This is a genomic window from Paraburkholderia sp. BR14374 (assembly GCF_040948685.1).
In the GTDB taxonomy this organism is placed as follows: domain Bacteria; phylum Pseudomonadota; class Gammaproteobacteria; order Burkholderiales; family Burkholderiaceae; genus Paraburkholderia; species Paraburkholderia youngii.
Genome location: NZ_JBFPKF010000007.1, coordinates 227,745 through 283,464, shown reverse-complemented (window position 1 = coordinate 283,464; position 55,720 = coordinate 227,745). Strand labels below are relative to the sequence as shown.

The 55,720-nt window shown below is 62.7% G+C and carries 55 protein-coding genes (2 of these 55 only partly in view); 38 read left to right on the top strand and 17 right to left on the bottom strand.

Translation table 11 applies throughout. The features are described from left to right. The 3 genes in view from AB3X86_RS19155 to AB3X86_RS19145 are tightly spaced (each overlapping or abutting the next) and all read left to right on the top strand, a layout consistent with a single transcriptional unit that may run on beyond the window. On the top strand, window positions 1-5 hold the end of the coding sequence (locus tag AB3X86_RS19155) for a sugar ABC transporter ATP-binding protein (RefSeq protein ID WP_368597210.1). 1,546 nt of this gene lie to the left of the window's left edge; only the last 5 of its 1,551 coding nucleotides appear in the window; the start codon falls outside the window, past its left edge; the stop codon is at window positions 3-5. After that, window positions 2-982 (top strand): ABC transporter permease, encoded by a 981-nt coding sequence (locus AB3X86_RS19150; RefSeq protein WP_368597209.1) that lies wholly within the window; start codon window positions 2-4, stop codon window positions 980-982. The genes AB3X86_RS19155 and AB3X86_RS19150 overlap by 4 nt, the downstream gene beginning before the upstream one ends. Further along, window positions 979-1,965: an ABC transporter permease gene (locus AB3X86_RS19145; protein ID WP_368597208.1), complete on the top strand. Its 987-nt coding sequence runs from the start codon at window positions 979-981 to the stop codon at window positions 1,963-1,965. The genes AB3X86_RS19150 and AB3X86_RS19145 overlap by 4 nt, the downstream gene beginning before the upstream one ends. Window positions 1,966-1,984: 19 nt before the next feature. Here the strand turns inward: AB3X86_RS19145 and AB3X86_RS19140 are convergent, their stop codons facing one another. Then, window positions 1,985-2,209 carry a hypothetical protein gene (locus AB3X86_RS19140; RefSeq protein WP_176111200.1) on the bottom strand — a complete coding sequence of 75 codons (225 nt, stop codon included), beginning with the start codon at window positions 2,207-2,209 and terminating at the stop codon, window positions 1,985-1,987. Window positions 2,210-2,516: 307 nt separating this feature from the next. Between AB3X86_RS19140 and AB3X86_RS19135 the strand changes: the two genes are divergently transcribed. Further along, entirely contained in the window at window positions 2,517-3,851 is a 1,335-nt protein-coding gene (locus AB3X86_RS19135) for an NRAMP family divalent metal transporter (RefSeq protein WP_368597207.1), read from the top strand. 7 nt (window positions 3,852-3,858) lie between these two features. Here AB3X86_RS19135 and argE read toward each other — a convergent pair whose 3' ends face one another. From argE to AB3X86_RS19115, 4 genes are read right to left on the bottom strand one after another with little or no spacing between them, the layout of a single operon-like run. Then, window positions 3,859-5,022 carry an acetylornithine deacetylase gene (gene argE, locus AB3X86_RS19130; RefSeq protein WP_368597206.1) on the bottom strand — a complete coding sequence of 388 codons (1,164 nt, stop codon included), beginning with the start codon at window positions 5,020-5,022 and terminating at the stop codon, window positions 3,859-3,861. Beyond that, on the bottom strand, window positions 5,015-5,692 hold the full coding sequence (locus AB3X86_RS19125; RefSeq protein ID WP_368597205.1) for a DUF1028 domain-containing protein: 678 nt from the start codon (window positions 5,690-5,692) through the stop codon (window positions 5,015-5,017). The genes argE and AB3X86_RS19125 overlap by 8 nt, the downstream gene beginning before the upstream one ends. 9 nt (window positions 5,693-5,701) lie before the next feature. Continuing rightward, on the bottom strand, window positions 5,702-6,133 hold the full coding sequence (locus AB3X86_RS19120) for a RidA family protein (protein WP_368597204.1): 432 nt from the start codon (window positions 6,131-6,133) through the stop codon (window positions 5,702-5,704). Beyond that, window positions 6,133-7,491, bottom strand: a complete 1,359-nt coding sequence (locus AB3X86_RS19115; protein WP_368597203.1) for a flavin-containing monooxygenase — start codon at window positions 7,489-7,491, stop codon at window positions 6,133-6,135. Before AB3X86_RS19115 ends, AB3X86_RS19120 begins: the two co-directional genes overlap by 1 nt. Before the next feature lie 169 nt (window positions 7,492-7,660). Here AB3X86_RS19115 and AB3X86_RS19110 point away from each other — a divergent pair, with 169 nt between their 5' ends. From AB3X86_RS19110 to AB3X86_RS19080, 7 genes are all read left to right on the top strand, one after another. Continuing rightward, window positions 7,661-8,584 carry a LysR family transcriptional regulator gene (locus AB3X86_RS19110; RefSeq protein ID WP_176366571.1) on the top strand — a complete coding sequence of 308 codons (924 nt, stop codon included), beginning with the start codon at window positions 7,661-7,663 and terminating at the stop codon, window positions 8,582-8,584. Window positions 8,585-8,709: 125 nt separating this feature from the next. Then, on the top strand, window positions 8,710-9,861 hold the full coding sequence (locus AB3X86_RS19105; protein WP_368597202.1) for an SRPBCC family protein: 1,152 nt from the start codon (window positions 8,710-8,712) through the stop codon (window positions 9,859-9,861). A 43-nt stretch (window positions 9,862-9,904) separates the two neighbouring features. Further along, on the top strand, window positions 9,905-11,110 hold the full coding sequence (locus tag AB3X86_RS19100) for an ABC transporter ATP-binding protein (RefSeq protein WP_368597201.1): 1,206 nt from the start codon (window positions 9,905-9,907) through the stop codon (window positions 11,108-11,110). Window positions 11,111-11,112: 2 nt separating this feature from the next. Continuing rightward, window positions 11,113-12,168, top strand: a complete 1,056-nt coding sequence (locus AB3X86_RS19095; protein WP_368597200.1) for an ABC transporter substrate-binding protein — start codon at window positions 11,113-11,115, stop codon at window positions 12,166-12,168. 39 nt (window positions 12,169-12,207) lie between these two features. Beyond that, on the top strand, window positions 12,208-13,464 hold the full coding sequence (locus AB3X86_RS19090; RefSeq protein ID WP_368597199.1) for an ABC transporter permease: 1,257 nt from the start codon (window positions 12,208-12,210) through the stop codon (window positions 13,462-13,464). A gap of 65 nt (window positions 13,465-13,529) precedes the next feature. Beyond that, a complete protein-coding gene (locus AB3X86_RS19085) occupies window positions 13,530-14,357 on the top strand; it encodes an ABC transporter permease (protein WP_368597198.1) in 828 nt (275 codons plus the stop codon). A gap of 230 nt (window positions 14,358-14,587) precedes the next feature. Next, the gene (locus AB3X86_RS19080) at window positions 14,588-15,028 is read left to right on the top strand and encodes an SET domain-containing protein (protein ID WP_368597197.1); all 441 of its coding nucleotides are present in this window, start codon (window positions 14,588-14,590) and stop codon (window positions 15,026-15,028) included. Between the two features lie 156 nt (window positions 15,029-15,184). Here AB3X86_RS19080 and AB3X86_RS19075 read toward each other — a convergent pair whose 3' ends face one another. Continuing rightward, window positions 15,185-15,877, bottom strand: a complete 693-nt coding sequence (locus AB3X86_RS19075) for a hypothetical protein (RefSeq protein WP_368597196.1) — start codon at window positions 15,875-15,877, stop codon at window positions 15,185-15,187. 205 nt (window positions 15,878-16,082) lie between these two features. Between AB3X86_RS19075 and AB3X86_RS19070 the strand changes: the two genes are divergently transcribed. Continuing rightward, window positions 16,083-16,406, top strand: coding sequence for an antibiotic biosynthesis monooxygenase (locus AB3X86_RS19070; protein ID WP_368597195.1), 324 nt, complete (start codon window positions 16,083-16,085; stop codon window positions 16,404-16,406). Here AB3X86_RS19070 and AB3X86_RS19065 read toward each other — a convergent pair. Then, window positions 16,403-16,804, bottom strand: coding sequence for a hypothetical protein (locus AB3X86_RS19065; RefSeq protein ID WP_368597194.1), 402 nt, complete (start codon window positions 16,802-16,804; stop codon window positions 16,403-16,405). The genes AB3X86_RS19070 and AB3X86_RS19065 overlap by 4 nt on opposite strands. Here AB3X86_RS19065 and AB3X86_RS19060 point away from each other — a divergent pair. The 5 genes from AB3X86_RS19060 (at window position 16,803) to AB3X86_RS19040 (ending at window position 21,319) form a co-directional block, all read left to right on the top strand. Then, window positions 16,803-17,933: an ABC transporter substrate-binding protein gene (locus AB3X86_RS19060; protein ID WP_368597193.1), complete on the top strand. Its 1,131-nt coding sequence runs from the start codon at window positions 16,803-16,805 to the stop codon at window positions 17,931-17,933. The genes AB3X86_RS19065 and AB3X86_RS19060 overlap by 2 nt on opposite strands. Before the next feature lie 98 nt (window positions 17,934-18,031). Beyond that, on the top strand, window positions 18,032-18,901 hold the full coding sequence (locus tag AB3X86_RS19055) for a branched-chain amino acid ABC transporter permease (protein ID WP_176378230.1): 870 nt from the start codon (window positions 18,032-18,034) through the stop codon (window positions 18,899-18,901). After that, window positions 18,898-19,866: a branched-chain amino acid ABC transporter permease gene (locus AB3X86_RS19050; protein WP_368597192.1), complete on the top strand. Its 969-nt coding sequence runs from the start codon at window positions 18,898-18,900 to the stop codon at window positions 19,864-19,866. Before AB3X86_RS19055 ends, AB3X86_RS19050 begins: the two co-directional genes overlap by 4 nt. Further along, window positions 19,863-20,612, top strand: coding sequence for an ABC transporter ATP-binding protein (locus tag AB3X86_RS19045; RefSeq protein WP_368597191.1), 750 nt, complete (start codon window positions 19,863-19,865; stop codon window positions 20,610-20,612). The genes AB3X86_RS19050 and AB3X86_RS19045 overlap by 4 nt, the downstream gene beginning before the upstream one ends. Next, on the top strand, window positions 20,609-21,319 hold the full coding sequence (locus AB3X86_RS19040) for an ABC transporter ATP-binding protein (protein WP_368597190.1): 711 nt from the start codon (window positions 20,609-20,611) through the stop codon (window positions 21,317-21,319). The genes AB3X86_RS19045 and AB3X86_RS19040 overlap by 4 nt, the downstream gene beginning before the upstream one ends. A 56-nt stretch (window positions 21,320-21,375) precedes the next feature. Here the strand turns inward: AB3X86_RS19040 and rarD are convergent, their stop codons facing one another. Beyond that, window positions 21,376-22,269, bottom strand: coding sequence for an EamA family transporter RarD (gene rarD / locus AB3X86_RS19035; protein WP_368597189.1), 894 nt, complete (start codon window positions 22,267-22,269; stop codon window positions 21,376-21,378). 266 nt (window positions 22,270-22,535) lie between these two features. Here rarD and AB3X86_RS19030 point away from each other — a divergent pair, with 266 nt between their 5' ends. The 5 genes from AB3X86_RS19030 to AB3X86_RS19010 all read left to right on the top strand — a co-directional run bounded on the left by AB3X86_RS19030 (window position 22,536) and on the right by AB3X86_RS19010 (window position 25,892). Next, entirely contained in the window at window positions 22,536-22,754 is a 219-nt protein-coding gene (locus AB3X86_RS19030) for a hypothetical protein (RefSeq protein WP_368597188.1), read from the top strand. Between the two features lie 105 nt (window positions 22,755-22,859). Beyond that, window positions 22,860-23,168: a hypothetical protein gene (locus AB3X86_RS19025; RefSeq protein WP_176111222.1), complete on the top strand. Its 309-nt coding sequence runs from the start codon at window positions 22,860-22,862 to the stop codon at window positions 23,166-23,168. 62 nt (window positions 23,169-23,230) lie between these two features. Further along, the gene (locus AB3X86_RS19020; protein ID WP_368597187.1) at window positions 23,231-24,676 is read left to right on the top strand and encodes a DEAD/DEAH box helicase; all 1,446 of its coding nucleotides are present in this window, start codon (window positions 23,231-23,233) and stop codon (window positions 24,674-24,676) included. A 73-nt stretch (window positions 24,677-24,749) separates the two neighbouring features. Continuing rightward, window positions 24,750-25,547, top strand: a complete 798-nt coding sequence (locus AB3X86_RS19015; RefSeq protein ID WP_368597297.1) for an alpha/beta hydrolase — start codon at window positions 24,750-24,752, stop codon at window positions 25,545-25,547. A 3-nt stretch (window positions 25,548-25,550) separates the two neighbouring features. After that, window positions 25,551-25,892 (top strand): hypothetical protein, encoded by a 342-nt coding sequence (locus tag AB3X86_RS19010; RefSeq protein WP_368597186.1) that lies wholly within the window; start codon window positions 25,551-25,553, stop codon window positions 25,890-25,892. 74 nt (window positions 25,893-25,966) lie between these two features. Here the strand turns inward: AB3X86_RS19010 and AB3X86_RS19005 are convergent, their stop codons facing one another. Both AB3X86_RS19005 and AB3X86_RS19000 read right to left on the bottom strand, forming a co-directional pair. Then, on the bottom strand, window positions 25,967-26,713 hold the full coding sequence (locus tag AB3X86_RS19005) for an SDR family NAD(P)-dependent oxidoreductase (protein ID WP_368597185.1): 747 nt from the start codon (window positions 26,711-26,713) through the stop codon (window positions 25,967-25,969). Between the two features lie 87 nt (window positions 26,714-26,800). After that, on the bottom strand, window positions 26,801-27,577 hold the full coding sequence (locus AB3X86_RS19000; RefSeq protein ID WP_368597184.1) for an aspartate/glutamate racemase family protein: 777 nt from the start codon (window positions 27,575-27,577) through the stop codon (window positions 26,801-26,803). A gap of 276 nt (window positions 27,578-27,853) precedes the next feature. Between AB3X86_RS19000 and AB3X86_RS18995 the strand changes: the two genes are divergently transcribed. The 6 genes from AB3X86_RS18995 (at window position 27,854) to AB3X86_RS18970 (ending at window position 34,749) form a co-directional block, all read left to right on the top strand. Next, window positions 27,854-29,101: a branched-chain amino acid ABC transporter substrate-binding protein gene (locus tag AB3X86_RS18995; protein ID WP_368597183.1), complete on the top strand. Its 1,248-nt coding sequence runs from the start codon at window positions 27,854-27,856 to the stop codon at window positions 29,099-29,101. A 25-nt stretch (window positions 29,102-29,126) separates the two neighbouring features. Then, a complete protein-coding gene (locus AB3X86_RS18990) occupies window positions 29,127-30,026 on the top strand; it encodes a branched-chain amino acid ABC transporter permease (RefSeq protein WP_368597182.1) in 900 nt (299 codons plus the stop codon). Window positions 30,027-30,029: 3 nt separating this feature from the next. Next, a complete protein-coding gene (locus tag AB3X86_RS18985; RefSeq protein WP_368597181.1) occupies window positions 30,030-31,838 on the top strand; it encodes an ATP-binding cassette domain-containing protein in 1,809 nt (602 codons plus the stop codon). Further along, complete coding sequence (locus AB3X86_RS18980; protein ID WP_368597180.1) at window positions 31,826-32,557, top strand: ABC transporter ATP-binding protein; 732 nt, start codon at window positions 31,826-31,828, stop codon at window positions 32,555-32,557. Before AB3X86_RS18985 ends, AB3X86_RS18980 begins: the two co-directional genes overlap by 13 nt. Before the next feature lie 68 nt (window positions 32,558-32,625). After that, window positions 32,626-33,471, top strand: coding sequence for an urea carboxylase-associated family protein (locus AB3X86_RS18975; protein WP_368597296.1), 846 nt, complete (start codon window positions 32,626-32,628; stop codon window positions 33,469-33,471). A 33-nt stretch (window positions 33,472-33,504) separates the two neighbouring features. Next, on the top strand, window positions 33,505-34,749 hold the full coding sequence (locus tag AB3X86_RS18970) for a D-amino acid dehydrogenase (RefSeq protein ID WP_368597179.1): 1,245 nt from the start codon (window positions 33,505-33,507) through the stop codon (window positions 34,747-34,749). Between the two features lie 24 nt (window positions 34,750-34,773). Here the strand turns inward: AB3X86_RS18970 and AB3X86_RS18965 are convergent, their stop codons facing one another. Next, window positions 34,774-35,265, bottom strand: a complete 492-nt coding sequence (locus AB3X86_RS18965) for an aminoacyl-tRNA deacylase (RefSeq protein ID WP_176121979.1) — start codon at window positions 35,263-35,265, stop codon at window positions 34,774-34,776. Window positions 35,266-35,471: 206 nt separating this feature from the next. Between AB3X86_RS18965 and AB3X86_RS18960 the strand changes: the two genes are divergently transcribed. Further along, window positions 35,472-35,720 carry a hypothetical protein gene (locus AB3X86_RS18960; RefSeq protein WP_018436237.1) on the top strand — a complete coding sequence of 83 codons (249 nt, stop codon included), beginning with the start codon at window positions 35,472-35,474 and terminating at the stop codon, window positions 35,718-35,720. A gap of 66 nt (window positions 35,721-35,786) precedes the next feature. Here AB3X86_RS18960 and AB3X86_RS18955 read toward each other — a convergent pair whose 3' ends face one another. Beyond that, entirely contained in the window at window positions 35,787-37,529 is a 1,743-nt protein-coding gene (locus tag AB3X86_RS18955; RefSeq protein ID WP_368597178.1) for a tetratricopeptide repeat protein, read from the bottom strand. 121 nt (window positions 37,530-37,650) lie between these two features. Here AB3X86_RS18955 and AB3X86_RS18950 point away from each other — a divergent pair, with 121 nt between their 5' ends. Continuing rightward, complete coding sequence (locus AB3X86_RS18950) at window positions 37,651-39,522, top strand: beta-galactosidase (RefSeq protein WP_368597177.1); 1,872 nt, start codon at window positions 37,651-37,653, stop codon at window positions 39,520-39,522. Between the two features lie 19 nt (window positions 39,523-39,541). On the opposite strand, the gene AB3X86_RS18945 is transcribed toward AB3X86_RS18950, so the two are convergent. Then, window positions 39,542-41,470, bottom strand: coding sequence for an enterotoxin (locus tag AB3X86_RS18945; RefSeq protein ID WP_368597176.1), 1,929 nt, complete (start codon window positions 41,468-41,470; stop codon window positions 39,542-39,544). Between the two features lie 842 nt (window positions 41,471-42,312). On the opposite strand from AB3X86_RS18945, the gene AB3X86_RS18940 reads away from it, so the two are divergent. From AB3X86_RS18940 to AB3X86_RS18915, 6 genes are all read left to right on the top strand, one after another. Then, window positions 42,313-43,086 carry an alpha/beta hydrolase gene (locus tag AB3X86_RS18940; RefSeq protein ID WP_368597175.1) on the top strand — a complete coding sequence of 258 codons (774 nt, stop codon included), beginning with the start codon at window positions 42,313-42,315 and terminating at the stop codon, window positions 43,084-43,086. A gap of 156 nt (window positions 43,087-43,242) precedes the next feature. Further along, window positions 43,243-44,148 (top strand): LysR family transcriptional regulator, encoded by a 906-nt coding sequence (locus AB3X86_RS18935; protein ID WP_368597174.1) that lies wholly within the window; start codon window positions 43,243-43,245, stop codon window positions 44,146-44,148. Between the two features lie 579 nt (window positions 44,149-44,727). Beyond that, entirely contained in the window at window positions 44,728-45,606 is an 879-nt protein-coding gene (locus AB3X86_RS18930) for an ATP-grasp fold amidoligase family protein (RefSeq protein ID WP_368597173.1), read from the top strand. Between the two features lie 354 nt (window positions 45,607-45,960). Beyond that, on the top strand, window positions 45,961-47,487 hold the full coding sequence (locus AB3X86_RS18925) for a glycosyltransferase family 39 protein (RefSeq protein ID WP_368597172.1): 1,527 nt from the start codon (window positions 45,961-45,963) through the stop codon (window positions 47,485-47,487). 169 nt (window positions 47,488-47,656) lie between these two features. Further along, a complete protein-coding gene (locus AB3X86_RS18920; RefSeq protein WP_368597171.1) occupies window positions 47,657-48,013 on the top strand; it encodes an STAS/SEC14 domain-containing protein in 357 nt (118 codons plus the stop codon). A 100-nt stretch (window positions 48,014-48,113) separates the two neighbouring features. Further along, complete coding sequence (locus AB3X86_RS18915; protein ID WP_368597170.1) at window positions 48,114-49,013, top strand: NAD-dependent epimerase/dehydratase family protein; 900 nt, start codon at window positions 48,114-48,116, stop codon at window positions 49,011-49,013. Window positions 49,014-49,126: 113 nt separating this feature from the next. Here the strand turns inward: AB3X86_RS18915 and AB3X86_RS18910 are convergent, their stop codons facing one another. The 4 genes from AB3X86_RS18910 to AB3X86_RS18895 all read right to left on the bottom strand — a co-directional run bounded on the left by AB3X86_RS18910 (window position 49,127) and on the right by AB3X86_RS18895 (window position 54,310). Further along, window positions 49,127-49,345 carry a DUF2945 domain-containing protein gene (locus AB3X86_RS18910; RefSeq protein WP_368597169.1) on the bottom strand — a complete coding sequence of 73 codons (219 nt, stop codon included), beginning with the start codon at window positions 49,343-49,345 and terminating at the stop codon, window positions 49,127-49,129. A gap of 107 nt (window positions 49,346-49,452) precedes the next feature. Next, entirely contained in the window at window positions 49,453-50,664 is a 1,212-nt protein-coding gene (locus AB3X86_RS18905) for a class I SAM-dependent methyltransferase (RefSeq protein WP_368597168.1), read from the bottom strand. Window positions 50,665-50,729: 65 nt separating this feature from the next. Further along, window positions 50,730-52,463, bottom strand: a complete 1,734-nt coding sequence (locus AB3X86_RS18900) for an NADPH-dependent assimilatory sulfite reductase hemoprotein subunit (protein WP_368597295.1) — start codon at window positions 52,461-52,463, stop codon at window positions 50,730-50,732. A gap of 8 nt (window positions 52,464-52,471) precedes the next feature. Continuing rightward, window positions 52,472-54,310, bottom strand: coding sequence for an assimilatory sulfite reductase (NADPH) flavoprotein subunit (locus AB3X86_RS18895; RefSeq protein WP_368597167.1), 1,839 nt, complete (start codon window positions 54,308-54,310; stop codon window positions 52,472-52,474). A 169-nt stretch (window positions 54,311-54,479) separates the two neighbouring features. Between AB3X86_RS18895 and AB3X86_RS18890 the strand changes: the two genes are divergently transcribed. Continuing rightward, window positions 54,480-55,415, top strand: a complete 936-nt coding sequence (locus tag AB3X86_RS18890) for a LysR family transcriptional regulator (RefSeq protein ID WP_368597166.1) — start codon at window positions 54,480-54,482, stop codon at window positions 55,413-55,415. A gap of 243 nt (window positions 55,416-55,658) precedes the next feature. Beyond that, window positions 55,659-55,720 carry the beginning of a CBS domain-containing protein gene (locus tag AB3X86_RS18885; RefSeq protein WP_368597165.1) on the top strand. Its footprint extends 433 nt past the window's final position, so 62 of the gene's 495 nt are visible here — the first part of the coding sequence; its start codon is at window positions 55,659-55,661; its stop codon lies off the right edge, out of view.

Sequence of the window (55,720 nt, the reverse complement as noted above, 5' to 3'; positions counted from 1 at the left end):
TATGAGCGGGCTGCGTTTCTGGTATGCGGAGAATCGCGGCGCGGTGTTCGCGTTCGGCCTGTTCGTGCTGATGTTCGCGATCTACCTGCTCAACTATCCGTCCGCATTGTCGGCCAACGTGTTTCAGACCGCAGCGAACAAGGCGGTGCTGCTCGCGCTCGTCTCGATGGGACAAGCGCTCGTCGTGCTGACGGCCGGCATCGACCTGTCGATCGGCATGACGCTGGTGCTGACGAATTGCATCGGCTCGTGGATCGTCACCGGCGACGCGCTGCACAGTGCGCTCGGCATCGTCGGCGTGCTCGCGGCCGGCGCGCTGTGCGGCGCGCTGAACGCCGTGATCATCATTTTCGGCCGGCTGCAGCCGATCGTGACGACGATCGCGACGAGCGCGGTCTTCTACGGACTGGCGCTGCTGCTGCGCCCCGTGCCCGGCGGCTCGATCAACGAGAACCTCGCCGACGCACTGACCGGCAAGGTCGCCGGCGTGCTGCCGGCGAGCCTGCTGATTCTGCTCGCCGCCACACTGCTCGTCTGGGTACCTTTCAAACGCTCGGCAATTGGGCGTGCGGCGTATGCGACCGGCTCGTCCGAACCCGCGGCGTTTCTGTCCGCGATGCCGATCCGCCGTGCGAAGTTCGCGAGCTATACGCTGGCCGGCCTGCTCGCCGCGATCGGCGGCCTGTTTCTGACCTTCTTCACCGACACCGGCGAAGCGAGCCTCGGCAGCGCCAACTCGTACACGCTGTTTTCGATCGCCGCGGTGGTGATAGGCGGCGTGTCGCTGCTCGGCGGCAAGGGCAGCGCGATCGGCGCGATCTTCGGCGCATTCGCGTTTCGCTCGATCGGTGACCTGCTGTTCGTATTCAACGTCGATGCGCTGTGGCAGCCGCTATTTCAGGGTGTGATTCTTCTGCTCGCTGTCGCGATCGGCGCATGCGGGCTGTTCAGGGTACGCAACCGTCTGGAGTGGTTTCAATGAGCCACGTCTCGGCAAACGGCCGCAGCACGTTCGTGTCGAAGCTCACGCGCCGAGTCGACAAACCGATCGTGATCGCGTTCGCGTGCATCGTCGCGCTGCTGCTCGTCGGCGGAATGTTTTCGCGCAGCTTCACGTCGCCGGAGTACATCCTGCTGCAACTGAAGGTCGGCGCATTCCTCGGCATCATCGCGACCGGCCTGATGATGGTGATCCTGCTCGGCCACATCGACTTGTCGCTGCCGTGGACGATCACGGTCGGCGCAATGATGGCGTGCGCGGTAGCGGGACACGGCGAACTCGGACAGGTTCTCGCGATTCCGGTCGGGATCGGTTGCGGCGTGCTGATCGGCGTCGTCAACGGCATCCTCGTCGCGCTGCTGCGCATTCCGTCGATGATCGCCACGCTCGCGACCAATGCGGTCGCGCAGGGCATCATGATCGTCTATACCGGCGGATCGTCGCCGCAGGATTCCGCGCCACAGGTGATGCGATGGCTCGCGGCGGGCTGGCTCGTACCGGGCGTGCCGAATGCCGTTGCGCTGTGGGTGGTGATCGGCGGCGCCACGGTATTCCTGCTGTCGCGTACGATCTTCGGGCGCACGCTGTACGCGATCGGCAATACCGAGCGCGCCGCGTATCTGTCCGGCATCAATACGCGGCTCGTGACCGTGGCCGCATTTGCGGTGTGCAGCGGGTTCGCGGCGTTCGGTGGCGTATTGCTGGCCGGCTATGCATCGAAGGCAGCGCAGTCGATGGGCGATGCCTATCTGCTGCCGGCGATCGCGGCAGTCGTGCTCGGCGGCACGTCGATTCTGGGGGGCCGAGGCTCATACCTCGGCACCGTGGCGGGCGCGATTCTGATCACGCTATTGCAGTCGATCCTTTCAGTCGCGCAGATGCCGGAAGCGGGACGTCAGATCATCTACGGGGTGGTGATAGCGGCGATGCTGCTGCTTTATGGACGCAGCAAGCGGGAAACGTAGGCCACGGCCACGCTCACGCTCATCCATGCGCATCCACCCACGCGCGCGCCCAATCGAGGCCTGCATGGTGGGCTTCTTCCTCGCTATCGAATAATCCGAGAATGCCCGATGCTTCGACCAGCTTTCCGCCCCGGGTGATGGTTCCGCTCGCCGCATAGCGCTCCGGTTGCAGGATGCCCTCGCCTTCCTGCTGAAGGATGGCATGCCCCCACAACGTGTACCCGTCGTAGTCGCTGGTTTCCATTAGCCCCCGACCCCTGCGGTTGCGGCGCGAGTGGGCATGCGATGCGCATTCTCTTCGAGTGTCATTAACGGCGGAATCTCCGACATGTCCGGTTTTACCGTCGGCGTGGTCTGCTGCATGTGGCGCGCGGTAGCAATAGTCATAGCAATGACGACGCAAAAAATATAGCACCGGTTAGCGCTTCAGTGGTGGCGACCAACGGGGCTTCGCGCATGGGGTGGTAGTCGGCCTAGCCAACGGTTCGATTCGACGAAGGAACGTTTCGTGCGAGCGCTATAGCATCCCCGGTTTCCCGACGATCAGCCGCATGCACTCTCCTCCCGACAAACGCACCGCGTCCCGCGCCGCACAAGGTAGTGCGCCCGCTTCATCGTCGCAGCCTGCCCGCTCATGGGCCGCCGATCTCGGACCGGGACTGGCTAGTCTCGGTTGCGATAACGACCCCAGCGGCATCGCCACCTATTCACTCGCGGGTGCGTGGTACGGCTACGACATGCTGTGGACCTGCATACTGTCGTATCCGTCGATGGTTGCGCTGCAACTGGTTTCGACGCGTGTCGCGGCCGTCACGGGACACGGCCTGACGGCGAACATGCGCGCGCACTATTCGCCGGTGTTCTTCTATTTCGCCGTGGCGCGCTTCGTGATTGCGAACACGCTGAACATCGCGGTCAATGTGATGGCGATGGCCGTAGTCATCCAACGCTTCACGCATGGGCCGCTTTGGCTGCTGACACTTGCATGCGGTTGCACGTCGATTGCGCTGCAGTGGTTCATCCCATATGCGCGCTATGCGCAGGTGCTCAAATGGTTGATGCTGCCGATGTTCGCGTATCTCGGGGTGCTGCTGATCGTCGATGTGCCGTGGCACACGGTCGTGCTGCGCTCTCTGGTGCCACACGTCGAGTGGAAAGAAGATTTCGTGACCATGCTGATGGCTGTGCTCGGTACGACGATGAGTCCGTATCTGCTTTTTTCGCAGGCCGAGCAGGAAGCCCAGGAAGAACATCGGCAGCACGAACAGCACGCCGCGCGCGGCGATCGACGTTCGTCGGAGCAGCTTCGCCGATTGCGCAACCAGACCTTGATACGCACCGCGTTATCGAGCGTGGCGGCATCGTGCATGATGATTGCGGCTGCGGCGACGTTGCATAGTGCGCAGACGCAGCCCGGCGAGCCCACGGAGCTTTCGCGAGCGCTCGAACCGCTCCTGAAGGGCTATGCCGGCCCCCTGCTCGGGCTTGCGCTGGTCGGCTCGGCGCTGCTCGCTCTACCTCCGCTTGCCGGTTCGGCCGCGCAAGCGGTCGCGAGTTCGTTCAACTGGCCCCGCGGCAAACAGCGTGATCGGCGCATTGCCGTTCTGCTCGTTGCGCTCGCGGGGCTCGGCACGCTGCTTGGTCTCGCGCTCGGCCTGTGGCGCGTCGATCCTGTCAAGGCGCTGTACTGGAGCGCCGTCGTCAACGGTATGACGATTACGCCCGTGCTGGTGCTTCTCGTGCTGCTGAGTGCGAAACGCGAAGCGGTCGGCGAACTCGTCGCGCATTGGTCGTTACGCGCGCTTTGCTGGCTCGCGACCCTGACCACCGGCGTGGTCGTGGTCGCGCACTTCGTGCTCGACGCGGTAGAGCGTATGTCGCGATGAGACCGGGCTACTTCACGCTTCGTAGATGTTCAGCGAGGCGCGCGAACATCGCGTCGCACCGGTTCAGTTGCTCGATTGTGATGAACTCATCGGGCTTGTGGCCCTGGTCCATGCTGCCGGGTCCACAGACCACGGTTGGAATGCCCGCCTGCGTGAACAGTCCGCCTTCCGTGCCAAACGCGACCGTTGCGTATTCTTCCGATCCGCTCAACGTCGCAAGCAGCCGTGCCGCGTCGCTATCGGGCGAAGTCGCGAGTCCGGGATACGTATTCAGCATCTGCACGCGAACGTCGGTATCGGGCTGCACCGCGCGCATCTTCGGCAGCAGTTCGGTTGCCGCGTAGCTTTGCAGTTGGTCCACCACCCTGTTGGGATCGAAGCCCGGCACGCCCCGCACTTCGAAATCGAACTCGCATTCGGCGGGCACGATATTCAGCGCGCGTCCGCCCTTGATGACACCGGTCTGCACCGTCGAGAACGGCGGATCGAAACGCGCGTCATGGTGTTCCGGCTGCGCGAGTTCGTCGCCGATCTGTTCCAGCCGGTGGATCAGCCGCGCCGCGTATTGGATCGCGTTGACGCCCTGTGGCGCGTACGCGGAATGACATGCCGCGCCCTTCACGTGGCAGCGCATCGCGAGCTTGCTCTTGTGGCCGAGCACAGGTTTCAATTCGGTCGGCTCGCCAATCAGACATATGCGCGGCTTATGCACGCGCTTTTCGAGTTGGGCCAGCATCGGCCGCACGCCGAGACAGCCCACTTCCTCGTCATATGAAAACGCGAGATGCACCGGCACATCGAGCTTCAGCTTCAGGAATGCGGGCACTGCCGCCAGCACGGACGCGATATAGCCTTTCATGTCGGCCGTGCCGCGTCCGTAGAGGCGCCCGTCTTTCTCGGTGAGACGAAACGGCTCCACGCTCCATGCCTGACCCTCGACGGGCACCACGTCGGTATGCCCGGACAGCACGATGCCACCACGGTCTCGCGGCCCGATGGTGGCGAACAGATTCGCCTTGGTGCGATCGTCGTTATGAAATAGCTCGCTTTCCACACCTAGATCCGCGAGGTATTGCTGCACGAAGCCGATCAGTTCCAGATTGGAGTCGCGGCTGACGGTCGCAAAACCGATCAGCCGTTCGAGCAGCGTACGGCTCGCCAACTCACTCATCGCCGGGCACTCCGTAGCTCGGCGCGGCGGTGGGATTCAACGCGCGCTCGATGTAGTCCCGCATCTGCGGCCGATACGCTTGCCATAGCGCGTCGAGTTTGCCGATCGGATCGTCATCCGCCCAATCGACACGCAGATCGACGACCGGCCAGACGTGTGTATCGACGATCTTCAAAGCCGCCGAATGCACGGGCCCGGCTTCTCCGCCGGCTTCGACGGCAGCATGCATCGCGTGCAGCAAACGATCGGCAAGCTCGCCTTGCGCGCTCTCGAACGCTTTCACCATCGCGTCGATCACCGGCTTGCCGGCGAGCAAATTACCCGCTGCCACGCACTGATTTCCCGCGACCGCGTGATGCACGCCGAGGGCTTCCTTGCCGGTGAACAGCGCGGTTCGACCCTCGCTGTCGATCACCGTCACCTGCCGGTACTCGCTCCATTCGCTCGCGCCTAGCGCCCGTTCGAGCGCCGCATCCGGCGCGACACGCTCGCTTTCGAGCAGATCGAGAATCTGCGGCCCGAGCGCGGGCAGCGTCACGTTCTGCGTCGCCACCGCACCGACGCCCGCGCGCGCCCACGGGCATCTCGCACCCACCGCAATGCTCGACGAACTGATCGCGATACCGAGTTGACCCGTCTTCTCACAACGTCCGACGATCGAGAATGTCATGGGAATCCTTTAAGCCTGCACGGGCGTCCAGTTGTCCGGAATCACGGCGATCACGTCGATTTCCATCAGCCATTGCGGCTGGCCGAGCGCGCTGACGCAAAGCCCCGTCGAAATCGGATACACGCCCTTCAGCCATTTGCCGACTTCCTGATACACCGGCTCGCGATAACGAGGATCGGTGATGTAGGTCGTCGTCTTGACGATATGCGACAGGTCGCTGCCCGCTTCCTCCAGAAGCTGCTTGACGTTCTTCATCGCCTGCTCGGCCTGCGCGCGCGGATCGCCGAGACCGATCAGGTTGCCGTCGAAATCCGTACCCACCTGGCCGCGCACATAGACCGTATTGCCCGCGCGAACGGCCTGGCAAAGATCGTTATCGAGCGACTGGTTCGGGTACGTGTCCTTCGTATTGAACATGCGGATGCGGGTATGCGTAGGCATCAGTTCACTCCCACTTCTTTGGTCTTCGGTGCGTGCGATGCGTCGCACGCGGTATCGGGTGCATGCGCGCCATGCACGCCGCGCGAGTCCTGCTGACGCTGCGACGCGTCGCGATAGGCGAGGTATTTGCGCTGCGTGACGATGTGATCGGCGATGTGCTTGGCGTCGTGCCAGACGCCCCAGATAAACGACGACGCGCGCCGCGACAACCACGGCAGGCCGAGAAAATACACGCCGGGCTCCTTCGATACGCCGCGCTGATGCTGCGGCTTGCCTTTATCGTCGAACGCGTTCACGTGCAGCCAGCTGAAATCGACCGCATAGCCGGTGGCCCAGATGATCGTGCTCACCCCCGCCTCGTGCAGATCCAGGTCCGGCAGCGGATGCGTGACGCACTCCGGGTCCGGTGGAATCAGCCGTGCGTCGGGGTCTTCCGGCAGGTCGACGCCATTGCGCTCGATGTAGTCGTCGGCGGTGTCGAGTAGCGACATCAGGTATTCGTCGCCACGCTTCAGATTGACGGCGAGGTCCGGTTCGAAGGTCACCACGCGATTCGCGAACGATTTCGTCGTGCCGACGAGCGTCATGCCGCGATGCGCGAGCCGGCGAAAATCGATGGTCTGGCCGCCGTACGCGCCGCTGACAGCGATGGTCACATGCTCGCGTCCCGGCACGGCGACTTCCTTGTCCCATTCGCCGAGCACACCCAGCCACCAGCAGAAATCGCGACCGCGGTAGGCGCGCGGCGGACGGTCATGCGCACCGACGGATAGATAAACCTTGCGGCCCGCGCGTTGCAGTTCGTCGGCGATCTGCACGCCGGACGACCCCGCGCCCACCACGAGCACCGCGCCTTCGGGCAGTTGCTCAGGATTCCGATAGTGGGCCGAATGAAGCTGCGTGAGCTCGAGGTCCTGTGGCGCGATGGGGGGAATGACGGGACGCTGGAACGGCCCGGTCGCAACGACGACGCGACGGGCTTCGATCGTGCCGTCGGACGTTGCGACCGCAAATCCTGCCCGGCCCTTCAGCCGCTCGACGCTCGTGACTTCGACGCCGGTGCGGATCGGCGCATTGAACTTGCGCGCATAGGCTTCGAAGTACTCGGCGACCTGATCCTTGCCGGCGAAGCCATCGGGATCGAGTCCTTCGAACTCCATATTAGGGAAGCGGTCGTGCCAGGCGGGACCATTCGCGACTAGTGAATCCCAGCGGCAGCTACGCCAGCGTTCCGCGATGCGGTCGCGCTCCAGCACGAGATGGGGCACGCCGAGTTTGCTCAGGTGCTCGCTCATCGCCACGCCAGCCTGACCCGCGCCTATGACTAGCGTGTCGATCGACAATTTTTCAGCCGCCATGGCCTTCTCCTTCTGAAATGCGCTCTGGATTCGGGTCTCTCGGTCGGACAGAATGTACGCCGCGCGGCGGGCAACAAAAACTATATTTTAAAAATGCTTTGCATCGTTTTTCGCTATGCAAGCGACAATTGTCGAGCGACAATCGGTTCGACCGAACACGGAGCAATTGATGGACGGCACCTCGATCCGCTACTCGTTGCGTCAGCTAAGGTATTTTGTCGTCACGGCCGAAACGCTTTCCTTCACCGCCGCGGCAAAGCGGCTGCACATCTCTCAGCCGTCCATCTCGACGTCGCTCGCGGATCTGGAGGAATCGTTCGGCGTCCAGCTGTTCATCCGCCATCACGCGAGCGGGTTGTCGCTTACGCAGCCGGGCCGCGATCTGCTCGGCCACGCTCGCAATCTGCTTCAGAACGCCGAAGAATTACAGCTGACCGCGACCGAAATCGATGGCGGCATGTCGGGCTCCATCTCGCTCGGCTGCATGGTGTCGCTGGCGCCGCCGCTGATGCCCGGCATCATCAGCCGCTTCGTGCAGGATTATTCGGCGATCACCTTCCGTACCACGGAAGCGCATCAGGACACGCTCTTGAGCGGCCTGCACGACGGCTCGCTCGATATCGCGCTGACCTACAGCCTCGATATCACCGATGGAATCGCGTTTACCCCGCTGCTTTCGCTGCCACCGTATGTCATCCTGCCCAAAACACACAGGCTTGCACGGGCACGCCAGGTGTCGCTGGCCGATCTGCTGCCCGAGCCTTATGTGATGCTGGATCTTCCGCATAGCCGCGAGTACTTTTCCGCGCTGTTCGACGCGGTCGGCAGCCGCCCTACCGCGGCTTTCCGCTCGTCACAGCCTGAAGTGGTGCGTGGCATGGTCGCCAACGGCTTGGGTTACAGCATACTCAACTTCCCGCTGAAGTCGACCCGGACCGTGGACGGCGGCGACTTCGTGATTAAACATTTCAGGGAGAGTGTCAATGCGACGACGCTTGGCATTGCGCTATCGGCCGCCGTCAAGCCGCGCGAGGTGGTGAAACGCTTTTCGGCATTCTGTGAAACGTATATCCGGCGTCTGCGCATCGGCTAACAGGAGCCCGGAAGTGTCACTGCATAGCCATATGCTATGCACTGCATGCAAAAACAATATTTTACCTAGCAATTTGGATTGTTAGATTGGTGCTCATCGGATGCAAACACTGATGGGGGGCCCCTATGTCAGCCATTCTTCAGTCGACGGACACTGAGCTCGACATCGTTCACGCGCTGCGCGAGAACTGCGAGCGTCCGTTCGAGGATGCACACGCGATGCCGCCGGCCGTCTACACGTCGGAGGCGTTTCTCGCGCTCGAACAGCGCGACGTGTTTCGCAACGAGTGGTTGTGCGTGGGCCGCGCGAGCGCGCTGGCACAGACCGGCGACTACCTGACCGCGCAGATCGACGACCAGCCCGTGTTCGTGCTGCGCGATGCGAGCGGCGCGTTGCGCGCATTCTCTAATGTTTGCCTGCACCGCATGTCGGTATTGCTCGAAGGGCGCGGCAACGTGCGCCGGATCGTGTGTCCGTATCACGCATGGAACTACACGCTCGATGGCGCGCTCGCGGGCGCGCCGTTGATGGATCAGCAACCGGGCTTCTGCAAGGACCAATACAGGCTGCCTGCCGTGCGCTGCGAAACGTGGCAAGGCTGGATCTACGTCACGCTCAACGCGCGCGCGCCTGCGGTGGAATCGCATTTGTCCGAGTTGACGAAGCTGATCGCGCCGTACGGCATGGGCGACTACGTCGAGACCTTCCACGAAGAGCACGTGTGGGACACCAACTGGAAGATCCTCGCGGAAAATTTCATGGAGAGCTACCACCTGCCGATGCTGCATCGCGCAACGGTCGGACCGCACTCGAAGCTCGAAGAAATGGAATGTCCGCCGGGTTTGCCGGCGTTCAACTATCACTGGATCACCAAGGAAGCATCGCTGCCGATCGGCAACGCGCATCCCGCCAACACGCGCCTGCAAGGGCACTGGCGTCGTACCACCGCGCTGCTGGCGATCTACCCGACCCACCTGATCACGCTGACCCCCGGCTACTTCTGGTATCTGATCCTGCAGCCGCGCGGCGTCGGCCGCGTGCATATCCGCTTCGGCGGCGGCCTCGCGCCGGAATTCGTCGACGATCCGCGCGCCGCCGACTATATGGCGACGCTCAAGACGCTGCTCGACGAAGTCAACGCCGAGGACCGGCGCGGCGTCGAGGCGGTGTTTCGCGGTGTGCACGCGCCACTCGCGAAGCCCGGCCACCTGAGCCCTCTCGAACGGCCGAATTACGACTTCGCCCGCTATCTGGCGGGACGCGTGGGCGCGACGTGATGCGCCGCCCCGCATAGACCGCCAACACTCTGCCGAGATCCCCATGTCAAGCCAACCATTTATCTCGTTCGACGGCGTCAGCAAGTCATACGACGGCGTGCATAGCGTCGTCGAGGGACTCGATCTCGACGTCGGGCACGGTGAATTCGTTTCGCTGCTCGGTCCGTCCGGTTCCGGCAAGACCACGACACTGATGATGCTGGCGGGATTCGAATCGCCGACCCGCGGCGAAATCCGCCTTGCCGGCAAGCGTCTGGACGACAAGCCGCCGCATCGGCGCGATATCGGCATGGTGTTTCAGAACTATGCGCTGTTCCCGCACATGACGATTGCCGAGAACGTCGCGTTTCCGCTGTCCGTGCGCAAGGTGAGCCGCAGCGAACAGAAAACGCGCGTGACGCGCGTGCTCGACATGGTGGAGTTATCGCATCTGGCGGGGCGGCGGCCGTCGCAGCTGTCGGGTGGCCAGCAGCAGCGTGTCGCGCTGGCTCGCGCGCTGGTTTTCGAGCCGAGCGTGGTGCTGATGGATGAGCCGCTCGGCGCGCTCGACAAGCGCTTGCGCGAAACCATGCAATACGAAATCATGCGGCTGCATCGCGAACTGTCGCTGACGATCGTCTATGTGACCCACGACCAGAACGAAGCACTGACGATGTCGAACCGCGTCGCCGTGTTTTCCGATGGACGCATCCAGCAGGCCGCCACGCCGACCGAGCTCTATGAAAACGCGGCAAACGCATTCGTTGCCAATTTCGTCGGCGAGAACAATGGACTGACCGGTCGCGTCAATTCCGACGGCGGCGAATGGGCCGCGATGCAACTGGCCGACGGCAGCACGGTGCGCGGACGCCCCGGCGCCGGGCTCGCGTCAGGCGACGCGGCGATGCTGGCGCTGCGACCCGAGCGCGCGCACATCGCCGCGACGCCGGAAGCCGTGCAGGAAGCGACACGACAGAACATGAACGTCGTGCACGCGCTGGTCGAGGAGCTCGTCTACTGCGGCGACCATCATCGCGTACATCTGAAGCTCGGCCATGGCGAAAGCATGGTCGTCAAGGTGCCGAACACCCAGCACCATGATCTGCCCGCACTCGGCCGTCAGACCGCCGTGACCTGGCGACGCGACGACTGCAAGGTGCTGCCCGCGATGGCGGCCGCGCCGAAATCCTCCGCCGTGTCCGGCGGCGCCGACTATTCCACTGTTGCCGTTCCCTCGTCCGCCTCGCCACTTATCGCAGGAGCCAACTAGAAATGAAGACCACGTTCTCGTCATTCCGGACCACCCTCGGGGCATGCGCGCTCGGGCTGTTTGCCACAGCCACGGTTCACGCGGCCGACACGATTTCCGTCGTCACCTTCGGCGGTGCGTATGAAGCGGCCGCGAAAAAAGCATGGTTCGAACCGTTCACCGCGAAAACCGGCAACCAGTTTTCCACCGAGTCCTACGATGGCGGCCTCGCCAAGTTGCAGGCAATGGAGCAGTCGAAGAACCCGACCTGGGATCTGATCGACCTCGAAACCAACGACGCGATCACCGCTTGCGACGAAGGCCTGATCGCCAAGTTCGACAAAAAGGCCCTCGGCAACACCAGCGACTTCCTGCCGGGCTCGATCAGCGATTGCGCCGTCAGCGCGATGGTGTGGTCCACCGTCTATGCGTACGACAGCAGCAAGCTGAAAACCGCGCCGACCACCATCAACGATTTCTTCGACCTGAACAAGTACCCCGGCAAGCGCGGCATGCGCAAGTCGCCGAAGGTCGCGATGGAGTGGGCGTTGATCGCCGATGGCGTGGCGCCCAAGGACGTCTACAAGACGCTCTCCACGCCCACCGGCGTCGACCGCGCGTTCAAGAAGCTCGACACGATCAAGCCGAGCATCGTCTGGTGGGAAGCGGGTGCGCAGGCGCCGCAACTGCTCGCCGACGGCGCGGTCGTGATGACCCAGGCGTACAACGGCCGTATCGACGACGCCGTGCACAAGGACAAGAAGCCGTTCAAGATCGTCTGGGATGCGCAGGTGTACGACTACGAATGGTGGGCCGTGGTCAACGGTGCGAAGCATGCCGACGCGGCGCAGAAGTTCATCGTCGCATCCTCGACGCCGCAGGCCTATGCGGACCTGTCGAAGTACATCGCTTACGCGCCGCCGCGCAAGGACGCCATTCCGCTGATCGACAAGGCGCGTCTGAACGATCTGCCGACGGCGCCGGAAAACTTCAAGCGTCCGCTGCAGATCAACGCGACGTTCTGGGCCGACAACGCGGATGCGATCAACAAGCGGTTCCAGAACTGGCTGACGCAGTAACGCCGGATCGAACGAACGTCACCCGAGAGATCGAGCACGATGAACACGCCGCTGCCATCCACCGCCCCTTTCGGCCGCGGCCCGCAGGCCACGAACCGCGAGTCGTTCCGGGCTGCGCGCCGCAAGGCCGCGATGCGCGCATTGCTGCTGGCTTTGCCGTTGCTCGTCTTTCTGCTGGTGACGTTCGTTGCACCGATCGCGAGCCTGCTCGCGCGCAGTGTGCGAAACCCTGAAGTGCGCACCGGCATGCCGCAGTTGAGCGCAACGCTGGCCGGATGGGACGGCGCGGGCTTGCCCGGCGAACCGGCCTTCGCCGCACTCGCGCACGACCTGAAGGACGCCAGCGAATCCGGCCAGCTCGGCAATATCGCGCGGCGCATGAACTTCTATCAACCGGAGTTCCGCAGCCTGCTGTTCAAGACGGCGCGTGCCACACGTTCGGAGACGCCGGCGCAATGGAAACCCGCCCTGATCGATCTGGATGAACGCTGGAACGCGCCGGAAACCTGGCGTCTGCTCAAGCGTGCGTCGATCTCGCCCACACCCGACTATTTGCTGAACGCCGTCGACGCGCAAGTCGCGCCTGATGGTTCGGTGACGTCCGTCGCGGCGGACAGCGCCATCTTCCGCGCGGCCTTTGGGCGCACGGTCACGATCAGTGCGACGGTCACGCTGCTGTGCCTGGTGCTGGGCTACCCGGTGGCTTATTTGCTCGCGACACTGCCTGAGAACCAGAGCAACCGGCTGATTCTGTTCGTGATCGTGCCGTTCTGGACCTCGCTGCTGGTGCGCACCACCGCGTGGTATGTGCTGCTGCAACCCGGTGGCGTGATCAATAGCGCGTTGCTCCGCTTCGGGATCATCAACCATCCGCTGCCGCTGATTTTCAATCGCACGGGTGTGTTGATCGGCATGACGCACATCCTGCTGCCCTACATGATCCTCGCGATCTTTTCGGTCATGAAGGGCGTGTCGCCCGTGTACATGCGCGCGGCGAAATCGCTCGGCGCGCATCCGGCCGTGGCCTTCGTGCGTGTGTATATTCCGCAGACGCTGCCGGGTGTCGGCGCGGGATGTTTTCTCGTGTTCGTGCTCGCGCTCGGCTATTACATCACCCCCGCCCTGCTAGGCGGCGCCGGCGACGAAATGATCAGCCAGCTGATCGCGTCGCAGACCAACGATCAGCTCAACTGGGGACTCGCGGGTGCGCTGTCGTGTTATCTAATCGCATTCACGGCGGTGTTCTATTTCATCTTCAACCGGCTGGTCGGTATCGACCGCTTGCGCTTCGGCTAACGCGCCGCGCAAACGCCGCTAGCTGGTTGTCGCTCATTCGGATAGTTGATCACAGGCAGACTCAGATGAAAGACGGACGAACCCGGCTACTCTCGGAACGCATCTCGGGCGCGGGACTGCGCGTGCATTGCGCGCTGATTTTCTTTTTCCTCGTCGCGCCGATCCTCGCGATCGTGCCGCTGTCGTTCAACTCCGGCTCGTTCTTCTCGTACCCGATGCAGGGCTTCTCGCTGCGCTGGTACGCGCAGGCGCTGAGTTCGCCGGACTGGCAACGCGCGTTTGCGAACAGCATCGGCATCGGCGCGGCGTCGACGCTGATCGCGACGGTGCTCGGCACGCTGGCCGCGCTCGGCCTGAGCCGCGCGCAGTTCCCTTACCGCTCGATCATCATGCCAGTCATCGTGTCGCCGATGATCGTGCCGATCGTCGTCGTCGCGGCGGGGTTTTATCTGGTCTTTTCGCCGCTCGGGCTGGTCAATTCGTATACCGGCGTCGTGCTTGCGCATGCAGCGCTCGGTACGCCCTTCGTGGTGATTACCGTGACCGCTTCGCTGCTGTCGTTCGATCAAAGCCTGCTTCGCGCGGCGTCGGGTCTGGGTGCGCAGCCGTGGGTCGCGTTTCGTCGCGTCACGCTGCCGCTGATCGCGCCCGCCGTCGCAACCGGCAGTGTGTTTGCATTCGCGACATCGTTCGACGAAGTGATCGTCATTCTGTTCATCGGCGGCCCGGAGCAGCGCACCGTGCCGCGGCAGATGTGGAGCGGCATCCGTGACCAGATCGACCCGTCGATCCTCGCCGTGGCCACCCTGCTGATGGCGTTCGCGATCGCCCTCTTCGCCTGCATGAACTGGCTGCGCAAGCGCGCGGCGGCGGCCAGCCGCTCGTTTGCCTGAGCCGACTGTTGCGCCAGTGATGGCGCCGACATGCGACTTGATGGCCTCCCTCTGACCGTCGGGCGTTGCCAGCCTCTTTGCGGCGAAGCCGGAACTCCTGGCGCGGCGGTCCTTGACAGTTAGTTGCAGTTTTATAAAGAAATATATTGAGCGCGCGAGTGCGTGGCGATATGCTTCGCATCGCCGCTAAACCACATGCAACGACCGAGGGTCGCGAAGGAAACGACAACATGCGATTGCGACGCATCACCGCACGACGCTCACCCGTGCATGGCATGGGACTGTTCGCGCTGCAGCCGATCGCCGCGGGCGAACGGGTCATCGAGTACAAGGGGGAAGTGACCAGCTGGCGGCGCGCCGCCGCGCGTCAGCGAGCCGACGCGGGCCACACGTTCGTGTTCGGTCTGTCCGATGGACGCGTGATCGACGGCAGCCGCGGCGGCAACAGCGCGCGGTATCTGAACCATGCGTGCGCCCCCAACTGCGAGGCCATCGAAACGGGCGACCGGGTGTTCATTCATGCGCTCGCCACGATCGCACCCGGGGAGGAGCTTTTCATCAACTACGGTCTGTCAGTGGACGGTGCGGTCACCGACGAGGTTCGCGCCCAGTACGCGTGTCATTGCGGTGCAGCGGGATGTCGTCGAACCATGCTGGGAAATGACGGGTAGTCGTCGTAGTGCTGCGGCCGGCCAGAATCAGTCAGGTCATTGCTGACGTTCAGACGTTGCCCTGGTCGGTCGGCACTCGTTGGCCGTTCGCACCTCAGCGGTCGTGAGCGACGCGTCTCGCAATAACTATTAAGTCGGCGGTTAAAGCAGCATGATTCACTGCCCCGGCGGATCTTTTACCTGGCTCTCTGCCGATGGGCCAGGCGTGTGGCCAGGGAGGTTACCGCGGTCGCCTGGTGCTGGAGGACGCATTCTTAACACCTGAAGTTCAAGCGCCGCATTAAATAATTCGTCGTGCAGATCCTTCGTCATCTCGCCTGAACGAAGCTGACGTTCGAGAATGAGACAATTAGTTTCGGTTTCGAGCTCGATATCCAAAAGACGGAGCGTCCCGAGCTGCGTAATGTCTGGTTGCGCCCGGCCGAGCCCATTCAGCAGAGCATTTCTTATTTGGATGAACTTCGGCAGTCTTTCGCGAAGAAGCGGTGACAATCGTTGATAAAAATCGCCGTCATCCATCAGTTGCTTCATTGCGGAAGACTCGACTATCACTGGGCCGTCTTTGGATGAGGGAACGGCAATATCGTTACCCTTCGATTTCAATTCCCCCATTTGTTTGAGTGACGAAATCTGACTCCGGATGGATTTGGCATCTTCGATTGCGGCAAGCAACGCACCGTCCAACCGTTTTTCTGTCGGATCGGACGCAAAGATCAGCGGCCAAACAAAGAACAGAACTGTCAAAAGAAGACTCAGAATTCCGACGTAAGTCCCAGCACAAGTGAGCTTGCTGGGCAAAGACCATTTATTCCATTGTTCTTTTGTCGGAATCAGGAGCCAGTTTCGCATTTGATTGCCCCTATTAGCACTTCGTTACTGGAAGAGCGCTATCCGCCCTGGCTTCGAGGGCCAGTCTCCTGGCTATACGGAAGTATATTGCACGGCAGATAGCTCGCTAACCCGGTTCTAAACACGCGGCTCGACGACGTGACACGGATCGCCGACAATGTGCACTTCAAAACCATTAATAGCAAAAGACCGAAGGAAGGTAACAATGTCGATAGCGAACACCAGAGCCACTCCCTATTACGCGGTGATCTTCACGTCCATCCGAACCCCCGGGGACAACGGATACGCAGACATGGCCGATGCAATGGTCGAGGCGGCCGCAAAACAGCCCGGATTCCTGGGCGTCGAGTCTGCGCGGGAGGAACTTGGAATTACGGTTTCCTATTGGGATAGCCTCGAATCCATCGCCGCTTGGAAACGTGATTCAATGCATCTGGTAGCACAACAGGCCGGCCGGGAAAAATGGTACGAATCCTACAAAACCCGTATTTGCCTTGTTGAACGAGACTACGACTTCTCGAGAATCTAGTTTGCTGCGCCTTGTCTGTCGACTGCGCGGCACACGCCCGCCAACTTTATCGCTCGCATCGCGTCTGCGAATTGCAGAAGATTGGCTTCCAGACGGAAGTCATATGGCAACCATACACAGGCGCGGTCGCGCATCCGATAGCGGGAAAACGGAGTCTTGTGGATTCCGTTGAACGCGTTCAAGATCGAATAGCGCGCGTTTCGCACGCGCGGACACACCATTCGGCGGTTCGAAAGATTCGACATCACGGTGAGGGAGAACCCTATGAAAACACCAGGTCGTGTCCCCGCTTTCAGTCGGCGCACCATACTCAAAGCAACTGCCGCAACTGCCGCACTGCAATTGGCGCCGCCCTTCATCATCAAGGCGCGCGGCGAAGCTCCGTTGCGAATCGGCATGGTCGATCCGCTGACGGGCGTTTATGCTGCAGTAGCACAGAATGAAGTGACGGGCGCACGGCTTGCCGTTCAGCAGATCAATGCCCAAGGCGGCATTCTGGGACGACCCTTGGAGCTCATGGTCGAAGATTCGGCAAACGACGTCGGCACCGGCGTGCAGAAGGCGCGCAAGCTGATCGAACGCGATCAGGTCACGTTCCTGATCGGCGACGTGAACTCCGGTATCGCCCAGGCCATTTCTCAGGTCAGCAATGAGAAGAAGGTGCTGCATATCGTTTCGGGCGGCCACACCGATACGATCACGGGTGTCGACTGCAAATGGAACGTTTATCGCGTTTGCAACACGACCAGCATGGAGGCGAACGCCGTCGCGAACCTGCTGTTCACCAAGTACGGCAAGAAGTGGCATTTCATCACACCGGACTACGCGTTCGGCCACACGCTGCAGAAGGCCGCGGCCGCCGATCTGCAGAAGCTCGGTGGCACGATGACCGGCAACGAGCTCACCCCGCTCGGCACGACCGACTTCTCCGCCTATCTGATCAAGGCGCGCGCGGCGAATCCCGACGTGCTGCTGGTGCTCCCGCAAGGCTCCGACATGGTCAACTGCCTGAAGCAGATCGCTCAGTTCGGCATCGGCAAGAATATCCACGTTGCCGGGCTGCAGCAGGAGCTCGAATCGCTCGAGGCGATGCCGCCGGACGCGCGTGTCGGCATCTGGATGTTCGAGTGGTACTGGAAGCAGCCGGGGGTGCCGGGAGTCGAGAAGTTCGTGGCCGACATCCGCAAGGTGAACGGCGGTAAGGTTCCCACCGCGCGTCACTGGTTCGGCTATACATCGGTGCATACGCTGGCCGCCATCGCCAACAAGGAAAAGACGCTCGACGCCAGAAAGCTCGCCGAAGCGCTCGGCGGCTTCGAATTGGCGGACGACGTCAAGTTGCAGCCGAACAAGTGCTACTACCGCAAGGGGGATCACCAGCTGATGACGTCGTCGTTCGTGGGCGAAGCGCTATCCCAGCCGGCCGGCGACCCGGAAGACCTGTTCCGCGTGGAACGCGTGATCGCGGGTGACAAGACCGCACCTCCCGAGAGTGAAACGGGCTGCAAGCTGCAGTGGCCCTCCTGATAGCGCAACCGCGCGGCGGGATCGCCGGGCGCGGTTCTCATTGCGCAAGCGGAAGCGAAGCACGGGCGCAACGGGCGCCATAACAAGAATGGTGGGCGATGACCGAACTGCTGCTCTTCAACGTCACCAACGGTCTGATCATCGGCGCGTTTTACGTGCTGATGGCGCTCGGGTTATCGCTCATTCTCAACCTGAGCAACGTCATCAACTTCGCTCACGGCGGCTTTCTCGTTGCTGGCGGCTACGTTGCCTATACGATCACGCCCTACGTCGGCTTCTGGGGCGCGCTGCTGATCGCGCCGCCGTGCATCGCGCTGATCGGCCTCGCCATCGAACGGGTGCTGATCCGGCGAGTCTATGGGCGCGACCCGCTCTATAGCCTGCTCCTGACGTTCGGCCTTGCCTTCATCTTCGAGGACGGCACCCGCTTCATCTGGGGCGCGCAAGGCAAACCGGTGACCATTCCGTCGGTGCTGTCCCAGCCTTTGAGCAACACGTTGTTCTTCATCACCGGCTATCGCCTCTTCATGGTCGTCACGGTGGCGGCGACGGTAGCGCTGCTTTTCGTCCTGCTACGCTATAGCCGACTCGGCATCCGTATCCGCGCCGGTACCCTCGACCTCGAAACCGTGGCAGCGCTCGGCATCAACGTGGGCAGGCTGCGTTCGTTCAATTTCGCCGTCGGCGCCTTTCTCGCCGGTCTGAGCGGCGTGCTCGCCGCCGGCCAGCTTGGCCTCGAGCCGACGATGGGAACCGGGCTCCTGATGCCGAGCTTCATTGCAATCATCGTCGGCGGCGTTGGCAGCCTCACGGGCACGCTGCTCGGCGGCCTGCTGATCGGCGTCGCCTCCGGCATCACGGCGGTGTTTGTGCCCGCGGCAAGCGAAGCGATCATCTACGTGCTGATGGCCGTCGTGCTGCTGCTGCGCCCCCGCGGCCTGCTCGGCGAGGAGGGCATGCTGACATGAGCGCAGCAGCGCGACAGGCGAGGCACCGCAGACTGATCACGCTTGCGGCGATCTGGGCCGTGTTGCTGCTCGCTCCGTACTGGATGCCGCCGCTCGGAGGCTACACCGCGCTTGGCACACGGGTGCTCGTGCTGGGTCTCGCGGCGATGTCGGTGAATTTTCTGCTCGGCTTCACCGGCGTGCTGTCGTTTGGTCACGCTGCGTATTTCGGGTTGGGTGCGTATGGCGCAGGCCTCGCGCTGAAATTCGTTGCATCGAGCACGCCGTTCGCTCTTCTGTGCGGAACGCTGCTCGGCGGGATCGCCGGCGCGCTGCTCGGTGCGCTCTGCGCGAGGCGGCGCGGTGTCTATTTCGCGATGGTCACCATCGCCTTCGGACAGGTCTTCTACTACATCGCGTTCCAATGGAGTTCGTTGACAGGCGGCGACGACGGTCTGCGCGGATTTTCGCGCGTGCCGCTTCACCTTGGCATCACGACCATCGACATCCTCTCGAATGCCGATGCGTTCTATTACTTCGTGCTGTTTTGCCTCGCGCTGGCGGTCGGTCTGATGGGCTTCATCCTGCGTTCCCCATTCGGGCGCACGATGATCGCAATCCGCGAAAACGAACGGCGCGCGCGCTTTCTCGGCATTCCCGCCGATCGCCATATCTGGATCGCTTTCACTCTCTCCTGCTTTTTCATGGGATTCGCCGGTGCGCTCTATGCACTTCTGAACAACTTCGCCGACCCGCGCGGGCTGCATTTCAGCCAGTCCGGCGACTTCGTCATGATGGCGGTGATGGGCGGCATGCGCAGCCTGTGGGGACCGCTTCTCGGCGCCGCGGTATTCGTCGTGCTGCAGGACTACCTGTCGAGTATCACCGTCAACTGGATGTCGTTCGTCGGCATGCTGTTCATCGCGATAGTACTGTTCTTCCCTCGGGGTCTGCTCGGCGTTCTGCGCCGCAGGAGCGAATCATGAGCGTTCTGGAAGTCACGCACGTGAGCAAGCGCTTCGGCAGCCTCGCTGCGGTACGCGACGTCTCGCTCGCGGTCGAAGCAGGCGAGCTGCGTGCCATCATCGGACCGAACGGCGCCGGCAAGACCACTTTCTTCAATCTCATCAGCGGCTTCTTCCCGCCGACCACGGGAACGATCGTGTTCGACGGACAGGACATCACGGCGGTCCCGGCGTATCGACGCGTCGCGTGCGGCATCGCCCGCACGTTCCAGATTACCGAGATCTTTCCCGCATTGACGGTGTTCGAAAACGTGCTCATCAGCGCGGAGGTTGCGGCTGGATTCCGCTTGCGGCCATGGGTCGGCCGCGCCGAAAGAACGCGGGTACGCGAGTGTGTCGAAGAAGCACTGGAACTCACCGGGCTAGCGGCAAAAAGCGGCCGGCTGACCGGCGAGCTCGCGCACGGCGACCAGCGCGTTGCTGAAATCGCCATGGCGCTGGCGCTGCGCCCTCGCCTGCTGCTGCTCGACGAACCCACCGCAGGCATGGGCGGCGAGGAGACCTACGAAATTACCCAGCTGATTCGCCGTCTGCGCAGCGGCGGCAAATTCACGATCGTGCTGATCGAGCACGACATGCGCGTGGTGTTCCATCTTGCTGACCGGATTACGGTGCTCGACCGGGGCTCGCTGCTCGCCGAGGGCGCGCCGGCGGAAATCGCGGCGAACGAGGTCGTGCAGGTGGCGTATCTGGGTGACGTGGCATGAACATCGCGCTCACCGCCGAGGAACTTCATACCTACTACGGCAAGAGCCACATCCTCCACGGCGTGAGCCTCGCGGTCGAGGAAGGTCGGATCACGGCATTGCTTGGCCGCAACGGCGCGGGCAAGACCACGACGCTGCGGACCCTGATGGGTCTGACGCCCGCACGCCGGGGGCGCGTGACGATCTTCGGCGCCGATACGACACGCTGGCCGACGTTCCGGATCGCCGCGACGGGCGTGGGCTATGTCCCCGAAGGACGAAGAATCTTCGCCAATCTCAGCGTCGAAGAAAATCTCCGTGTGCCGCTTGAGCGCAGCGGGCCCTGGACGATTGCGCGCATATACGAGCTGTTTCCACGGCTTGCCGAACGCAAGGAAAGCCGCGGACGTCAGCTTTCCGGTGGCGAACAGGAGATGCTGTCGATTGCCCGCGCGCTGCTGCTCAATCCCCGGCTGCTGATTCTCGATGAACCCTCTCAGGGCCTGGCGCCTCTGATCGTGCGCGAGGTGTTTCGCGTCGTGTCGCAGATGCGCGACGAAGGGATTTCGGTCCTGCTCGTCGAGCAGAACGCGCACATGGGGCTCGCGATTGCCGATCATGCTTACGTGCTCGACGATGGCGATATCGTCTATGCCGGCCGTTCACGCGACCTGGCCGCCGATGAAAGCCGGGTTCGCGCGTTGACCGGTGCGAGTGCCGAAGGTTGAAGAGGATCGCCCGCGTTTCGACGTAGCTCGGCCGCTATCCGCCTGCCCTCACCTCTTCAAGCCGCCCTGCGCGCCTCGCGCGCAGCGGCCAGCGTGCCACGCAACCCTTCGAACGAGTAGAGCGCGAGTGCTGCCCAGATTGCGCCGTAGCCGATCGCGCGCACGGACCCGAACGGCTCGCCGTAGATCAGCACGCCAGTGAGGAGCTGAAGCGTGGGCGTCACGTACTGGATCAGGCCGAGCATCGAGAGCGGGATGCGTCGCGCCGCAGCCGCGAAGAGCAGCAGCGGCACGGCCGTGATAGGTCCGGCGGCGGCCAGCAGCAGTTGCAGCCCGTGCGACGCATGCGTGAAATGGCTCGCGCCGGCCATGCCGATCACCATCAGATAGACGATCGCCACGGGAAAGAGCAGCACCGTTTCGAGTGCGAGGCCTTCGAGCGCGCCGAGCTTTGCGGTCTTGCGCAACAGGCCATAGCCGCCGAACGTCAGCGCGAGCGCGAGGCTGATCCACGGCGGCGCGCCGTTCTGCCAGGTGAGCCAGGCCACGCCGAGCGCCGCAAGCGCCACCGCGCACCATTGGAGCGAGCGCATCCGCTCATGCAGGAAAACGAAGCCGAACAACACGTTGATCAGCGGATTGATGAAGTAGCCGAGGCTCGCCTCGACGATATGGCCCGCGTTGACGGCCCAGATATAGATGCCCCAGTTGGCCGAAAGCAGCGCGGCACTCGCGGAGAAGCGGCCGATCAGGCGCCTGTCGCGCAGCGCGGGCCGCAGCCACGCCCAGTGGTGTCGCGCGACGAGCACCGCAAGGATGAACACGAGCGACCACGCCATCCGGTGGGCGAGCATCTCCAGCGCGGGAATCTGGTGGAGCGTCTTGAAGTAGACAGGAAAGAGCCCCCAGATGACGAAGGCGGAAAAGGCGTAGACGATGCCGGGATTCATGGTTGATTGTAGTTGGCCGGTGCGCGTGGTCGGTGCGAGGGCGCGCCGGCGGCAAAGGTTTTCGCGCAGATTTTACCCGTGCGGTGCAGCCTCCGCTAAGCGCATCGTCGTCAAAAAGAGCCTGCTCTCGCCGTTCAGCGAGCTTCGCTTTTGCTGCCTACGATGTACATGTCGTCTTCGCAGAATGATGGAGCGACCTTGGCGGCGACAACGCGGTCCAGCTCGCCCTACGCGACGACGATCAGGGCAATCGTTTGGAGACAGCCATGCACTTCGACTACCGGCAGTTCCACATCGACGCGTCACCTCTCGATGAAGGCGGCCGCTATTACGCTCGCGCAAAGATCTACCGGCGCGCGTCGGCGAGTGGCGAGGCCGTCGAGGTAAAGTATTCGGGCGACCTCGGCGATTACCCCTCCGACGTGGATGCGATGGAGGCGGCGCAGCGTTGGGCGATTCAGTGGTGCGACGAGCACTCCGCTTAGGCTTCATTCACTATCCAGGTCTACGCTGATCCGGTTCCGCTGATCCCCGGCAAAATAAGCGGCGCATAATGCATACATCCCTTTGTCAGGACGATGGAGGTGAATGTGACAACCTTTGCTATCGACGCCGTTCGCATCAACCCGGCGAACGACAGGTTCACCCACGTGCGTTGGGCTCCCGTCGATCCGTCGACGCGTGAATGGCTGTCCCCCCCTGCGATCGTGGAGGTGGTCGAAGTCGTCGCCGCGATCCGCCGGGGAGATGTCGTTTGGTCCCTTTTTACACTTGGAGGCACACGGTATCTCGGGCCAAAAATCGTATGTGTCTCTCACACCGACGGACCCGCCGGGATCGACACGGATGTCCCGGGCGATCATGTCGAAAAATGCATCGACGATTTGCCGCACCTTTGACGGCATACCTTTGAGGCCGTCGGGCAGCCGCTAGAATTGCGGTTTTAGCCCGGAATACGTCAATGTCCTTTGCCTCGCTTGGCCTGATCGATCCCTTGCTGCTTAACGTGCAGGGCCTCAATTACCAGACTCCTACGCCGGTGCAGGCCAAGGCGATTCCTGCCGTGCTCGGTGGCAAGGACGTGATGGCTGGGGCACAGACCGGCACGGGCAAAACCGCGGGCTTTGCGCTGCCGCTATTGCAACGGCTGGTGCAATGCGGCCCGGCGGTGTCCAGCAATCGCGCCCGTGTTCTGGTGCTGGTGCCCACGCGTGAACTGGCTGAACAGGTGCTGCAAAGCTTCATCGCTTACGGCAAGGGCCTCGACTTACGATTTCTGGCCGCCTACGGCGGTGTGAGCATCAACCCGCAGATGATGAAATTGCGCAAAGGCGTGGATGTGCTCGTTGCCACGCCGGGCCGTCTGCTAGATCTCAATCGCCAGAACGCAGTGCAGTTCGATGAGGTACAAACGCTGGTGCTGGATGAAGCAGATCGCATGCTGGATCTGGGCTTTGCGCGCGAACTCAACGCCGTGTTTGCCGCCTTGCCCGCTCAGCGCCAGACCCTGCTGTTCTCCGCCACGTTTACCGATGATATCCGCGCGATGGCGGCGAAAATTCTGCGCGCCCCGGTCAATATCAGCGTCAGCCCGCCCAATGCCACCGCCAGCAGGATCAAGCAGTGGGTGGTGCCGGTGGATAAAAAGAACAAGCCCGACCTCTTCATGCACCTCGTGGCTGAGAACCGTTGGCAGCACGCGCTGGTGTTCGTCAAAACCCGCAATGGCGTCGATTACCTGGCGGCGATGCTGGATGAAGCGGGCTATGCGGTCGACACCATCCACGGCGACAAACCGCAGCCCGCGCGCCTGCGTGCGCTGGAGCGCTTCAAGGCGGGCGAAGTACAAATGCTGGTCGCCACCGATGTGGCCGCTCGGGGGCTGGATATCGACGACCTGCCGCTGGTGATCAACGTTGATCTGCCGATCGTGGCGCAAGACTACGTGCACCGTATTGGCCGGACTGGCCGCGCGGGCGCCAGCGGCGTGGCGGTGTCTCTCGTGTGTGCCGATGAAGCGCCGCAACTGGCCGCGATTGAAGCGCTGATCCGGCAAACGCTGCCCCGTAAAGAAGAGCCGGGTTTCGAAGCCGAACACCGCGTGCCGCAAACCAGCGCGACGGGCCAAATCATCAAGAAGCCCAAAAAGCCCAAGACGCCCAAGGTGCCGCAAGCCGCACCGGGCGCCATGCAGCCGCTCGGCAAAAAACCGCGCCGGCAAAGTGGCGAAAACCAACGCAAGCCTGCGGCGCAGCGCGCTGCGGCCGTGGGCAAAGGCGCACGCTCGTCCAGCGGTAATTCATCGAGCGTGCAAAAGCCACGCAGCCAACCCACCAGCAAGCCCGCTGCGGGTTCACGCAAGCCGGCTGGCAAGCCCGCTGGTGGCCGGGGCAAACGCCAACCCTGATCCGTTGCCGGGGCGACTGCGCGCTAAACTGGGTGCGTGCTATCGAAAAGTTCGGTGGGTCGAGCGCAAGACGATGAAATTCACCCGAATGATGATCGGCCTCGCCGTCACGTACCTGATCGTGTTAGCCGGAGTCGCCATCTTGCAGGATCGTTTGCTCTACTTCCCCCAGAAGGCCACAATCGAGGAGCTCACCTCCGGCGGACTGCGCGCCTGGCCGACACCCGAGGCGTACCGGGGCCTCGTGGCGGAGCCGGACGGTTCCGCGCGCGCCACGGTCATCGTCTTTCATGGCAATGCCGGGCATGCCGGCCACCGCTCGTTCTATGCCGCAGCGCTCACCCGGCTCGGGCTGCGCGTGATTCTCGCCGAATATCCAGGCTACGGGCCGCGCACCGGTGCGTTAGGCGAAGCGAGTCTGGTCGACGATGCGCAACAAACCATCGCGCTCGCATATCGCCTGTATGGAGCGCCGCTCGTGCTGATCGGCGAATCGCTTGGGGCCGGCGTGGCGGCTGCGGCCGGCTCGCGCGAACGCGACAGGATCGCGGGCATGATGCTGATCACGCCATGGGATCGGCTCGAGCACGTCGCCGCTCATCACTTTCCGTGGCTGCCCGTGAGGTGGCTGCTGCGCGACCGATACGACAGCGTGACCCACCTGGCGTCGTTCGACGGCCCGATTCTCGTCATGGTTGCCGAACGCGACAGCATCGTCCCGGCGCGCTTCGGCGAGGCGCTTTATAACTCGCTGTCCGCACCGAGAAAACTGATGACGGTGAAGGCGGCTGACCATAACGACTGGATTGGCCACGTCGACCAAACCTGGTGGCGGGAGGCGACGGACTTCCTGCTCACGCCTTCGCATTGAAATATGAAGACGCCACCGGTCCCGTCCAGCTCGGCACGCATCTATGTTCTCGATGCGAAGAACCGGCCCGTCGAGGTGTTCGACCACGACGCGTGGTCGCGCTGGATGACGGAAAACGAACTGATCTTCCGCCGCACACTGCTGGACGACTACGGTGTGACGGTCACGACCCGCTTCCGTGGTGTGACCAATCCGAGAACCGCGGAGGTTTTGCTGTTCGTAACGCGCGTCGCCGGAATGCAGACGCAAGACAACAGGAGCTACGGAGCACGTACTCTCGCTGAGGCGCTGGAGCAGCATGAGCGCATCGTGCAGAAAATCCTCCGGAAAATGACGGGGCGGTGAACATCAGAGCACCGTCAGATGAAGCGTCAGTCGAATCGCATCGGCGAAACGTTCGCGCTGATGCCGCCCGAGGCTCATATGAAGCTCACGCCGCCATTGACGGGGATCGTCTGGCCGGTAACGAAGCCGTTGCCGACGATCATTAGTACGACCTGGGCGACCTCGTCGACTTCACCGAGGCGTCCAACGGGAAGCCGTTCCGCGACGTTGGCGGCCTTCAGCGGCGCGGCCATTTCCGTGTCGATCGGTCCCGGGGCCACGGCGTTCACGGTGATGCCTTCGCGGGCCAGCCGCGCCGCATAACCGCGTGTCAACCCTTCGAGGCCGGCTTTCGAGGCGTTGTAGTGCACGCCCACCAGCCCAGCGCCGCGGGCAGCGGCCGACGACAGGTTGACGATGCGACCCCAGCGCTGTGCGCGCATTCCGGGCAGCACCGCCTGCGTGCACAGAAACGCCGATTTCAGATTGACCGCAAGCGTTCGATCGAATTCGGCTTCCGTGAGCCTATCGATATCGACGATCGTTCCGGTGCCCGCGTTGTTGACGAGAACACCGACGACGCCAAGGCGGTTTTCCACCTCATCGATCATTGCCTTGACCTCGGACGCGACCGATACGTCGGCTTGCACCGCGATTGCACGGCCTCCCGCACTTTCGATTTGCCCGACGATCTGAGCAGCATCGTTCCCGCGTTGCCGATAGTTGACCGCCACCGCTGCGCCAGCCGATGCAAGCGAGAGGGCAACGGCGCGGCCGATTCCTCGCGATCCGCCGGTCACGAGGGCGACACGATCGTGCAAATCGGGCGAATGAGCGGGCATGGAAATCCTCCTGTCCTGTGGAACTATCAAAAGGGGCTGTGCTCGCGCAACGCAGCGTGCCGCTGCGTTGCGGTTCAAGTTACAACGTCACAGCGCAAACAGCCGCCCAAGATGAGGCTTGGAGTCCCCTACGCCGGCGAGCCGCAATGCGTGCCACGCCATCGCGTAGTTGCTCGAGATCACCGGCTTGCCGATCGCGGCTTCCAGCTCCGGAATCAACCCGGCAATGCGCAAGCTCGTGCACGATACGAAAATCGCGTCCACGTCACGATTGCGCGCAAGTCGCTCGACGCCAGTTCGCAACGACAGTGCATCGATCCGCGCCACTTCGTTATCGTTCGCATGCTCGAACGACGCCATGCGCGAAATGCGGTGACCACGCGACTCGATATAGTCGCGCATGTATTCGTTGATCGAACGCACATAGGGCGTGAGCAAGGCCGTACGCTGGACGCCTAGCGCACGAAGCGCCGCCAGCGCCGCGGTGATCGGCGTGGTGCACGCGGCGTCCGCACGCGCTTCGCGAATCCGCGCGAACACCTTTTCTTCCCCGATCACCATCGACGCGGACGTGCAGCCGAACGCCACCACGTCGATACGCTCGGCCGGACGGATCAGCGCGACCGCCGGTGCGATACGGTCCTCCATTTCCGCTAGCCGTTCAGGCGTGATGTCCGCCGAGTTGTACACACGGCTTTCGTAGAACGCCACGCCCTCCTGCGTCATCAAGCCCCGCCACTCATGCTCAATCGTATGATCGGTCGCGAGCACCACGAGCCCAATCGCGGCGCGCCGGCAGATGCCGTCGTCCAGCGTGAAATCGAGCCTCGTGTATGCGTCGTCATGCTGTGCAATCGCACTCATTTCGGAGTCGTCCTGTCTTGTCGCGTTCGGCTTCGCGAGTCTCTGCCGTCACTGCCTCTTAAAGGTAGAGGATCGAAGGCGCCTTTGTGTAACGGTTTATACGCAAATACCCTATACCGTCTCAACGCACCCCGGCTCCTATCATAAAAGCAGCGCTTTTTGAGTCCGCGCTCCGGTGAAAGCCAGCCGTCACGCTGTTGACCTGGTGGGTATGAATCACTGAATCACTCGCAATCACTCCATTTCCGTCCGCTTTCCGATGTCACCGGTATGCCCGTGTGGCGGATCGTCCGATCCCTCTCACAAAAAGGAGTCGCTAACATGTTTGCTCAGACGATTGGCTGGTCCGGTGCAGAGCGCGGCGCGCGGCGAACGACTGTCGCGGGCATCGCGGCCGCCGTGGCCCTGCTTGCGGGCATGGTTCCCGGTTCGGCGCTGAGCCAGGGCGCCACCATCAAGATCGGCGTGCCGGTTCCGCTGTCGGGTAGCAGTGCCAATGCCGGCACGGATATCGTCAATGGCGCGAAGCTCGCCGCCGCCAAGATCAACGCGGCCGGCGGCGTGCTCGGCAAGCAGATCGAGCTGGTGCCCGAGGACGACGCCTGTGATGCGCAGACCGCGGTGCAGGCGGCGCAGAAACTCGTCGATGCGGGCGTTGTCGCGGTAGCGGGCGGCTATTGCTCCAGCGCGGCGCTGCCGGAATCGACCACCTTTCATCGCGCCGGGATTCCCTACGTGCTGGATGCGTCGACCAATCCGCAGCTGACCGAGATGGGGTACGACAACGTGTTCCGCACGATCGGCCGTGACGACCAGCAGGGCCCGTTTGCGGCAAGCTTCATGAAAGACGTGCTGCACGCGAAGCACGTGGCGGTGATCGACGACAACACGACCTATTCCAAAGGCCTCGCCCAGAACACCGTGCAAGCCCTGAAGAAGGACGGCGTCGATGTGGTGTACGCCAATTCGATCACGCCCGGTCAGATGGACTACTCACCGACGCTCACACGGGTCTCCTCGCTCAAGCCTGACGTGATCTACTACACGGGCTATTTCTCCGAAGCCGGCTTGATCGTCAAGGAGGCGCGGCAACTGGGTCTGAAAATGACCTTCATGGGCGGCGACGCCACCAATGACCCGACCCTGATGAAGACGGCCGGTCCCGCCGCCGACGGCATGATCATCACGACCGCCCCGCTCGCGCAGTTCCTGAGCGGCGCGCACGCCTACGTCGATGACTATACGAAGGCTTACGGTCAAGGGCCGGGACCGTACTCGGTCTATGAATACGATGCGGTCGGGGTCACGGCGAAAGCCATCGCGGACGCGAAGTCGGCACAGCCTGCCGCGATCACCGCTGCTCTGCACAAGATCCAGAACTACCCGGGCGCGACCGGAACGATTGACTTCAATCCGAAGGGAGACCGCAGCAAAGCCGTGTACATCACCATCGTCGTGCACGACGACAAGTTCGAGCCCTACCAGAGGCAGGATGCGAGCGGACATTGGGTGGCGATGAAGTAGGCGCGCTTGCGCAGCCCACGCCGTCATGAGCGACTTCTTCCAGTTCGTGATCGAAGGGCTGACGACCGGCTCGTTCTACGCGCTCGTCGCCCTCGGCTACACGATGGTCTACGGAATCATCCGGCTGATCAACTTCGCTCATGGCGACCTGTTCATGGTCGGCGCGTTCATCGGTTGGACCGGCCTGATGGTGCTGGCGTCCGCGCATCTGCCGCTCGCCCTCGCACTGCTGATCGCTCTGGCGGCCGCCATGACGGTCACGGGCGCGCTCGGCCTGCTGATCGAGCGGCTCGCGTATCAGCCGTTGCTGCGTGCGCCGCGGCTGTCGATTCTGATCACCGCGCTGGGCGTCTCGCTGGCGCTGCAAAATGGGGTGCTGCTGATCTACGGTGCGGGCTTTCGCACCTATCCGCATGTGCTCACCCAGGCGGGGTTCGAGCTCCACGGCGTGCAGATCACCTTCGCGCAGATCGGCATCATCGTCGCGAGCCTCGCCCTGATGCTGGCACTGTATTTCTTCGTTCATCACACGTCCCTAGGGACCGCGATGCGCGCGCTGGCCATCGATCAGGACGCCGCGCGTCTGATGGGCATCGACGTCGAACGCCTGATCCAGCTCACCTTTCTGCTGGGGTCGGTGCTGGCCGCCGTGGCGGGCGTGATGGAAGGGCTTTACTACACGCAGATCAATTTCTTCATGGGTTTCGTGCTGGGCCTGCGCGCGTTCACTGCCGCCGTCCTCGGCGGCATCGGCAACATCCCGGGCGCGATGGCGGGCGGCATCCTGATCGGCCTGCTCGAAGCGTTCGGCGCGGGCTATGTCTCTTCGCAATGGACCGACGTGTTCGTCTTCGGCGTGCTGATCGCCGTGCTCGTGATCAAGCCGACCGGGCTGTTCGGCGAACGCGTCGTCGAGAGAATGTAGCCCATGAGCGCCCGTCAGGCTTCCGCGCGCTGGGCCAGGCCTGTCGGCGCTGCGCTGCTGGCCGCCGCCATCGCGCTGCCCGCTGTCGCCAGCAACTATGTCGTCGATGTCGGCCTGACCATCGTCACCTATTCGATCCTGGGTCTTGGGCTGAACATCGTGGTCGGTTATGCCGGATTGCTCGATCTGGGCTACGCAGCCTTCTTCGCGATCGGCGCGTACACGACGGCGTTGCTGGAAACCCTGCTGCACTTCTCGTTCTGGGAAACGCTGCCGTTCAGTCTTGCGTTCACCGCGGTATCGGGCATCGTGATCGGCTACCCCACCCTGCGCCTGCGCAGCGACTATCTGGCGATCGTCACGCTGGGGTTCGGCGAAATTACGCGTATCGTCGCCACCAATCTCGACATCACGGGTGGCCCGAACGGCATCTTCGGCATCGCGAGCCCGAGCCTGTTCGGCTTCGAGATCAGTTCGCCGCAAGCGCTCTACGAACTGGGCATGGCGTTCCTCGTGGTGGTGCTCGTGTTCGCGATCCGGCTCGGCCGGTCGCGGCTCGGCCGCGCCTGGACCAGCATCCGCGAGGACGAGGCGGCTGCCGAGGCCGTCGGCGTGCCGACGCTGCGCGTCAAGCTGCTCGCCTATGTGATGGGCGCGTTGATCGGCGGACTGGGCGGCAGCCTGTTCGCTGCCCGCTTCGGCACCATCGACCCGACCGGCTTCACGTATCTGCAGTCCGTCACGATCCTGATCGTCGTCGTGCTCGGCGGCCGCGGCAGCATTCCGGGCGTGATCCTCGGCGCCATCATCGTCGCCGGCTTGCCGGAAATACTGCGTTTTCTCAACCTCTGGCGCATCTTCGCTTTCGCGATCGGGCTCGTGGTCCTGATGCTGCTCAGGCCGCAGGGCTTGTGGCCAGCGCCGTTGCGCCGCGTCGCGCCGGCGCGCAAGGGCGCTGACGCCGATCGGGCTCCCGTGCCCAGCCACGCCGTCACCGATGAGACCTTGCTGGAGGTGCGCGACATGCAGCGCCGCTTCGGCGGCGTGCTGGCGGTCGGCGGGGTCAGCTTCACGGTGAAGAGCGGCGAGATCGTGAGCCTGATCGGTCCGAACGGCGCCGGCAAGACGACCGTGTTCAACTGCCTGACTGGCGTGATCCGCCCGACTGGCGGCCAGATCGTCTGGTGCGGAGAACGGCTTGCCGGCGGCGCGCCCCATCGCATCGTCCATCAAGGGATGGCGCGCACCTTCCAGGGCATCCGCCTGTTCGGCCACATGACGGCCTTCGAAAACGTGCTGACCGGCATGGATCATCGGCTTCGGACACCGCTCGCCGCCGAGCTTCTGGCGTTGCCGTCCGCGCGCGCCGAGGCTGCGGATCATTCCACCGAGGGCCTGCGCTGGCTCGCCTTCGTCGGTCTTGCCGGCAGGTCGGGCGAGCGCGCCGCCGATCTGCCCTACGGCGACCAACGCAGGCTTGAGATCGCCCGTGCGCTAGCCAGCAGCCCTCGCCTGCTGCTGCTCGACGAGCCCGCAGCGGGCATGAACCCCACAGAGAAACGTGCGCTGATGGAACTGATCCGGCGAATCCGGGATCATGGCGTGACGGTGCTGTTGATCGAGCACGACATGATGCTGGTGATGGGCGTGTCGGACCGGATCATCGTGATGGATCACGGCGTCATCATCGCCGAGGGCCCGCCCGCCGCGATCCAGGCGGACCCGCGTGTGATCGATGCCTATCTCGGCACAGCCGAAAAGGACGAGGCGAGCGACGATGCCGCCGGGGAGAAATCGCTGTGGGACTCCTAGAAATCCGCGATCTGCGCGTCAGCTATGGGACTGTCGAAGTGCTGCACGGCATCTCGCTGGACGTCGCACAGGGCGAGGTCGTCGCGTTGCTCGGCAGCAACGGCGCGGGAAAAACCACCACACTGCGGGCGATTTCCGGATTGATCCGGCCGCGCGCGGGCAACATTGCGATGGATGGCCAGCGCCTGATGGGATTGCGCGCATACCAGATCGTGGCGCTGGGCTTGGGTCATGTGCCGGAGGGGCGGCGCATTTTCGGGGCGCTGACGGTGGAGGAAAATCTGCATCTCGGCGGCTATCTGATCCGGCGCGACAGTACCGCATTGCAACAGCGAAGGGATCAGCTGTATGCGACTTTCCCCCGGCTCGGCGAGCGCCGCAGCCAGCTGGCAGGCACGCTCAGTGGCGGCGAACAGCAGATGCTGGCGATTGCCCGAGCCCTGATGCTGCGCCCGCGTATCGTGGTGCTGGACGAACCGTCGATGGGACTCGCGCCGAAGCTGGTGCGCGCGATCTTCGGCATGGTCGCCGACATCTGCCGCGAAGGCACGTCGATACTTCTGGTCGAGCAGAACGCCCGCCAGGCGCTGCGAATCGCGCATCGGGCGTACGTGCTGGAAAGTGGGCGCATTGCGCTCGCGGGGTCCGCCCGCGAGCTGGCTCAGGACAGCCGCGTCCGCGCTGCCTATCTGGGGGGCAGTGCCATGTCGGCAGAGTAACCCGCCAACCGAGTCACGCGAGCAAATCCTATTACAGGCTCAGGCCTGAGTTCGAGGGAGAACGCATGATGCTGAATTACCCTGCTGCCTATCAGTCCACCAAAGGCTCGGCGCTCGACGTCGACAAGACCTTCTATCAGCGCATCGCCTCACAGCACGACACCCGCACGCTGGTCGAATCGATCGTCGTGCCGATCCGTTCGGGGCGAGCGTGGACCGTGCCGGCCGGGCACGTGTTTCGGATCGTCACGATCGAAGGCCCGCAGGTTGCCGACCTGAACATATGGAACCGGCACAACCCGCGCGAGCGCATGTGGGCGTCGCGCACGCGCCAGTTGCAGCAGGCGCACGTGAGCACGTTCGACCGTCTGTGGTCGACGCTGCCATTCCTGCGTCCGATGGTGACCATCACCGATGACAGCCTCGCCGGCTACGGCGTCGACGAGCACGGCGGCCGCGTCCACGATCTGCTCGGCACGCGCTGCGATCCGTACGTGAACCGCATGCTGACCGGCGAGGACTTTCATTTCCACTGCCACTCCAACCTGACGCGCGCCATCGCCCCGTATGGCTTGACCGAGTACGACGTCCACGACGTGCTCAACGTGTTCCAGTGCACCGGCCTGAATCTCGACGACAAATACTTCATGAAGGCGTGTCCGGCAAACAAAGGCGATTACCTCGAATTCTTCGCCGAGATCGACTTGCTGTGCGCACTGTCGACCTGTCCGGGCGGCGATCTGTCGGTGCCGATGTGGGGGCCCGACGCGCGCGATCCTCTGGAAGTGTGCCGGCCGCTCGGCATCGAGGTCTGGCAACTCGCGCCGCAGATGCTGGACGGCTGGACGCCGCCGGCTGTGGCTGCCTACAAGGGACAGCACGGAATGGTGCTGAATCAGCCGCAATGGAAGTGAGACTGCCGCAGTCCCCTTGTATCTCAGGACATTATGAAAATTATCGTGCTCGGCGGCGGGGTGGTCGGTGTGACGACCGCGTACCAGTTGCAGAAAGATGGCCATGAGGTCGTGATCGTCGAGCGGCAGCCTTTGGTCGCCGCGGAAACCAGTTGGGGTAACGCGGGCATGATCGCGCCCGGGCATTCCTTTGTCTGGTCCTCGCCCAGAGCGCCAATGATTCTGCTCAAATCGCTGGTGCTGAAAGATCAGGCGTTGCGCTTCAAGTTCTCGGCGGACCCGAGGCTTTACAGCTGGTCGTGGCGTTTCCTGATGGAATGCACATCGGAGAAGGCACGCCGCAATACTCTGCTCAAGCATCGGCTTGCCGCCTATTCTCAGCGAGTACTACAGGATGTAGTCGCTGAGGAGGCCATCGAATACGATCGAAACGAGCGCGGAATTCTCTATCTCCATCGGACTCAGGAGGCGCAGGACCGCGGAATCGAACATATGAAACTGCTGGAATCCGACGGACAAGTCATCAGGGTCCTCAGCCCCGATGATGTGATCGCGCTCGACCCGTCGCTGGCTTCGGCAAAAGACCGGATAGCGGGCGCCATTCACTGCCCGACCGACGAGACCGGGGACCCGGCGAAGTTCACCCGCGCCCTTGCGGAAAAGGTCGTCGCGCGTGGCGGTACGCTTCTGACGGATGCGACGATCGACGGCTTCGAAACCGCCGGGCAGGACATAGCAGGCACGAGAACGAGCCGAGGCCTTGTCAAAGGCGACGCGTATGTGCTCGCCCTCGGCCCCTATAGTCCGGTTCTCGCCCGACAGATCGGCATTGACCTTGCGATCTATCCGATCAAGGGATACTCGCTGACGATTCCGATCGATGGGCGGCCCATGCCACCCGCCGTTGCAGCGGTGGACGAGCACAACCTGGTCGCAATCTCGCGCTTCGGCGATCGGCTCCGGGTCACGGCAACGGCGGAGTTTGCTGGCTACGACACGAGCCACAAGCCTTCTGATTTTGCCTTCATGAAGAGCGTGACGCAGGAACTCTACCCGGCCGGCGCCAACTACGATCGCGCCGAAATGTGGGCCGGCCTCAGGCCGATGACGCCAACGAACCTGCCGTTTTTTGGGCGCAAGAAGTACCGCAATCTTTATCTAAACACCGGCCACGGTCATATCGGCTGGACGATGTCCCACGGATCGGCTCGAATCACGGCCGACCTGATCGCGGGACGAACCCCGGCGATTCCGATGGTAGGGCTGCTTTGCGACTGAGGGCGGCACCACTCGGGCCCCGCCTCAGGCCCGGCCGCCCAACCCTCGCATCCGCCGTGCGAAATGCGCGCGCTCCGCATCGTCCATCAGCGCGAGGAACTGATCCGCTTCCATATGAACCAGTTCTTCGTGATCGCCCGCCTCGAAGTAGACGTCGGGCTGGCCTGCCAGACTCGACTCCAGGTAGGTTTTCATGCCATACGCCATACAAATCGGCGGTACCGCTCCGGCATCGCAGTCCTTGAACAATTCGCGCAGTTCGACTTCCGTGGCGAGAGCAAGCCGGCGCCCGGTCTTGCTCCAGAACTCGGAGAGCTGCACGGCGTAAGTCGATGGCAGCACGGCGGCCACATAGCCGTGTTCGTCTTCGAGCAGCACGGTCTTGGCAAGGCGGTCACCCGGAATGTGCGCCGCGGCAGCCGTTTCGACACTCGAGTGGCTGTACGGATGACGCACGACTTCGTAGCGGGAACCCTTGCTGCGCAGGCACTCCTGCAAGGTTGGCGACATCGCCATGGCACACCTCCTGTCGAATATCGGAAAAGGAATGAACACTTGCGATCTTTTCAGAATAGTTCACGCACCGGCAATCCGCACGCCAGGTGGCGCAAACGCCTAGAATGAAAGCACGGTTTGTACCTTATAAGGGGCCGGCTACGTCTCGATCGATCACGGGTTTTTCGGCGAGACTCAGCCGAGACTCAGCCCAAAGGAGGCGCCCAATGTCAGTGATCGCACCCGACGAAAGGGCTGATTTTCTCGCCGTCCTGCGTCGGCACCATCTCGCCGAGTCCGACTTTGTCCTTCAGGAGACCGGAGCGACCGATATCGTCGACGAGGTCTACCCGCTGAGGGGCAGTGTCACCGTCGTTCGCACGTCATCACTGCGGGAACGGGAGTACCAGACCGGACACGGCACCGCGTGGACAGTCGAATTTGAGAAAGACGTGATTCGGGGCGTATTTGGATGAGCGCCGACAACCGACGATTTCCCCACTGGTGCGTCTCGGTTGCGGCCCGGCGGCTTGCCTCGGGAGCTATTGCGCCCGCGCTGAATCGATGAGCTCGTCGGCCTCGCGTTCCAATGCGTCGCCTTCCGCCGAACGTTGCGTGTGGCTGAGCAGCGTGCCTAGATTGCGCAACGTGCGTGCTTGATCCTGCCGCCAGGTCAACGGATCGTCGTGGGCGAGTTTGCGGTACAGATCCAGCGCTCGGCGCCATGCGTCTTCCGCTTCGCGCGGCCTGCCGGTGCGGCTGTAGAGTACGCCCAGATTGTTCAGTATCCGTGCCTCGTCAGGCTGGTACGCGACCGGCGTATCGCGCGACAGCGCGTGGACGATCTGCAGCGCGTCCTGGTAGGTCTGCAGCGCCTTGGCCGGCTGCCGTTCGAGGCGGTACAGCACGCCCAGATTGCCCAGCGTATGCGCCACGTCTGGCTCGTAGATCGCGGGATTTTCGCGGGCGAGCTGTTGACGGATCCTCAGAGCTTGCCGGTAAGCGTGCTCCGCTTCCGGCAGCCGCCCGCTTGCGCTATAGAAGTTCCCGAGGTTATTCAGCGTGCGCGCAAGCGCCGGACGCCAGGCGGCGGGATTGTCATGTTCGAGTGCGCGCTGGATGCCGAGCGCTTCGAGATAGGCCAGTTCCGCGTCATGGGTGCGCTGGGTCGCACTGTAGAGGATGCCGAGGTCGTTGAGCGTCATCGCGACCGCGGGCCGGTACTTTGCCGGGTCCTGTCGGGCCAGCGCTCGGTCGAGAGCCAGCGCTTCGCGCCACGCGTCTGCCGCATCCTGCAAACGCTGCGTGTCGCGGTACAACGTTGCGAGGCTATCGAAGGTGTTAGCCACTGCGGGACCGTAGACCGAAGGGTCCGCGCGCGCGAGCGCCCAGTAGATTTCGAGCGCGTGCAGCCATGCGGCTTCGGCTTCCTTCTGCTGCTGCCGCATCACATACAGACTGCCAAGCTTGCCGAGCGTCCGCGCGATGGACGGCTGCCATGCGGCGGGACGCTGTTGCGCCAGCGTCCGATACTGGACCAGCAGCGCCCGATACACCGGCTCGGCACGCTCGGGCTCGTGCTGCACGAGCAGCGTGTCGGCGAATGCGGTGGCGATGTCCTTATCGTCGGGTTGCAGCGCATGGGCATGCTCCAGGTACGGCAGTGCGTTCCATGGCATGAAGCGAAGCAGTTCGACGCTCGCCGCTTCGTAGTTGCGCGCGGCGCTTAGCTGGGCGGTACCGGGTGCCTCGGCCATGAGCCGCATCAGCAACGCAGAGGCGCGATCCAGATCGAGACGCCTCACGGCGGCGGCGGCCTGCAGTTCGGCCGGGGCCGTGCTGTGCGTGATCGACAACCTGCGCAGCAGCTCTTCATAGCGCGCGTGCCATTCCGAAGCCTCGGCTCCGAGGTCAATATCGGAGCGCGTCCTGATCTGCGATGCGAGGCTTTCGAGGATCGGTTCGAAGTTGGTTAGCGCGGCTTCGTTGGTGGCTTCGTCGTGATCTGTCTGCGAGAAGATCCCGTGCAGCATCGTGTTGGCCGCTGTCGCCAGCGCGGCACGTTGCTCGGCGGAGAGCCCGTCGTGCTTCACCGCGCGGTTCAGCCGTTCGGTGACGCGTGGGAGCGCGGGCGCGGAGACAGCACAGCGGGTCCGCACTTCGAGTCCATCCTTGACGGCGACCTCGGAGAACGACGGCACGCACGCACCGGACGCCCCCGCAGCGGCGCATGCGGTGGACAGCGCGGCCATCGCGATGCCGGACAAAATCTTGCCCGTACTCATTTCCAGTCAGGCCTACAGAATTACCGCTACAGCGTTGCGCGGCGCATCGCTTCGCCCGGAATGCCGCAATGTCGTCGCGTGTATTCATTCTATCGAATACAGTTAGCCTACATTCGCCAACTTGACGACGCCCATCGTGAACCTCGAACGCGGCCACACCTTCTCCTTTAGCCCCGACGGCGAACACTTCCTGCTCGACGGCCTGCCGTTCCAGATTCGCAGCGGCGAGATGCATCCAGTCCGCATCCCGCGCGAATACTGGCAACACCGGATCCGCATGGCAAGGGCGATGGGGATGAACTGCGTCGCGTTGTACATCATGTGGAATTACCATGAGACGCACAGAGGCGTGTTCGACTTTCACAGCGGTAATCGCGATATCGAGGCCTTCATTCGCCTATGTCGATCCGAGCAGACGTGGGTGCTGTTGCGCCCCGGGCCTTACGTTTGCGCAGAGTGGGATCTGGGCGGTCTGCCTGCCTGGCTGTTGCGCGAGCCGGACATCCAGTTGCGAACCGACTCGGCCACCGATCCTCGCTACATGGCGGCGGTGGCTCGCTATATCGACGAACTGGTCCCGCGCATCAAGCCATTGATGAGCGAGCACGGCGGTCCGATCCTGATGATCCAGATCGAAAACGAATTCGGTTCGTATGCGAGCAATCCGGCTTACCTCGAAGAGCTCAGGCAGCTTTGGCTCAAAGGAGGCATAAGCGGGCCGTTCTACACCGAAGACGGTCTCGCGCAACTCGAACGCAATCACACCACGGTGACGGGCGGCGCGATCGCGCTGAGCAACGGCAACGCAGCGCAAATCGCAACGGTGCGCCGCAATTTCCCCTCGGTGCCCGCGATGGCTGGCGAGGTGTATCCGGGGTGGCTCACGCATTGGGGCGAAGCGGGTTTCGCGGGCGTGGAGTACGACCTCTCCAGCAGCTTGGCCACGTTCATGCAGGCGCGACTGTCGTTCAACCTGTATGTGATTCACGGCGGCACGAGCTTCAGCTTTTTTGCCGGCGCGAACGTGGACGATTCGGGCAACTATCAGCCCGACATCACGAGCTACGACTACTCCGCGCCGATCAACGAACAAGGCATGGCGACGCCGAAGTACCTCAAGTATCGAGACCTGATCGCCAGCTATCTGCCCGAACCGTTGCCAGCCATACCGGATGCCATCGCCACGCTTGACTGCGCAGGCGTTGGGGCCTTGATGCCAACGCTCTACGCGTCGATCTGGGACAATCTGCCAGCGGCACTGCCGCACGAGCAAGGCGTCGAACCGCAGTCGTTCGAACACTACGGTCAGGCGTTCGGCTTCGTGCTGTATCGCAAGTTTTTACCGGGGCACGCGCGCGGTGTGCTGGATATCAGCGGCGTTCACGACTATGCGACCGTTTTCCTTGGTGAACAGTACGCGGGCGGCGTATCGAGAGCGCAACTGCCGCGCAGGTACGCGCGGTCGCTCCACATAATGCATCGCGCGCCGCTTGCCCTGCCTTCGGCGCGGCAGAATCAAGGGTCGAGCACGGACAGTCTCGTACCGCTGGAGATATTCGTCGAGGCCATGGGACGCGTGAACTTCGGACCCGCGCTCGCCGACCGCAAAGGTCTGCTCGAACCGGTCACGATGCAACACGTAGACGGCTCAGTCTCGTTGCTCGAGCAATGGGACGTCCACCTGTTGCCGATGGATGACACATTCATCGCCAACCTCAACGAAGGCTGCACGAATCCGAGCAAACCCGGTCTCTTTTTCAAGGCGAGTGTGCTGCTGACCGAAGTCGGCGACACCTGGCTCGACATGAGCAACTGGACCAAGGGTATCGTCTGGGTCAATGGTCACAACCTGGGACGCTACTGGAACATCGGCCCGCAAAAGCGCCTATTTTGCCCCGCGCCGTGGCTCGTGCAAGGTAACAACGAGGTACTGGTCTTCGACCTCCATCAGATCGACGCGAGGCCGATTCCACTGGCCGATCGCCTGTACTAGCGCGCACGCCTTCTCCCCTTCACCGTTTCGCGGCGGCGACCGGCAGCAGTTCGAGCGTGAGCACTTCGCACGGCGCGAGTTGCACTGCATGCGGTACATCAGCGTCGAGTTGAGCGGGAATGCCGGAAGCCCTTGCACGCCCAACGCCGCGCGCTTCGAATCGTCCCGCCGCCCCATCCGGCAACTCCAGTTGGCGCCGCAGGTCGAGTATGAAGCGTTGTGTGCGACTGTGAGGATTGCGCAGCGTCACGATCGACTTGCGCGGCGCCCACGCTGCCCAACCGTAAGCCGCCTGTTCGTCCGGCGCGCCGCCGATCCAATGGCTGTCGCGCAGGATGTCGCCGTTTTCGCGCGCCCATCTCGCGGCGCGCGCAAGCTCATCCCAGTCGTGCTCGTGCAGCAGCGCCGGCGTGATGTATAGCTCCTGCAATTGCGTGCCGGTCCCGAAGTACGACCACACTTCGTTGGAGAATGCGTCTCCCGTCGACGTATTGAGGCGTGGATTGCACTGCGCATAGAGAATGCCGTGCAGCATCAGCGAACTGAGCGGAAAGAGCGGACTGCGCTCCACGATGTTGAAATACGTCTGCGTGTCGCGGTAGGTGATCCAGCGCTCGCGGTTCGTGCCGCTTCCCGCCAGGCCATCGTCGCTGCCGCCGCGCCAGATGGAGTCGACATGGCGCAGCCAGAACGGCGACGGATGCGTACCTGTCGTGAGATTGATGAAGGTTTCGGGCTTGGCCGCGCGAATGTCCTCGATCAGTCGAATCGCCGCGTCCCAATCGCTGTCGAACAGGCTGCCAGGAAACACCCTGTCGGCATTGCCCGTGCCGTCGAACTTGAATTGATTGACGCCGCCCTCGTCGAGCATGTCCATCACGACCTCATGAAAGCGCCGGTAATACGTCGGACCCGACAACGCGAGACCGTTGTCGATGACCTCATAACCAGCGGCACGTCCTCGCGCTACGCGTTCCTGTTTCGGCGTACCGTAGCCGCCCCACGGCGAAAGCCATATGCCGGGAGCGGCGCCAAATCGCGCGGCAGCGTCGCGCAGCGGAACGAAGCCATCTGGAAATGCGTTGCTGAATTGCCAGCCGCCGCCAAGGTCGTCCCAGCCATCGTCGAACAGAAACGAATCGATTTGCACCCCGCGCACTGCATGCAACTCGTGGCCGATCGTTTCGATGCGTTCGAGCGCCTGTTCCTGCGTATATGGCGTCAGGTAGCCGATGTCGCCCCAGCTGTTGTAGTGCAGAAACGACCGATATGGGCGGGCGCGTTCCCGCTCCAGATAGATGCCGAAGTCGCGCCGAATCTGGCCGTCACTGGCTACACCTGCCACAGCCGAGTAGACCAGCGTTCTGTTTTTCTGTAGAGGCAACGCGCGATGCAGCGTAAAGCCAAGGGTCTCGCCCTCTACTTGACTTGTCGCCAGCGGATGCTCGAAGCCCAGATAAAAGTTGCCCGCAACGACCGGCGTGCCCTTGCGCTCAGGACTGGCCTTGGCGCCAGCAGCGTGCGTCTGCAGCAATGACACGGCGGTGATCGCTTCGTCCCGAAGAAGCGCCGTGATCGCAAGTTGGACGCGCAGATATCGTGACCCGTCGCGTTGCTCGACGCTCCATTGCACCTTTAGGCGTCCATGAGTATCGACCAGGGCGATGCTCGCGCGCCGCCCTGCGATTCGTTCGCCCAGGCGGGACGCACGCGGGTTGGGTTCGACCGCCGCGTCGCTCACTGGCGCAACGACCTTCATCTCGGCCAGGCCCGTGGTGGTTCCGTCAGCGAGCGTAAGCGTGAACGGCGCGATGAGGAGCAGCGTGCGTTTGCGCTCGCAATCGATCAGCGAGAAACCGGCGAGACGTTCGTTCTCGTGCGTCCAGCGCAATGCAATCGCGTCGTTGCCGAATGAGGAGAGATGGCCCGTCGTCTGGAGCACGGGCATGCCGGTTTGCGTAGGCAAAGCATGGTTGGCGCGCATGGAGCACCTGTCTCGGGCCAGAGCAGCAGCAAATAGCGTAACGGCGATGGGCCGAGGTGTTCAAGGCACGGCGCACGCGGGTGAAATTTTCTCATGGGGCGACAGACAGCTCACGCGCGAAGTGGGCGTGGACGCATAGCCGCACGGCAACGCGTACGAACACCCGTCGGTGGAGCTTGCTTTCGATCTGCGCAAACGCTGTCTCAATCGTCTGTCGAGCGTGTGCGGAAACCGCGGCATGCGACGACACCTCTGCGACGAAGCGCGCGGGTCGCCAATAATGAATCGTCCGGGGTGATGTCTCGTTGACGTCACCACGAGCCTTCCTACCTTTCGCTGCTCTTGCCGCCGACGCCGACCTTGCCGCGCCCGACCTTGCGATGCGGCGCACTGGGGCGCAGCCTTTTCCTTGAACTGGCTGTCAACGTGACGTGCTCCGAAGGGTAGCGGGTCGTTCTGTCCAGTGCGGCTTGATAGGCGCGATGGCCTGGATCGTTGCGCCTGGTAGCTGACATGACTGGCACCTCCTCGGACAATTCTAGGCCAAAACAGCCCGGCGGTTATGGCGCCTTCCTGAGTACGGTGCGCGTCATTCATGACAACCCGGACCGCCGCACCAGGAAAGCCGGAAAAAGCTGTCGCCGCAGTCCGTCAGCCAGCGCCGTTGCACCCTCAGCGGCGATCCAGTCCCGGCGTCACAACGTTCGTTTTTCCGCAACCATGCTTTCGCCCGGCCCCGCTTCTTCCAGACGGCGAGGTCGGCGACCCGTGTCACGGTCGCACTGCCGATCCGCGGTTATTCGTTTATGGACTACCTCGCTCGCGCTGGCTTCGATGTTTACGCTGTGGATGCGCGCGGCTATGGCGAGTCGACACGACCACCGCAAATGCGTGTCGCCGCTGCGCAGAGCGAGCCGCTGGGGCGTACCGAATCCGGCTTGCGCGACTTCACGAGCGCCGTGAACTTCGTGCTGCGCATTTCAGGCATCGCGCGTATCAATGTGATCGGGATGTCCTGGGGCGGCAGCGTGAGTGGCGCGTTCACCGCCCGCAACGGTCACAAGGTTCGCAGGCTCGGGCTCGTCGCGCCACAGTGGGTCAGCGACAAGCCCATCCCACTTGACCCAGGTGGCCCGCTGGGTGGTTACCGGGTGGTGCGCGCGGCCGATGCGCGCGAGCGCTGGGTCAATGCCGCCCCCGAGTGGAAGCGCAGCACACTGATACCGGATGGTGGCTTCGAAGCATGGCTCGACAATACGGTTCGCACGGAGCCCGACGAGGCGTTGCGCGAGAAACAGTCGATCCGTGTCGCGAACGGGCGGATTCAGGACATTCGCGAGTACTGGGGAGCCGGTAAGGCGTTTTATGACCCGGGCCACATCGAAGTGCCGGTCCTGCTGATTCATGGAGAATGGGATGTCGACGTGCCGCTCGCGCTTGCGCAGGATTACTTCGCGCATCTGAGCGGGTCGCCGGACAAGCGTTGGCTCGAACTGGGCGAAGCAACCCACATGCTCCTGCTCGAGAAGAACCGGGGGCACGCATATCAGGCATTGGTCAGCTTCCTGAGCGAGGCTTGATGGCGGCGCAAGCGTACCGGCGACCGACGCTTACGACACGCTTTCGGCGCCTGCGTCGTGCGAGAATGCCGCAGCACATCGCATGCATCCTCGCACGACGCAAATATACATATCGACCCGCTACCCGCATGCATCCCAATCTGACAGGACTAATGCATGGATAAGCTGGCCGCGATGCAGACCTTCGTTCGTGTCGTCGATTCAGGCACCTTTACGCGTGCTGCAGACCTCATGAATGTGCCCAAATCGTCCGTCACCCGCCTCATACAGGAACTCGAAAAAGAACTGGGGGTGCGGCTGCTGCACCGTACAAGTCGTCAACTCACGCTGACGCAGGAAGGCCAGATCTATTACGAGGGCTCGATTCGCGTGCTTGACGAGGTTGGCTCGCTGGATGGCAGCGTCCTGAGCGCAACCCGTTCGCCGAAGGGAAAAATCAGGGTGGAACTGCCCGGCTCGTTGGCGTATCAATTGGTCGTCCCGGCCATGCCGGACTTCTTTGCGCGCTATCCCGATGTCCAGGTCGAGCTGAGCGTCGGTAACCGGTCGGTTGATCTCATCGCCGAGAACCTTGACTGTGTTCTGCGTCTCGGGCCATTACTCAGCGACTCGCTGATCGCGCGCTCGGCCGGTACGCTGCCGCTCGTGACGTGCGCGTCGCCCGCCTACATTCAGCGCCACGGCCTGCCGCGCGAGCCCGCGGACCTCATGCAAGGCCATACGATCGTCCGCATGAATTCGCCGCGCTCGGGGCGAGACTTCGTCTTCCAGCTCCATCGGGACGAACAGCTCTTCGAAATCCACGGCAGTCATCGGTTAAGTGTCAACGACTCGAGCGCCGCGCTAGCGGCTGGACTTGCAGGACTCGGCATACTCACCACCTATGCGTTCCTCGTCACCCCGCATCTTCGCTCTGGCGCACTCGTGCGACTCTTTCCCGATTGGCGCGGCGATGACGTCGCTGTGCACGTTGCCTATCCGGCCTACCGGCATCTCGCCTCCAAGGTGCGGGTATTCGTCGAAAGGGCGATAGAACTTCTCAGGGCAAGCGTACCCGCGTAACTCTTCGCGTCGTCACAGAGACAATCGCCCGTCAGCCCACTCCCCAAATAAACGATGCCCACGCCCGCAACCGCCTGCACGAAGATGTAAACGCTCTTCGTAGCGAATAAAAATACCGCTTGCTGTGAAGCCGATGTCTGAATGTCGGAACAACGGTGCGAGCCAATGACGTTTTATCGCCGACTGCACGCATCCAACCCATCCGTCACTGTAACCAGCCGCTCGCCAATTCTGTCTGCAAAGCGCAGATGGTTGCGAAGGCCAGTTGCGCGCATGCTCGACGCGTAGTCGTTGATCTAGGCGACGATACACATGCGTATGGTACCTTCCCCTTCAAGCGCGTTCGTGACGCTCATTGCGAACACATCCGGTCAGGAAACAAGGTCAGCGGCTCATTACTTCTGATTATTGGCACTGAGCGGATTTGCTGCCTATCAATGGCACTACATGCGGCGTCAGCGCTCTTGACGTTGGCTTATTGCCGAATGATCATGTCCTCTGATGCCTGCATCGAACTTCTGTCAGTCGCACCTTCAGGAACGTTGATACCCGTGCGTAGTCATTGTTGGGAGACGTGTAATGACCTACCCGTCCCAATCGATTGTTCAATGGACGAAAGACAACGCGAAACAGCTTCTTCCCGATGCGGTTTTCCTCAGCTTGCTACATCGGAAGCGTATCGGGCGCTTCCCTAAACTGTTTCACCCCACAACCTACAACGAGAAAATCCTGCTACGTTGCTTGCGGCCGGACTCGCGATACGGCGCGTTGACGGACAAACTGACCGTGCGCGATTACGTCAGAGAAAAGATCGGTGAGAAATACCTTATCCCCATCATCTCCGCACCCTCGGACTTTACGCAGAATGTTTTCGACATGTTGCCGAATTCTTTTGTCATGAAGGCAAATCATGGAAACAATTTTGTAGAAATCGTCCGGGACAAGTCGCAGCAGAGTTTCGAACGTCTCCAGCTTCTCGCCAGCCAATGGCTATCCACCAATTTCTACAGAAATGCGCGCGAACGGCACTACCGAGGAATTCAGCCACGCATTTACTTCGAGAGTCTGCTGCTCGACGAGCACGGCATGATTCCAGCCGACTACAAGGTTCACTGCTTTGCGAACGGATCGGGGCGACCTGTGATGTTTATCTTCGTGATCTCAGACCGCTTCGGAAGTAATACGCGCGGCGACACATACGACGCACAATGGAACCGTATCGATCTCGAGTTTGCTCCCTACGTTCGCAGCACGAGACCGGCACCGCGGCCGAACAATCTGGAGTTGTTGCTTGATACGGCGGCGCATTTGTCCGAGGGTTTCGATTACGTACGCGTCGACCTGTACTCACCATCTGACCGGGTGTTCTTCGGCGAACTCACTTTTACGCCGGGGGCCGGCGTAAGTCCCATGCTACCCGACCGTGTCGATTATGAATGGGGACGTCTTCTGACATGATGTATGTGGGATAGTCGGAACCGCGCCCTGAGCTCCGGCTGGTACGACGGTCACCCGGCTGCCGAAGATGCGCGGCAGCTGATGGTAGTGACGGCGTTCCTATTCATTCGCCTGGCGGCCGGCTGTGACTGCCAGGCCCATTAGCGGCATTCAGCTCTGTTAGTGGATGGACGCGCCCCCTTCACGGGCCAATTTTCGCCGCGAGCGTCCTTCCTCCATCAAGCCTTTTTAACTCGATCGGCGCCATGGGTTGCCGGGTGGTCTGTCAGTTTCGCCCACTTGTTCCATAAGCTCATATTACAATGCCGGGCTAAAAACGCCCCCCGTACGGCGGCACACAGACCACAACGCTCAATGTCGACCCAGCTTTCGAATCCTCCGTCGCTCGCCTCGGCCTCCGACCAACCCGCCGCCGCAGACATCGCATCACTCGGCTGGCTGCTACCCTTCCACGCAGTCGTCTGGACTCTCGCCGCCTGGCTCGCGCGCGGCAATCTGGACATCCAGGGCGACATGGTCGAGACCTACGTCTGGGGCATCGAGTGGCAGGCCGGTTACGCAAAGCACCCGCCGCTTTCGTCGTGGGTCGCAGCGGCCTGGTTCAGCGTGTTCCCGCATACCGATCTCGCGTATTTCGCGCTGTCGGCGGTGAACGTGCTGGTCGGCCTTGCCGGGATCGTCGCGCTCGCCGGCCGCTTCGTGCCGCGCCAGATCGCGATCTTCGCCGGGCTTGCGATGGCGGTATCGCCGCTTTACTCGAATCTCGCCATCAAATTCAATCCGAACTCGATCCTGTTGTCGGTCTGGCCGTGGACCGCCTACTTTTTCGTCCGCTACGCGCAACCGGGCAACCGCCTCGCGCGCAGCGGCGCGGCGCTCGGTCTCGGGGCGTGCGCGGCGCTTGCGGTGCTGGGCAAGTACTTCACGATCGTGCTGCTGCTCGGGCTGTTGCTGGCATTGCTCGCGCGCCCCGCATGGCGTGCGCGCCTCGTCAGCGTCGATTCGCTGCTCGCGGTGGCGGCCGGCGTCGCCGTGCTGGCCCCGCACGTCCACTGGATGATGGTCAATCATTTCCCGACGCTCGAGTATGCCGCGCAACGCACCGGCGGCACCCTGCTCGCCGCGGTCGGGCGCTTTGGCATCTACACGCTCGCGCAGATCGGCTATCTCGCGCTCAGTTTCGTTTTCGTGCTGTTGATGGTGCGCACCCGCGGGGCTGCGCGGCTGATGGCGCTGAGCGTCGTGCGACCCGCGTCGCACCCGGATCTCTGGTGGCTCGCGCTGGGGCCGCTGTTCGCCGTGGGCGTGCTGTCCGTGACCGGCAAGACGCAGATGGCCTCGGTCTGGGGCATGGCGCAGTGGTTCGCGATCGTGCCGCTCTGGCTTGCCGTGCTCGCGCAAGCCCGCGTCGAGTTCGCGCCGCGGCGCGCGATACGCGCGATGGCGGTTTACTGGGCGCTGGTGCTCGCGGTGTCGTCAGTGGTCGGCTACACAGGGGCGCGGCGCAATACCGACGACGCGGCCGAGCCGCGCGCGGAACTCGCGGCGGCCGCGCAGGCAGTGTGGCACGAACGCACCAGCCGGCCGCTGTCGATCGTAGCAGGCTCGACGCATGAGGCCGCTTCGATGGTGTTCTATGACGGCGGCCGCGCCCGCTTCTGGGATCTCCACTGGCCGGCGGCAACGCCCTGGATCACACCCGCCGATTTCGCGCGCCAGGGTACGCTGATCGTGTGCCGTGGCGACGACTCGGACTGCATCGCGACTGCATCGTCGCTAAGCCATGCAGCGCCGGTTGCGCTCGAGGTGGGCAAGACCGCGTGGGGACGGGAGTTGCCCGCGCGTCCCTACCAGCTGTTCGTGATCGTGCCGCGGTCGTGAACCACGCGCCGATCACGCCGGACCGCGGCCGGCCGCTCGTCGTCGATCTCGATGGCAATACGCCCGCAACCCAACCGGGCGTATGGAAAGGGGTACCATGAGCACACCGTCGGACGCCAGGTTCATCTGTGCCTGAGCGTGTAACGTCTCTCTCGCCAGGGGTCCTGCCATGATCGTGTATCACACCGTACCCGATTCACCGGTCATCGAAATAACCGTCGAAGGCAAAATCACCGACCACGAACTGCGCGAAACCATCGAGCGCATGCGTGGTGATCTTGAACTGAACGGTAAGACCCGCGTGCTCGAACGCATCGAGCATTTCAGCGGCATCGAACCGAAGGCGCTGTGGACCGACCTGACGCTCGGCGTCGCCGTCGCCCGCAAGGTCACGCGCGCCGCCGTGGTCGCCGACGCGGGCTGGATTCACGCGTCGATGCATTTGGCGCGGTTCTTTACGAAGGCCGAAATGAAGGCGTTTCGCGTCAACGAGCTGGAACAGGCGCGAGCCTGGATCAACGCCTGAACGTCGTCTCAGCCGAACGCATTGAGCAGAGACCAGCACTGCCGCATCAGGGACACGCAGCGCCACCGCAACAAGAAGGACAACAGGAGAAGAGGAGCACATGACGAAGCGAGTGATTGTGACCGGCGGCAGCGGCCTGGCCGGGAAATGGGTCGTCCAGGAGCTGATCGAGCACGGCTACGAGGTGATGAACGTCGATCGCGTGCCGATGGCGGCGCGCACCGCGCGCACGTTGATTACGGACATCACCGATGCGGGCCAGGTATTCAATGCGCTGGCATCGAGCACGGCGCCGGGGGAATTCGCCAACGACCTCGAACCCAAGCCGATCGACGCTATCGTGCATTTCGCGGCGATCCCTCGCATCATGATCACGCCCGACAACGAGGTTTACCGGATCAACGTGATGGGCACGTACAACATCCTCGACGCGGCGTCGAAGCTTGGCATCCGCAAGGTGATCGTGGCATCGAGCGAGACCACCTACGGCATCGTGTTCGCGCACCGCGACCGCAGTCCGGAATACTTCCCGCTCGACGAGGAATATCCGGTGGACCCGATGGACAGCTACGCGACGTCCAAGGTGATCAATGAAGTGACGGCGAAGGCGTTTCACGCGCGCACCGGCTCCGACATTTACTGCTTGCGTATCGGCAATGTGCTCGAACCCAGCGACTACGCGAAGTTTCCGGAGTGGCTCAAAGACCCGGCACTGCGCAAGAGGATCGCGTGGAGCTATATCGACGGCCGCGATCTCGCGAGCGCGTGCCGGCTCGCCATCGAAAAGGATGGCCTCGGCTTTCAGGTCATGAACGTCGCGGCCGACGACGTATCGTCCGACGTACCCACCGCGGAACTGCTCGAGCGCTACTACCCGGGCGTGCCGGTCAGGAAGCAACTCGGCGAGTTCGAGACTCTGCTCAGCAATGAGAAACTCAAGCGCCTTCTTGGGTGGAAACAGCAACACTACTGGCGCGACGAAGCGAAGAAGATCGCCTAGCAGGCATGGCGGGCCGGTACCCTGCCGGCCCGATCATGCCGTGCGAGTCTCGATGGTCTACCTTGCAACGACGCAGCCCGGTGCAATGGCGTCGTTTGTCGATCCGGCGCGGATCAGTGCTTGTGCACCTTCTCCAGGCTATCCGCGCGATGCACCGCATGCTGACCGCTTTTCTCGCTTTCGACCTCGTAATGGGGGTCGTCCTTCGACGCGCTGACGACCTGACCCTCCAGTTCCGTATTCCTGATGATCCTGCGCACGACCGTGCCTGTCGTCACGCCTTGCTCAGTGTTCCACGTAACGCGATCACCTGTTTTCAGTCGATGGGACATGATTGTGCTCTCCAGTGGTTGAACCCCAAGGATCGCAGCATTCCTCGTTCCTGAGGCCGGGTCCGAACGCCTGCCCCGCGCCGCCGCCGCCCGAGTCGCGGAACGAATCAGTTCGGCGCGTAGATATAGCGGCGTGACCACGGAAGCTTGCTGGCACGGATACCCGCCTTGCGCGCGACGATCTGGTAAATGGCCACTTCGTCGTTCTCGAATGCGTGGGCACAGCCCGCGAGATAGAGGCGCCAGATCCGGAATGTCTTTTCGTCGACCAGTTCGCGCAGCTTCGCTGCGTTCGCCTCGTAATTCGCACTCCACAGCCGCAGTGTTTGCGCATAGTGCTTGCGAAGGTTCTCTACGTCGAAGGCTTCGAGACCGCCCTTCTGCATCGAATTCAACGTGAGGCTGAGATGAGGCAACTCGCCATCGGGAAACGCAGACTTATCGATAAAGACCCCGCCGCCGTACGGCGTTTCGCCGCTTTCCGCATCCGTCGATGTGATGCCGTGATTCATCAACACGCCGTCTTCGGCGAGAAGTCCTTCCACGTGTGCGAAGTATTCGGCCAGATTCTGGCGTCCCACATCTTCGAACATGCCGACGCTGGTGATCCGATCGAAGCGTCCGGATATATCGCGGTAGTCCTGCAAGCGGATTTCGATGCGATCCGTCAGACCTCGTGCTTTCACGAGTTCAGTCGCCCACTCGAACTGGTTCTTCGACAGCGTGATGCCGACACACCGCGCGCCGAATTTACGCGCGGCGCGAATCACGAGCGCACCCCATCCGCAACCGATGTCGAGCAATGTCTGCCCGGGCTTCAACTGGATTTTCGCGAGGATGTGGTCGATCTTCTTTTGCTGGGCGGTGGCCAGGTCCTCGTCGCCATTCTCGAAGTACGCACACGAGTAGACCATGCGGCGGTCCAGCCACAGCCGGTAGAAATCGTTCGACACATCGTAGTGTTGGCGGACCGTGCGCAGGTCGGACGCCTTCGAATGAGTTGGATGTCGCGCGAGGCGGTGCAGCCGGCCCTGCGCCTGCGGCGCAGCCATCGCGAGCGCATAGCCGATATCGACGATGTCGGTCAGGTCCCCTTCGAGGTCGATCTTTCCCTGTACGTAGGCTTCTCCCAGCGTATCCAGACGGGGCGCCAACAGCAGTCGCATGACTGCCGCGGTTTTCGCGTGCAGCGTGACTGCTGGCTGCCTGAATACGCCAAGGTCATGCGACTGGCCATTCCAGAGCGAAACGCGTGCTGGCAGATTTCTGTGCTCGCGAAGATCGGCCGCCCAAGAGGCCAGCTTTCTTTCCCAAAACATCCAATTCTCCTTCATGAACCGCAAGTAAGCTGACATCGTCGAAGCAGACCGTTCAATACGCTGGATCAACGGTTGAAATCGCGGCCCGAGGTCACGGCATCGACATAACCTGCGCGAATGACGAAGTCACCGAAGTGCTCGTGCTCGACGCGTTCGCTGGCGAAATGGCCGAGCGTCGTGTCGAGCGACTCGAGGATCGTCTGTTCGCCGACGTTCTCGCGATACAGGCGATTGAGTCTTTCCCCGTGAAACCCGCCACCGAGATAAAGGTTGTACTTGCCCGGCGCGCGTCCCGACAGGCCGATCTCTGCGATATAGGGCCGCGAGCAACCGTTCGGGCACCCGCTCATGCGCATCGTGATCGGCACATCCGTCAGCCCGTGCTTTTCGAGCAAGGCTTCGATCTTCGTCACGAGAGACGGCAGGTAGCGCTCGCTTTCGGCCATCGCCAGACCACAGGTCGGCATCGCGACGCAGGCCATCGAGTTCAGGCGCAACGCGCTGTCACGAAAGTGAGCGAGCAGGCCGTGTTCTTCGGCAAGCCGCTCGATTTGCTCGCGGTTCGCGTCGGGCACCTGAGCAATCACGATGTTCTGATTAGGCGTCAGGCGAAACGTGCCGACGTGCACGCGCGCGATTGCACGCAGACCGTCGAGCAGCGCATGGTCCGGCCCGTTGCTCAGGCGGCCGTTCTCGATGAACAGCGTCAGGTGATGCGCGCCGTCGTCGCCCGTCTGCCAGCCCAGTGCGTCGCCGTTCGTCGTAAAGGCAAACTGGTGCGCGTTTCCGAGTGCGAAGTCCAGCCCCCGTTCGATCTCGGCTTTGACCCAGTCGAGACCAAGATCGTCGATCGTGTACTTGAAGCGCGCGTGCGCGCGTTCCTTGCGATCGCCGTAATCGCGCTGAACGCTCATCACCGCTTCGCAGGTGGCAAGCACCTCATCCGGCGTGACGAAGCCGATCACGTCGGCGAGCCGCGGATAGGTCGCCGCCGATTGATCGCTGCGGCCCATTCCGCCGCCGATCGCGACGTTGAATCCTTTCAGTTCGCCGCGCTCGGCAATGGCGATAAAACCGAGGTCCTGTGTGTAGACATCGATGTCGTTGACCGGTGGAACCGCGAAGCCAATCTTGAACTTGCGCGGCATGTAGGTCTTGCCGTAGAACGGCTCCTCGGGTTCCGGGCCGTCGATGCGCGTCTCGCCATACCAGGTCTCGCGATAAGCCTGCATGCGTGGAATCGCCTGGTCGCTGGCGCGGCGTGCGAGGTCATAGACAGCGGCATGGAGTGACGACAGATGCGGGTTGATCGAGCACATCACGCCGCGGGCGTCGTCGCCGCAGGCAGAGATCGTATCGAGCTGCACTTCGCGCAGGCCCTGAATCAGGGGTCGCAGGTCGTCTTTGAGCACCCAATGGAATTGAACCGTTTGCCGCGTCGTCAGCCGCAGTGTTTCGCCGCCGTTCTCGCGCGCGAGTTGATCGAGTTTGAGCCATTGCGCAGGCGTGCAGACGCCGCCTGGCATCCGCACGCGAATCATGAACTGAAACGCCGGTTCCAGCTTTTGCCGCCGGCGCTCGTCGCGCAGATCGCGGTCGTCCTGCTGATAGATGCCGTGGAATTTCATCAGCTTGGTGTCCGTATCGGCTACGGCGCCCGTCAGCGGGTCGGCCAGGCTTGCGCCTATCGTGCCGCGCAACTGGTCGCTCGCGGCCTTCAGACGTTCGTCCGCACTCAAACGTTCGACGGGCTGTGACAGGTCGCGGCTGCGATCCGGTTCGGTATGTGGGTTGCTCATCATGTCGCTCAGTAGACATCGCGCTGGTAGCGCCCGTCACGTTGAAGCTGTTGAAGGTACGCTTGCGCGCATTCGGTATCGAGCGCGCCCTCGCTGCCGACGATCTCGAGAAGCGTGTGATGGACGTCGGGCGCGAGGCGGCTTGCATCGCCGCAGACGTACAGGTGCGCGCCTTCTTCCAGCCACGCGAAAAGGTCGTGGCCCTGCGCCTGCATCCGGTGCTGCACGTACGTCTTGCCTTCGCCGTTGATGCGCCGGTCGCGCGAGAAGGCAACGTCCATCCGCGTCAACGTTTTGTCTTTCAGCAGCCGTTGCCACTCCGTCTGATAGAGAAAGTCGGTGCGGAAGTTGCGTTCACCGAAGAAAAGCCACGACCGTCCGTTGGCCCCGCGTGCTTCGCGTTCCTGCATGAAGGCGCGAAACGGCGCAATGCCGGTGCCGGCGCCGATCATGATGATCGGCACGTCGCCTCCGGGCAGCCGGAAGTTCGAATTCCGGTGTATGTACACAGGCAGTTGAGCATCGAGCTCGGTGCGCTCGGACAATTGGCCCGACGCTACGCCTGCGCGCGGTTCGCCGTGCAGTTCGTAGCGCAGCGCCGAAACGGTCAGGTGCACTTCATCGGGTGCCGCGGCGAGGCTCGATGCAATCGAATAGAGGCGCGGCTGCAAAGGTCTTAGCGCGGCCAGGAAATGCTGCGCGTCGATGCCCTTGACGGGAAACCGCCGGAGCACGTCGATGATGTGGTGACCGCGCATGTAGGCGGTTCGCTCGCCGGCATGCGCGTTGTCGACGAGACGTTCGAGCTCTGCCGCACCGGAAAGCCGTGCCCAATGCTCGAGAAAGCGTGGCGTGAGCGCAGTGACTTCGAAGCCCGCGCCGAGCGCATCGCCGAGTGTGGTGTCGTTGCCCTTCACGTCGACGGCTTGCGAGTCATCGAGATCGAGTTCCTGCAGTACCGCGCGAACCACTGATGGGTCATTCGTCGGCACCACGCCCAACGCGTCGCCCGGTTCGAAGCTAAGGCCCGAGCCTTCGAGCGACAGCTCGATATGCCGGGTTTCCTTCGATGATCCACGCCCCGTCAGCGCAATGTTTTCAATGACGCGGGCGTGAAATGGATGTTGCCTGTCGATGGCGGCCCGCCGTTGCGGCAACGCGCCTGCGGGCGCGCGCGGCTCGGCGCTGGGCGGATGACCGCCTGCGGATAAATTACTGCCCAGAAGCGCAAGGGTCTGCTCGATCCAGGCGTTCGCCGGTTGCTCGTAATCGACGTCGCAATCGACCCTCTGCGCGAGGCGCTCGGCGCCGAGCTCCTCGAAACGGCGGTCGAGCCGCTTGCCCGCCTCGCAATAGTGTTCATAGGTCGAGTCTCCCAACGCCAGCACGGCAAAACGCATGCCGCCGAGCTTCGGCGCCTTGCGTCCTTCGATGAACTCGAAGAAGTCGGTGGCCGATTGCGGCGGATCGCCCTCGCCATAGGTGCTCACGACGACGAGGACATCCTGCTCGTCCTTCAGCTGGCGAACCTTGTAGCTCGCCATGTCATGCAGCGATGCGACGAGACCGCGTTGCGCCGCCTGCTCGGCGAGCGTGCGGGCGAGCGCCGCGCTGTTGCCGGTTTCGCTGCCGTAGAGCACGGTGAGCCGGCGTGCCGAAGTGCCGCCGAGATCGGCTTCAGCAGCCGGTGCGCGCGCTTCGGCTCGCAGTGTGCTGGCTTGATCGAACCCCGCCAGATATCCGCTGACCCAGACGAGTTGCCGGGAGTCGAGCGAGGTCGTGAGGGCCTTGATGTGTTCCCACTGGGCCTCGGTCAGCCCCGGGTCCCGAAATTCCGCAACAGCCATCTCTCTATCGACTCCAGACGTACGCTGCCCCGGGGTGTCCGCGTGAGCGTGTCGCGCGGGCCTCGACAGGTCAGCTTGGTGATGAATCAACAGCCATTTTCCGGCACCGGTTATCCGCAGGCAAATGGATTATCATTGCAATTGAAAGCAAAAATTTTGATATGAAACGATGGATATCACGCTAGCTCGCACCTTTCTCGAAGTCTCGGCAAGTGGCAGCTTCATCTCGGCCGCGGAGCGGTTGCACCTGACGCAGACGGCGGTGAGCGCGCGCATCCGCACCCTGGAGGAACAGCTGGGACGCCGGCTGTTCGTGCGCAACAAGGCTGGCGCCCGTCTGACGACGGCTGGGGAACGCTTCGTCCAGCATGCAACGACCCTCGTGCAGGTGTGGGAACAAGCTCGCCAGCATGTGGCGCTCCCGCCCGGACGCGAAGAGGGTGTCAGTCTGGGCGGCGAACTCAGCCTGTGGCATCCGCTCCTCGCCGACTGGCTCATCTGGATGCATCGCGAATGCCCGCAGATCGCACTGCGCGCGGAGGTCGACAGTCCGATGCGTTTGCTTGACCGTGTGCATGAAGGATCGCTCGACATCGCTGTTCTTTACAACCCTCCGCAACGTCCTGACCTGGTTTCGGAACTGCTCGTCGAAGAAAAGCTGGTGATGGTAACGAGCGCACCAGATGGCGCGATGGATCCCGCCCAGTATGTCTATGTCGACTGGGGGCCGAGCTTTCAGGCAAACCATCAGGCGGCCTTCCCTGAACTCGGTAGTCCACCTGTCTCCATTTCGCTCGGACCGTTGGCGCTGACTTATCTGCTGTCGGTTGGCGGATCGGGCTACTTTCGCATCGGCACCGCCGAGCCGTTTTTGCGGGACGGCCGTCTGCGCCTCGTCACGGGCGCGCCGGAATTCTCGTGGTCGGCCTACGTGGTGTACGCGAGACGACAGGAAGGCAATGTGATCGACCGCGTCCGGCAGGGGCTGCGGGCCGTCGCCACTGCGTATGACGAACCGCGCGCGGACCATGAGGTGGGCTCACGGCCGACCGTTCGCGGTAGCAAGCGGCGGACGGATCGGGGCGAATCCGTGTCACAGCGGTGACGGCGCCTGTAGGTTCGACCGAAATGTTCAACCTGAATGTCTGATCTGGTCGGATGATCATCGAGAGGCGCCGACCGTTATCAGAAGCGTGACGTCTTCTTCCACATAAGCCGGAACGGAAAATGTTCGTTCGGCGCAGATCAAGCGACCTACACTGCAATTCGACGAAGAAAAAATATCGCCAGACCTGGCTGGACCTGAACGGTCGAATTCGATTTCGCTTTGATCAGGCGGAGTCCGCACATGCTCCCCTTTCTGTTGGAGGCGCTCATGAAAAAGGAGAGGAAGACGGCACGGCAAATTCT

Bases quoted from the DNA above. Each gene is read 5' to 3' on its own strand.
- AB3X86_RS19150 (WP_368597209.1), top strand. From the start codon at position 2: ATGAGCGGGCTGCGTTTCTGGTATGCGGAGAATCGCGGCGCGGTGTTC.
- AB3X86_RS19145 (WP_368597208.1), top strand. From the start codon at position 979: ATGAGCCACGTCTCGGCAAACGGCCGCAGCACGTTCGTGTCGAAGCTC.
- AB3X86_RS19140 (WP_176111200.1), bottom strand. From the start codon at position 2,209: ATGGAAACCAGCGACTACGACGGGTACACGTTGTGGGGGCATGCCATC.
- AB3X86_RS19135 (WP_368597207.1), top strand. From the start codon at position 2,517: ATGCACTCTCCTCCCGACAAACGCACCGCGTCCCGCGCCGCACAAGGT.
- argE (WP_368597206.1), bottom strand. From the start codon at position 5,022: ATGAGTGAGTTGGCGAGCCGTACGCTGCTCGAACGGCTGATCGGTTTT.
- AB3X86_RS19125 (WP_368597205.1), bottom strand. From the start codon at position 5,692: ATGACATTCTCGATCGTCGGACGTTGTGAGAAGACGGGTCAACTCGGT.
- AB3X86_RS19120 (WP_368597204.1), bottom strand. From the start codon at position 6,133: ATGCCTACGCATACCCGCATCCGCATGTTCAATACGAAGGACACGTAC.
- AB3X86_RS19115 (WP_368597203.1), bottom strand. From the start codon at position 7,491: ATGGCGGCTGAAAAATTGTCGATCGACACGCTAGTCATAGGCGCGGGT.
- AB3X86_RS19110 (WP_176366571.1), top strand. From the start codon at position 7,661: ATGGACGGCACCTCGATCCGCTACTCGTTGCGTCAGCTAAGGTATTTT.
- AB3X86_RS19105 (WP_368597202.1), top strand. From the start codon at position 8,710: ATGTCAGCCATTCTTCAGTCGACGGACACTGAGCTCGACATCGTTCAC.
- AB3X86_RS19100 (WP_368597201.1), top strand. From the start codon at position 9,905: ATGTCAAGCCAACCATTTATCTCGTTCGACGGCGTCAGCAAGTCATAC.
- AB3X86_RS19095 (WP_368597200.1), top strand. From the start codon at position 11,113: ATGAAGACCACGTTCTCGTCATTCCGGACCACCCTCGGGGCATGCGCG.
- AB3X86_RS19090 (WP_368597199.1), top strand. From the start codon at position 12,208: ATGAACACGCCGCTGCCATCCACCGCCCCTTTCGGCCGCGGCCCGCAG.
- AB3X86_RS19085 (WP_368597198.1), top strand. From the start codon at position 13,530: ATGAAAGACGGACGAACCCGGCTACTCTCGGAACGCATCTCGGGCGCG.
- AB3X86_RS19080 (WP_368597197.1), top strand. From the start codon at position 14,588: ATGCGATTGCGACGCATCACCGCACGACGCTCACCCGTGCATGGCATG.
- AB3X86_RS19075 (WP_368597196.1), bottom strand. From the start codon at position 15,877: ATGCGAAACTGGCTCCTGATTCCGACAAAAGAACAATGGAATAAATGG.
- AB3X86_RS19070 (WP_368597195.1), top strand. From the start codon at position 16,083: ATGTCGATAGCGAACACCAGAGCCACTCCCTATTACGCGGTGATCTTC.
- AB3X86_RS19060 (WP_368597193.1), top strand. From the start codon at position 16,803: ATGGTCGATCCGCTGACGGGCGTTTATGCTGCAGTAGCACAGAATGAA.
- AB3X86_RS19065 (WP_368597194.1), bottom strand. From the start codon at position 16,804: ATGCCGATTCGCAACGGAGCTTCGCCGCGCGCCTTGATGATGAAGGGC.
- AB3X86_RS19055 (WP_176378230.1), top strand. From the start codon at position 18,032: ATGACCGAACTGCTGCTCTTCAACGTCACCAACGGTCTGATCATCGGC.
- AB3X86_RS19050 (WP_368597192.1), top strand. From the start codon at position 18,898: ATGAGCGCAGCAGCGCGACAGGCGAGGCACCGCAGACTGATCACGCTT.
- AB3X86_RS19045 (WP_368597191.1), top strand. From the start codon at position 19,863: ATGAGCGTTCTGGAAGTCACGCACGTGAGCAAGCGCTTCGGCAGCCTC.
- AB3X86_RS19040 (WP_368597190.1), top strand. From the start codon at position 20,609: ATGAACATCGCGCTCACCGCCGAGGAACTTCATACCTACTACGGCAAG.
- rarD (WP_368597189.1), bottom strand. From the start codon at position 22,269: ATGAATCCCGGCATCGTCTACGCCTTTTCCGCCTTCGTCATCTGGGGG.
- AB3X86_RS19030 (WP_368597188.1), top strand. From the start codon at position 22,536: ATGCACTTCGACTACCGGCAGTTCCACATCGACGCGTCACCTCTCGAT.
- AB3X86_RS19020 (WP_368597187.1), top strand. From the start codon at position 23,231: ATGTCCTTTGCCTCGCTTGGCCTGATCGATCCCTTGCTGCTTAACGTG.
- AB3X86_RS19015 (WP_368597297.1), top strand. From the start codon at position 24,750: ATGAAATTCACCCGAATGATGATCGGCCTCGCCGTCACGTACCTGATC.
- AB3X86_RS19010 (WP_368597186.1), top strand. From the start codon at position 25,551: ATGAAGACGCCACCGGTCCCGTCCAGCTCGGCACGCATCTATGTTCTC.
- AB3X86_RS19005 (WP_368597185.1), bottom strand. From the start codon at position 26,713: ATGCCCGCTCATTCGCCCGATTTGCACGATCGTGTCGCCCTCGTGACC.
- AB3X86_RS19000 (WP_368597184.1), bottom strand. From the start codon at position 27,577: ATGAGTGCGATTGCACAGCATGACGACGCATACACGAGGCTCGATTTC.
- AB3X86_RS18990 (WP_368597182.1), top strand. From the start codon at position 29,127: ATGAGCGACTTCTTCCAGTTCGTGATCGAAGGGCTGACGACCGGCTCG.
- AB3X86_RS18985 (WP_368597181.1), top strand. From the start codon at position 30,030: ATGAGCGCCCGTCAGGCTTCCGCGCGCTGGGCCAGGCCTGTCGGCGCT.
- AB3X86_RS18975 (WP_368597296.1), top strand. From the start codon at position 32,626: ATGCTGAATTACCCTGCTGCCTATCAGTCCACCAAAGGCTCGGCGCTC.
- AB3X86_RS18970 (WP_368597179.1), top strand. From the start codon at position 33,505: ATGAAAATTATCGTGCTCGGCGGCGGGGTGGTCGGTGTGACGACCGCG.
- AB3X86_RS18965 (WP_176121979.1), bottom strand. From the start codon at position 35,265: ATGGCGATGTCGCCAACCTTGCAGGAGTGCCTGCGCAGCAAGGGTTCC.
- AB3X86_RS18960 (WP_018436237.1), top strand. From the start codon at position 35,472: ATGTCAGTGATCGCACCCGACGAAAGGGCTGATTTTCTCGCCGTCCTG.
- AB3X86_RS18955 (WP_368597178.1), bottom strand. From the start codon at position 37,529: ATGAGTACGGGCAAGATTTTGTCCGGCATCGCGATGGCCGCGCTGTCC.
- AB3X86_RS18945 (WP_368597176.1), bottom strand. From the start codon at position 41,470: ATGCCCGTGCTCCAGACGACGGGCCATCTCTCCTCATTCGGCAACGAC.
- AB3X86_RS18940 (WP_368597175.1), top strand. From the start codon at position 42,313: ATGGACTACCTCGCTCGCGCTGGCTTCGATGTTTACGCTGTGGATGCG.
- AB3X86_RS18935 (WP_368597174.1), top strand. From the start codon at position 43,243: ATGGATAAGCTGGCCGCGATGCAGACCTTCGTTCGTGTCGTCGATTCA.
- AB3X86_RS18930 (WP_368597173.1), top strand. From the start codon at position 44,728: ATGACCTACCCGTCCCAATCGATTGTTCAATGGACGAAAGACAACGCG.
- AB3X86_RS18925 (WP_368597172.1), top strand. From the start codon at position 45,961: ATGTCGACCCAGCTTTCGAATCCTCCGTCGCTCGCCTCGGCCTCCGAC.
- AB3X86_RS18920 (WP_368597171.1), top strand. From the start codon at position 47,657: ATGATCGTGTATCACACCGTACCCGATTCACCGGTCATCGAAATAACC.
- AB3X86_RS18915 (WP_368597170.1), top strand. From the start codon at position 48,114: ATGACGAAGCGAGTGATTGTGACCGGCGGCAGCGGCCTGGCCGGGAAA.
- AB3X86_RS18910 (WP_368597169.1), bottom strand. From the start codon at position 49,345: ATGTCCCATCGACTGAAAACAGGTGATCGCGTTACGTGGAACACTGAG.
- AB3X86_RS18905 (WP_368597168.1), bottom strand. From the start codon at position 50,664: ATGTTTTGGGAAAGAAAGCTGGCCTCTTGGGCGGCCGATCTTCGCGAG.
- AB3X86_RS18900 (WP_368597295.1), bottom strand. From the start codon at position 52,463: ATGAGCAACCCACATACCGAACCGGATCGCAGCCGCGACCTGTCACAG.
- AB3X86_RS18895 (WP_368597167.1), bottom strand. From the start codon at position 54,310: ATGGCTGTTGCGGAATTTCGGGACCCGGGGCTGACCGAGGCCCAGTGG.
- AB3X86_RS18890 (WP_368597166.1), top strand. From the start codon at position 54,480: ATGGATATCACGCTAGCTCGCACCTTTCTCGAAGTCTCGGCAAGTGGC.